General features: G+C 48.7%; 48 protein-coding genes, 2 tRNA genes and 5 rRNA genes (2 of these 55 running past the window's edge). 35 read left to right on the forward strand and 20 right to left on the reverse strand.

Going from position 1 to position 57,671, the window contains the following annotated elements; all coding sequences use genetic code 11:
• From D0B88_RS07375 to rimI, 10 genes are all read left to right on the forward strand, one after another.
• Positions 1–1,922, forward strand: a 23S ribosomal RNA gene (locus tag D0B88_RS07375) (it extends 966 nt beyond the left edge of the window).
• 188 nt (positions 1,923–2,110) lie between these two features.
• Positions 2,111–2,226, forward strand: a 5S ribosomal RNA gene (gene rrf, locus D0B88_RS07380).
• A 346-nt stretch (positions 2,227–2,572) separates the two neighbouring features.
• A 16S ribosomal RNA gene (locus tag D0B88_RS07385) occupies positions 2,573–4,106 on the forward strand.
• 162 nt (positions 4,107–4,268) lie between these two features.
• A tRNA-Ile gene (locus D0B88_RS07390) sits at positions 4,269–4,345 on the forward strand.
• A gap of 30 nt (positions 4,346–4,375) precedes the next feature.
• Positions 4,376–4,451 (forward strand) — tRNA-Ala (locus tag D0B88_RS07395).
• Positions 4,452–4,736: 285 nt separating this feature from the next.
• A 23S ribosomal RNA gene (locus tag D0B88_RS07400) occupies positions 4,737–7,624 on the forward strand.
• 188 nt (positions 7,625–7,812) lie between these two features.
• Positions 7,813–7,928, forward strand: a 5S ribosomal RNA gene (rrf, locus tag D0B88_RS07405).
• The 16S, 23S and 5S rRNA genes sit together here with 2 tRNA genes alongside, the layout of an rRNA operon.
• A gap of 163 nt (positions 7,929–8,091) precedes the next feature.
• Positions 8,092–9,642, forward strand: a complete 1,551-nt coding sequence (locus D0B88_RS07410; RefSeq protein ID WP_151056216.1) for a 2-isopropylmalate synthase — start codon at positions 8,092–8,094, stop codon at positions 9,640–9,642.
• Between the two features lie 5 nt (positions 9,643–9,647).
• A complete protein-coding gene (locus D0B88_RS07415) occupies positions 9,648–10,433 on the forward strand; it encodes a hypothetical protein (RefSeq protein WP_151056218.1) in 786 nt (261 codons plus the stop codon).
• Positions 10,434–10,442: 9 nt separating this feature from the next.
• On the forward strand, positions 10,443–10,919 hold the full coding sequence (rimI, locus tag D0B88_RS07420; protein ID WP_007646276.1) for a ribosomal protein S18-alanine N-acetyltransferase: 477 nt from the start codon (positions 10,443–10,445) through the stop codon (positions 10,917–10,919).
• Here the strand turns inward: rimI and D0B88_RS07425 are convergent.
• Both D0B88_RS07425 and D0B88_RS07430 read right to left on the reverse strand, forming a co-directional pair.
• A complete protein-coding gene (locus tag D0B88_RS07425; RefSeq protein WP_007646278.1) occupies positions 10,916–11,449 on the reverse strand; it encodes a response regulator transcription factor in 534 nt (177 codons plus the stop codon). The genes rimI and D0B88_RS07425 overlap by 4 nt on opposite strands.
• Complete coding sequence (locus tag D0B88_RS07430; RefSeq protein WP_151056220.1) at positions 11,442–12,764, reverse strand: ATP-binding protein; 1,323 nt, start codon at positions 12,762–12,764, stop codon at positions 11,442–11,444. Before D0B88_RS07430 ends, D0B88_RS07425 begins: the two co-directional genes overlap by 8 nt.
• A 182-nt stretch (positions 12,765–12,946) precedes the next feature.
• On the opposite strand from D0B88_RS07430, the gene D0B88_RS07435 reads away from it, so the two are divergent.
• The 4 genes from D0B88_RS07435 to D0B88_RS07450 all read left to right on the forward strand — a co-directional run bounded on the left by D0B88_RS07435 (position 12,947) and on the right by D0B88_RS07450 (position 16,926).
• A complete protein-coding gene (locus D0B88_RS07435; protein WP_151056222.1) occupies positions 12,947–14,305 on the forward strand; it encodes an MATE family efflux transporter in 1,359 nt (452 codons plus the stop codon).
• A gap of 70 nt (positions 14,306–14,375) precedes the next feature.
• Positions 14,376–15,953 carry a peptide chain release factor 3 gene (locus D0B88_RS07440; RefSeq protein WP_007646283.1) on the forward strand — a complete coding sequence of 526 codons (1,578 nt, stop codon included), beginning with the start codon at positions 14,376–14,378 and terminating at the stop codon, positions 15,951–15,953.
• 5 nt (positions 15,954–15,958) lie between these two features.
• Positions 15,959–16,297: a hypothetical protein gene (locus D0B88_RS07445; protein ID WP_007646285.1), complete on the forward strand. Its 339-nt coding sequence runs from the start codon at positions 15,959–15,961 to the stop codon at positions 16,295–16,297.
• A 68-nt stretch (positions 16,298–16,365) separates the two neighbouring features.
• The gene (locus tag D0B88_RS07450) at positions 16,366–16,926 is read left to right on the forward strand and encodes a hypothetical protein (RefSeq protein ID WP_007646287.1); all 561 of its coding nucleotides are present in this window, start codon (positions 16,366–16,368) and stop codon (positions 16,924–16,926) included.
• Between the two features lie 92 nt (positions 16,927–17,018).
• Here D0B88_RS07450 and D0B88_RS07455 read toward each other — a convergent pair whose 3' ends face one another.
• The gene (locus tag D0B88_RS07455; RefSeq protein WP_191966544.1) at positions 17,019–18,098 is read right to left on the reverse strand and encodes a TonB family protein; all 1,080 of its coding nucleotides are present in this window, start codon (positions 18,096–18,098) and stop codon (positions 17,019–17,021) included.
• Between the two features lie 323 nt (positions 18,099–18,421).
• Between D0B88_RS07455 and D0B88_RS07460 the strand changes: the two genes are divergently transcribed.
• Positions 18,422–19,096 (forward strand): cyclic nucleotide-binding domain-containing protein, encoded by a 675-nt coding sequence (locus tag D0B88_RS07460; RefSeq protein WP_007646291.1) that lies wholly within the window; start codon positions 18,422–18,424, stop codon positions 19,094–19,096.
• 97 nt (positions 19,097–19,193) lie between these two features.
• Positions 19,194–19,868, forward strand: a complete 675-nt coding sequence (locus D0B88_RS07465) for a flagellar brake protein (protein ID WP_151056226.1) — start codon at positions 19,194–19,196, stop codon at positions 19,866–19,868.
• Between the two features lie 80 nt (positions 19,869–19,948).
• On the opposite strand, the gene D0B88_RS07470 is transcribed toward D0B88_RS07465, so the two are convergent.
• A complete protein-coding gene (locus tag D0B88_RS07470; RefSeq protein ID WP_151056228.1) occupies positions 19,949–20,791 on the reverse strand; it encodes a hypothetical protein in 843 nt (280 codons plus the stop codon).
• Positions 20,792–22,099: 1,308 nt separating this feature from the next.
• Between D0B88_RS07470 and D0B88_RS07475 the strand changes: the two genes are divergently transcribed.
• On the forward strand, positions 22,100–22,522 hold the full coding sequence (locus D0B88_RS07475) for a biopolymer transporter ExbD (RefSeq protein WP_007646299.1): 423 nt from the start codon (positions 22,100–22,102) through the stop codon (positions 22,520–22,522).
• 104 nt (positions 22,523–22,626) lie between these two features.
• On the opposite strand, the gene D0B88_RS07480 is transcribed toward D0B88_RS07475, so the two are convergent.
• From D0B88_RS07480 to D0B88_RS07515, 8 genes are all read right to left on the reverse strand, one after another.
• A complete protein-coding gene (locus D0B88_RS07480; protein ID WP_151056230.1) occupies positions 22,627–23,151 on the reverse strand; it encodes an aminoacyl-tRNA deacylase in 525 nt (174 codons plus the stop codon).
• Between the two features lie 307 nt (positions 23,152–23,458).
• Positions 23,459–24,742, reverse strand: coding sequence for an aminotransferase class I/II-fold pyridoxal phosphate-dependent enzyme (locus tag D0B88_RS07485; RefSeq protein ID WP_151056232.1), 1,284 nt, complete (start codon positions 24,740–24,742; stop codon positions 23,459–23,461).
• Positions 24,743–24,866: 124 nt separating this feature from the next.
• Positions 24,867–26,879, reverse strand: coding sequence for a M48 family metallopeptidase (locus tag D0B88_RS07490; RefSeq protein ID WP_151056234.1), 2,013 nt, complete (start codon positions 26,877–26,879; stop codon positions 24,867–24,869).
• Between the two features lie 32 nt (positions 26,880–26,911).
• Positions 26,912–27,502 carry a LemA family protein gene (locus D0B88_RS07495; protein ID WP_151059320.1) on the reverse strand — a complete coding sequence of 197 codons (591 nt, stop codon included), beginning with the start codon at positions 27,500–27,502 and terminating at the stop codon, positions 26,912–26,914.
• Between the two features lie 160 nt (positions 27,503–27,662).
• Positions 27,663–28,256, reverse strand: coding sequence for a BON domain-containing protein (locus D0B88_RS07500; RefSeq protein WP_151056236.1), 594 nt, complete (start codon positions 28,254–28,256; stop codon positions 27,663–27,665).
• A complete protein-coding gene (locus D0B88_RS07505; RefSeq protein WP_151056238.1) occupies positions 28,256–28,840 on the reverse strand; it encodes an SIS domain-containing protein in 585 nt (194 codons plus the stop codon). The genes D0B88_RS07500 and D0B88_RS07505 overlap by 1 nt, the downstream gene beginning before the upstream one ends.
• Positions 28,841–28,905: 65 nt before the next feature.
• Complete coding sequence (locus tag D0B88_RS07510) at positions 28,906–29,340, reverse strand: YraN family protein (RefSeq protein WP_151056240.1); 435 nt, start codon at positions 29,338–29,340, stop codon at positions 28,906–28,908.
• A gap of 38 nt (positions 29,341–29,378) precedes the next feature.
• On the reverse strand, positions 29,379–31,274 hold the full coding sequence (locus D0B88_RS07515; RefSeq protein WP_225318580.1) for a penicillin-binding protein activator: 1,896 nt from the start codon (positions 31,272–31,274) through the stop codon (positions 29,379–29,381).
• Between the two features lie 109 nt (positions 31,275–31,383).
• On the opposite strand from D0B88_RS07515, the gene rsmI reads away from it, so the two are divergent.
• The 16 genes from rsmI to D0B88_RS07595 all read left to right on the forward strand — a co-directional run bounded on the left by rsmI (position 31,384) and on the right by D0B88_RS07595 (position 42,220).
• Positions 31,384–32,238, forward strand: coding sequence for a 16S rRNA (cytidine(1402)-2'-O)-methyltransferase (gene rsmI / locus D0B88_RS07520; protein ID WP_151056242.1), 855 nt, complete (start codon positions 31,384–31,386; stop codon positions 32,236–32,238).
• Positions 32,239–32,591: 353 nt separating this feature from the next.
• Positions 32,592–33,014 (forward strand): hypothetical protein, encoded by a 423-nt coding sequence (locus tag D0B88_RS07525; protein WP_151056244.1) that lies wholly within the window; start codon positions 32,592–32,594, stop codon positions 33,012–33,014.
• A gap of 184 nt (positions 33,015–33,198) precedes the next feature.
• Complete coding sequence (locus D0B88_RS07530; RefSeq protein WP_151056246.1) at positions 33,199–33,561, forward strand: hypothetical protein; 363 nt, start codon at positions 33,199–33,201, stop codon at positions 33,559–33,561.
• Between the two features lie 45 nt (positions 33,562–33,606).
• Positions 33,607–34,017 carry a hypothetical protein gene (locus D0B88_RS07535; protein ID WP_151056251.1) on the forward strand — a complete coding sequence of 137 codons (411 nt, stop codon included), beginning with the start codon at positions 33,607–33,609 and terminating at the stop codon, positions 34,015–34,017.
• A 145-nt stretch (positions 34,018–34,162) separates the two neighbouring features.
• Entirely contained in the window at positions 34,163–34,864 is a 702-nt protein-coding gene (locus D0B88_RS07540) for a hypothetical protein (protein WP_151056253.1), read from the forward strand.
• Positions 34,865–34,986: 122 nt separating this feature from the next.
• Complete coding sequence (locus D0B88_RS07545; RefSeq protein ID WP_151056255.1) at positions 34,987–35,352, forward strand: hypothetical protein; 366 nt, start codon at positions 34,987–34,989, stop codon at positions 35,350–35,352.
• A 152-nt stretch (positions 35,353–35,504) separates the two neighbouring features.
• Entirely contained in the window at positions 35,505–35,867 is a 363-nt protein-coding gene (locus D0B88_RS07550) for a hypothetical protein (protein ID WP_151056257.1), read from the forward strand.
• Positions 35,868–35,998: 131 nt separating this feature from the next.
• The gene (locus tag D0B88_RS07555) at positions 35,999–36,367 is read left to right on the forward strand and encodes a VOC family protein (protein ID WP_151056259.1); all 369 of its coding nucleotides are present in this window, start codon (positions 35,999–36,001) and stop codon (positions 36,365–36,367) included.
• A gap of 239 nt (positions 36,368–36,606) precedes the next feature.
• Positions 36,607–37,056: a DUF2214 family protein gene (locus D0B88_RS07560; RefSeq protein WP_151056261.1), complete on the forward strand. Its 450-nt coding sequence runs from the start codon at positions 36,607–36,609 to the stop codon at positions 37,054–37,056.
• A gap of 140 nt (positions 37,057–37,196) precedes the next feature.
• Positions 37,197–37,601 carry a hypothetical protein gene (locus tag D0B88_RS07565; RefSeq protein WP_151056263.1) on the forward strand — a complete coding sequence of 135 codons (405 nt, stop codon included), beginning with the start codon at positions 37,197–37,199 and terminating at the stop codon, positions 37,599–37,601.
• A gap of 24 nt (positions 37,602–37,625) precedes the next feature.
• On the forward strand, positions 37,626–38,075 hold the full coding sequence (locus D0B88_RS07570) for a hypothetical protein (protein WP_151056265.1): 450 nt from the start codon (positions 37,626–37,628) through the stop codon (positions 38,073–38,075).
• Between the two features lie 406 nt (positions 38,076–38,481).
• Positions 38,482–38,871, forward strand: a complete 390-nt coding sequence (locus D0B88_RS07575; RefSeq protein ID WP_151056267.1) for a hypothetical protein — start codon at positions 38,482–38,484, stop codon at positions 38,869–38,871.
• 36 nt (positions 38,872–38,907) lie between these two features.
• Positions 38,908–39,438 carry a nucleotidyltransferase family protein gene (locus tag D0B88_RS07580; RefSeq protein WP_225318581.1) on the forward strand — a complete coding sequence of 177 codons (531 nt, stop codon included), beginning with the start codon at positions 38,908–38,910 and terminating at the stop codon, positions 39,436–39,438.
• 43 nt (positions 39,439–39,481) lie between these two features.
• Positions 39,482–40,165 (forward strand): response regulator transcription factor, encoded by a 684-nt coding sequence (locus tag D0B88_RS07585; protein WP_151056269.1) that lies wholly within the window; start codon positions 39,482–39,484, stop codon positions 40,163–40,165.
• On the forward strand, positions 40,155–41,405 hold the full coding sequence (locus tag D0B88_RS07590; protein WP_151056271.1) for a HAMP domain-containing sensor histidine kinase: 1,251 nt from the start codon (positions 40,155–40,157) through the stop codon (positions 41,403–41,405). The genes D0B88_RS07585 and D0B88_RS07590 overlap by 11 nt, the downstream gene beginning before the upstream one ends.
• 86 nt (positions 41,406–41,491) lie before the next feature.
• The gene (locus D0B88_RS07595; protein WP_151056273.1) at positions 41,492–42,220 is read left to right on the forward strand and encodes a carbonic anhydrase; all 729 of its coding nucleotides are present in this window, start codon (positions 41,492–41,494) and stop codon (positions 42,218–42,220) included.
• A 64-nt stretch (positions 42,221–42,284) separates the two neighbouring features.
• Here D0B88_RS07595 and D0B88_RS07600 read toward each other — a convergent pair whose 3' ends face one another.
• From D0B88_RS07600 to D0B88_RS07610, 3 genes are all read right to left on the reverse strand, one after another.
• On the reverse strand, positions 42,285–43,391 hold the full coding sequence (locus D0B88_RS07600) for an outer membrane beta-barrel protein (RefSeq protein WP_151056275.1): 1,107 nt from the start codon (positions 43,389–43,391) through the stop codon (positions 42,285–42,287).
• 76 nt (positions 43,392–43,467) lie between these two features.
• Positions 43,468–45,759 (reverse strand): Ig-like domain-containing protein, encoded by a 2,292-nt coding sequence (locus tag D0B88_RS07605; RefSeq protein ID WP_225318582.1) that lies wholly within the window; start codon positions 45,757–45,759, stop codon positions 43,468–43,470.
• A gap of 315 nt (positions 45,760–46,074) precedes the next feature.
• Complete coding sequence (locus tag D0B88_RS07610; protein ID WP_151059328.1) at positions 46,075–46,554, reverse strand: heme-degrading domain-containing protein; 480 nt, start codon at positions 46,552–46,554, stop codon at positions 46,075–46,077.
• A 217-nt stretch (positions 46,555–46,771) separates the two neighbouring features.
• Here D0B88_RS07610 and D0B88_RS07615 point away from each other — a divergent pair, with 217 nt between their 5' ends.
• Complete coding sequence (locus D0B88_RS07615) at positions 46,772–47,923, forward strand: AraC family transcriptional regulator (protein WP_151056277.1); 1,152 nt, start codon at positions 46,772–46,774, stop codon at positions 47,921–47,923.
• A gap of 631 nt (positions 47,924–48,554) precedes the next feature.
• Entirely contained in the window at positions 48,555–50,537 is a 1,983-nt protein-coding gene (locus D0B88_RS07620) for an LTA synthase family protein (RefSeq protein ID WP_151056279.1), read from the forward strand.
• Here D0B88_RS07620 and D0B88_RS07625 read toward each other — a convergent pair whose 3' ends face one another.
• The 5 genes from D0B88_RS07625 to D0B88_RS07645 form a co-directional block, all read right to left on the reverse strand.
• A complete protein-coding gene (locus tag D0B88_RS07625) occupies positions 50,538–51,728 on the reverse strand; it encodes an efflux RND transporter periplasmic adaptor subunit (protein WP_151056281.1) in 1,191 nt (396 codons plus the stop codon). It abuts the gene before it with no gap.
• Positions 51,721–54,939 carry an efflux RND transporter permease subunit gene (locus D0B88_RS07630; RefSeq protein ID WP_151056283.1) on the reverse strand — a complete coding sequence of 1,073 codons (3,219 nt, stop codon included), beginning with the start codon at positions 54,937–54,939 and terminating at the stop codon, positions 51,721–51,723. Before D0B88_RS07630 ends, D0B88_RS07625 begins: the two co-directional genes overlap by 8 nt.
• 205 nt (positions 54,940–55,144) lie before the next feature.
• Positions 55,145–56,521, reverse strand: a complete 1,377-nt coding sequence (locus D0B88_RS07635) for a heavy metal sensor histidine kinase (protein ID WP_151056285.1) — start codon at positions 56,519–56,521, stop codon at positions 55,145–55,147.
• Entirely contained in the window at positions 56,514–57,218 is a 705-nt protein-coding gene (locus D0B88_RS07640) for a heavy metal response regulator transcription factor (RefSeq protein ID WP_151056287.1), read from the reverse strand. The genes D0B88_RS07635 and D0B88_RS07640 overlap by 8 nt, the downstream gene beginning before the upstream one ends.
• A 120-nt stretch (positions 57,219–57,338) precedes the next feature.
• On the reverse strand, positions 57,339–57,671 hold the 3' end of the coding sequence (locus tag D0B88_RS07645) for a DMT family transporter (protein ID WP_225318583.1). Its footprint extends 654 nt past the window's final position; only the last 333 of its 987 coding nucleotides appear in the window; the start codon falls outside the window, past its right edge — the gene reads right to left on this strand; the stop codon is at positions 57,339–57,341.

The raw sequence follows: 57,671 nt of genomic DNA on the forward strand, positions 1-57,671 counted from the left end.
CAACAACCCAGACCGCCAGCTAAGGTCCCCAATGTTAGTTAAGTGGGAAACGATGTGGGAAGGCTTAGACAGCTAGGAGGTTGGCTTAGAAGCAGCCACCCTTTAAAGAAAGCGTAATAGCTCACTAGTCGAGTCGGCCTGCGCGGAAGATGTAACGGGGCTAAAACTAGCAACCGAAGCTGCGGCTGCATACTTTGTATGTGGGGTAGGGGAGCGTTCTGTAAGCCGTCGAAGGTGTGTTGAGAAGCATGCTGGAGGTATCAGAAGTGCGAATGCTGACATGAGTAACGATAAGGGGAGTGAAAAACTCCCCCGCCGGAAGATCAAGGGTTCCTGTCCAACGCTAATCGGGACAGGGTTAGTCGGCCCCTAAGGCGAGGCGGAAACGCGTAGTCGATGGGAAACAGGTTAATATTCCTGTACCTCTTTTTACTGCGATGGGGGGACGGAGAAGGCTAGAGCAGCACGGCGTTGGTTGTCCGTGTTTAAGGTCGTAGGCTGGTGTCTTAGGTAAATCCGGGATGCTAAGGCTGAGAACTGATGACGAGTGTTCCTCGGAACATGAAGTGCTTGATGCCATGCTTCCAAGAAAAGCCTCTAAGCTTCAGGTAAAAAGAGACCGTACTCCAAACCGACACAGGTGATCAGGTAGAGAATACCAAGGCGCTTGAGAGAACTCGGGTGAAGGAACTAGGCAAAATGGCACCGTAACTTCGGGAGAAGGTGCACTGCTGATGGTGAAGGGCTTGCCCCGTAAGCTATTGGCAGTCGAAGATACCAGGCCCCTGCAACTGTTTATTAAAAACACAGCACTCTGCAAACACGTAAGTGGACGTATAGGGTGTGACGCCTGCCCGGTGCCGGAAGGTTAATTGATGGGGTTAGCGCAAGCGAAGCTCTTGATCGAAGCCCCGGTAAACGGCGGCCGTAACTATAACGGTCCTAAGGTAGCGAAATTCCTTGTCGGGTAAGTTCCGACCTGCACGAATGGCGTAATGATGGGGGCGCTGTCTCCACCCGAGACTCAGTGAAATTGAAATCGCGGTTAAGATGCCGTGTTCCCGCGGCTAGACGGAAAGACCCCGTGAACCTTTACTATAGCTTTGCACTGAACTTTGAACCTATCTGTGTAGGATAGGTGGGAGGCTTTGAAGTCGAGACGCTAGTTTCGATGGAGCCGTCCTTGAAATACCACCCTGGTATGTTTGAGGTTCTAACGTCGGCCCCTTATCGGGGTTACGGACAGTGTATGGTGGGTAGTTTGACTGGGGCGGTCTCCTCCCAAAGAGTAACGGAGGAGCACGAAGGTGTGCTAATCATGGTCGGAAATCATGAGGTTAGTGTAAAGGCAAAAGCACGCTTGACTGCGAGACAGACATGTCGAGCAGGTACGAAAGTAGGTCTTAGTGATCCGGTGGTTCTGTATGGAAGGGCCATCGCTCAACGGATAAAAGGTACTCCGGGGATAACAGGCTGATACCGCCCAAGAGTTCACATCGACGGCGGTGTTTGGCACCTCGATGTCGGCTCATCACATCCTGGGGCTGAAGCCGGTCCCAAGGGTATGGCTGTTCGCCATTTAAAGTGGTACGCGAGCTGGGTTTAGAACGTCGTGAGACAGTTCGGTCCCTATCTGCCGTGGGCGTTGGAGATTTGAGAAGAGTTGTTCCTAGTACGAGAGGACCGGAATGAACGAACCTCTGGTGTTCGGGTTGTCATGCCAATGGCACTGCCCGGTAGCTATGTTCGGACGGGATAACCGCTGAAAGCATCTAAGCGGGAAGCCTCCTTCAAGACTAGATCTCCCTGGGGCTTTAAGCCCCCTAAAGAGCCGTTGAAGACTACGACGTTGATAGGTCAGGTGTGGAAGCGCTGCGAAGCGTTGAGCTAACTGATACTAATTGCTCGTGCGGCTTGACCATATAACAGAATCGACTGTTAGACGGTTTACGATTCAGGCAGAAAGTAAAACTTATCTGCAACCGGACTTGTACGATACGCAAGCATCCAAAGAATATGTACAGCAAAACTTTGCATTCCACCGCCCTATTTGAGTCAATCGAGGCTGATGTACTACACATCCTAAGACCTCCGAACTCATACCGAATTGCTTGACGACCATAGCAAGTTGGAACCACCTGATCCCATTCCGAACTCAGAAGTGAAACGACTTAGCGCCGATGGTAGTGTGGGGTCTCCCCATGTGAGAGTAGGTCATCGTCAAGCTCTTAAGTCCAAAGCCCCGTCAGCATTGCTGGCGGGGCTTTTCTATTAGTACAAGCCCTTGATTTTAAAAGGGTCAGCAAAGCGAATTTGAGTAAGCAATGAAAGAAAACGCTTGCAGTAGGATAGAAGGTGCGTATAATGCGCCTCCCACGGTTGAGCCGAAGCGCTAACCGGTTTTTTAACAAGACAGATCAAGCAATGCGTGTGGGCACTTGCGGATGGTGATTGGCAACAAGCAAATTATCAGATGAAGTGAACACACAAACAGTAATGTATTTGTGTTTAATAATTCTGAGCACGTTTTAGTTGTTCTATTCGGTTTGCCGACTAGACGACACCTGATTTTAAACTGAAGAGTTTGATCATGGCTCAGATTGAACGCTGGCGGCAGGCCTAACACATGCAAGTCGAGCGCGAAAGTTCTTCGGAATGAGTAAAGCGGCGGACGGGTGAGTAATACATGGGAATCTGCCTGGTAGTGGGGGACAACGTTTCGAAAGGAACGCTAATACCGCATACGCCCTACGGGGGAAAGGGGGGGATCTTCGGACCTCTCGCTATCAGATGAGCCCATGTCGGATTAGCTAGTTGGTGGGGTAAAGGCTCACCAAGGCGACGATCCGTAACTGGTCTGAGAGGATGATCAGTCACACTGGAACTGAGACACGGTCCAGACTCCTACGGGAGGCAGCAGTGGGGAATATTGGACAATGGGCGCAAGCCTGATCCAGCCATGCCGCGTGTGTGAAGAAGGCCTTAGGGTTGTAAAGCACTTTCAGTGGGGAGAAAGGTCATTCACCTAATACGTGAGTGAATTGATGTTACCCACAGAAGAAGCACCGGCTAACTCCGTGCCAGCAGCCGCGGTAATACGGAGGGTGCAAGCGTTAATCGGAATTACTGGGCGTAAAGCGCACGTAGGTGGTTTGTTAAGCTAGCTGTGAAATCCCCGGGCTCAACCTGGGCACTGCAGTTAGAACTGGCAAGCTAGAGTAGGGTAGAGGGGTGTGGAATTCCAGGTGTAGCGGTGAAATGCGTAGATATCTGGAGGAACATCAGTGGCGAAGGCGACACCCTGGACTCATACTGACACTGAGGTGCGAAAGCGTGGGGAGCAAACAGGATTAGATACCCTGGTAGTCCACGCCGTAAACGATGTCTACTAGCCGTTGGGAGCCTTGAGCTCTTAGTGGCGCAGCTAACGCACTAAGTAGACCGCCTGGGGAGTACGGTCGCAAGATTAAAACTCAAATGAATTGACGGGGGCCCGCACAAGCGGTGGAGCATGTGGTTTAATTCGACGCAACGCGAAGAACCTTACCAGGTCTTGACATCCAGAGAACTTTCCAGAGATGGATTGGTGCCTTCGGGAGCTCTGAGACAGGTGCTGCATGGCTGTCGTCAGCTCGTGTCGTGAGATGTTGGGTTAAGTCCCGTAACGAGCGCAACCCTTGTCCTTAGTTGCCAGCGCGTAATGGCGGGAACTCTAAGGAGACTGCCGGTGACAAACCGGAGGAAGGTGGGGATGACGTCAAGTCATCATGGCCCTTACGACCTGGGCTACACACGTGCTACAATGGGCGGTACAAAGGGTTGCCAAACCGCGAGGTGGAGCTAATCCCGTAAAACCGTTCGTAGTCCGGATTGGAGTCTGCAACTCGACTCCATGAAGTCGGAATCGCTAGTAATCGTAAATCAGAACGTTACGGTGAATACGTTCCCGGGCCTTGTACACACCGCCCGTCACACCATGGGAGTGGGTTGCAAAAGAAGTAGCTAGTCTAACCGCAAGGGGGACGGTTACCACTTTGTGATTCATGACTGGGGTGAAGTCGTAACAAGGTAGCCCTAGGGGAACCTGGGGCTGGATCACCTCCTTAAACGATATGCCAACCCGTCTGTAAGTGCTCACACGCATTGCTTGATCGACTGGAATCAATAAAAGATTTGTTAGTCGCTAGTCCCCTAGTGCTTGTCGCTAGACGCCGCGAGTTACTTTGAAAGGTAAGCGGCCGACAACTAGTGTCTACAGACCAGGATATAGGCCTGTAGCTCAGCTGGTTAGAGCGCACCCCTGATAAGGGTGAGGTCGGCAGTTCGAGTCTGCCCAGGCCTACCAACTTCTGTGTTTTGAAGTTCCCTCGAAAAAGGGGCTATAGCTCAGCTGGGAGAGCGCCTGCCTTGCACGCAGGAGGTCAACGGTTCGATCCCGTTTAGCTCCACCACTCTTTTATTGATTAAAGAAGAAGTCAGTCAATTAATGTCTGCTCTTTAAATACTTTGCATTCCGGCTTAAGGAATTGAAAAGTGTCTAAAAGAAAAGAAGTTAATTGACTGGTTTTTACGCCAGATGCTCTTTAACAAGGTGGAATGTAAAGTAATAAATTGCTGATTTATGGATGTCTTGTGTATCTCTACACAAAAGTCCGGCGAATCATACTCATGCGATGCGCTTATTATCGTGAGCGTATCAATGTTGTAAATCGTTAAAGCAGTCGCTTGTGTTATATGGTCAAGCGACTAAGCGCACACGGTGGATGCCTAGGCAGTTGGAGGCGATGAAAGACGTAGGAGCCTGCGATAAGCTCAGGGGAGCTGGCAAACAAGCTGTGATCCTGAGATCTCTGAATGGGGGAACCCACTTACTTTTAGTAAGTATCCTGCAGTGAATACATAGCTGCTGGAAGCGAACCCGGGGAACTGAAACATCTAAGTACCCGGAGGAAAAGAAATCAACCGAGATTCCCTTAGTAGCGGCGAGCGAAAGGGGACCAGCCCTTAAGTGGCTTTGGTGTTAGTGGAACGCTCTGGAAAGTGCGGCGATACAGGGTGATAGCCCCGTACACGAAAATGCCTTAGTCATGAAAACGAGTAGGACGGGACACGTGATATCCTGTTTGAATATGGGGGGACCATCCTCCAAGGCTAAATACTCCCAACTGACCGATAGTGAACCAGTACCGTGAGGGAAAGGCGAAAAGAACCCCTGTGAGGGGAGTGAAATAGATCCTGAAACCGTGTGCGTACAAGCAGTAGGAGCACCTTCGTGGTGTGACTGCGTACCTTTTGTATAATGGGTCAGCGACTTATTGTCAGTGGCAAGGTTAACCGTATAGGGGAGCCGTAGCGAAAGCGAGTCTTAATAGGGCGTCTAGTCGCTGGCAATAGACCCGAAACCCGGCGATCTATCCATGTGCAGGTTGAAGGTTGGGTAACACTAACTGGAGGACCGAACCCACAAATGTTGAAAAATTTGGGGATGACGTGTGGATAGGGGTGAAAGGCTAATCAAGCCGGGAGATATCTGGTTCTCCCCGAAAGCTATTTAGGTAGCGCGTCATGTCTCACCCAGGGGGGTAGAGCACTGTTTGGGCTAGGGGGTCATCCCGACTTACCAAACCCATGCAAACTACGAATACCCTGGAGTGCAATCATGGCAGACAGACAGCGGGTGCTAACGTCCGTTGTCAAGAGGGCAACAACCCAGACCGCCAGCTAAGGTCCCCAATGTTAGTTAAGTGGGAAACGATGTGGGAAGGCTTAGACAGCTAGGAGGTTGGCTTAGAAGCAGCCACCCTTTAAAGAAAGCGTAATAGCTCACTAGTCGAGTCGGCCTGCGCGGAAGATGTAACGGGGCTAAAACTAGCAACCGAAGCTGCGGCTGCATACTTTGTATGTGGGGTAGGGGAGCGTTCTGTAAGCCGTCGAAGGTGTGTTGAGAAGCATGCTGGAGGTATCAGAAGTGCGAATGCTGACATGAGTAACGATAAGGGGAGTGAAAAACTCCCCCGCCGGAAGATCAAGGGTTCCTGTCCAACGCTAATCGGGACAGGGTTAGTCGGCCCCTAAGGCGAGGCGGAAACGCGTAGTCGATGGGAAACAGGTTAATATTCCTGTACCTCTTTTTACTGCGATGGGGGGACGGAGAAGGCTAGAGCAGCACGGCGTTGGTTGTCCGTGTTTAAGGTCGTAGGCTGGTGTCTTAGGTAAATCCGGGATGCTAAGGCTGAGAACTGATGACGAGTGTTCCTCGGAACATGAAGTGCTTGATGCCATGCTTCCAAGAAAAGCCTCTAAGCTTCAGGTAAAAAGAGACCGTACTCCAAACCGACACAGGTGATCAGGTAGAGAATACCAAGGCGCTTGAGAGAACTCGGGTGAAGGAACTAGGCAAAATGGCACCGTAACTTCGGGAGAAGGTGCACTGCTGATGGTGAAGGGCTTGCCCCGTAAGCTATTGGCAGTCGAAGATACCAGGCCCCTGCAACTGTTTATTAAAAACACAGCACTCTGCAAACACGTAAGTGGACGTATAGGGTGTGACGCCTGCCCGGTGCCGGAAGGTTAATTGATGGGGTTAGCGCAAGCGAAGCTCTTGATCGAAGCCCCGGTAAACGGCGGCCGTAACTATAACGGTCCTAAGGTAGCGAAATTCCTTGTCGGGTAAGTTCCGACCTGCACGAATGGCGTAATGATGGGGGCGCTGTCTCCACCCGAGACTCAGTGAAATTGAAATCGCGGTTAAGATGCCGTGTTCCCGCGGCTAGACGGAAAGACCCCGTGAACCTTTACTATAGCTTTGCACTGAACTTTGAACCTATCTGTGTAGGATAGGTGGGAGGCTTTGAAGTCGAGACGCTAGTTTCGATGGAGCCGTCCTTGAAATACCACCCTGGTATGTTTGAGGTTCTAACGTCGGCCCCTTATCGGGGTTACGGACAGTGTATGGTGGGTAGTTTGACTGGGGCGGTCTCCTCCCAAAGAGTAACGGAGGAGCACGAAGGTGTGCTAATCATGGTCGGAAATCATGAGGTTAGTGTAAAGGCAAAAGCACGCTTGACTGCGAGACAGACATGTCGAGCAGGTACGAAAGTAGGTCTTAGTGATCCGGTGGTTCTGTATGGAAGGGCCATCGCTCAACGGATAAAAGGTACTCCGGGGATAACAGGCTGATACCGCCCAAGAGTTCACATCGACGGCGGTGTTTGGCACCTCGATGTCGGCTCATCACATCCTGGGGCTGAAGCCGGTCCCAAGGGTATGGCTGTTCGCCATTTAAAGTGGTACGCGAGCTGGGTTTAGAACGTCGTGAGACAGTTCGGTCCCTATCTGCCGTGGGCGTTGGAGATTTGAGAAGAGTTGTTCCTAGTACGAGAGGACCGGAATGAACGAACCTCTGGTGTTCGGGTTGTCATGCCAATGGCACTGCCCGGTAGCTATGTTCGGACGGGATAACCGCTGAAAGCATCTAAGCGGGAAGCCTCCTTCAAGACTAGATCTCCCTGGGGCTTTAAGCCCCCTAAAGAGCCGTTGAAGACTACGACGTTGATAGGTCAGGTGTGGAAGCGCTGCGAAGCGTTGAGCTAACTGATACTAATTGCTCGTGCGGCTTGACCATATAACAGAATCGACTGTTAGACGGTTTACGATTCAGGCAGAAAGTAAAACTTATCTGCAACCGGACTTGTACGATACGCAAGCATCCAAAGAATATGTACAGCAAAACTTTGCATTCCACCGCCCTATTTGAGTCAATCGAGGCTGATGTACTACACATCCTAAGACCTCCGAACTCATACCGAATTGCTTGACGACCATAGCAAGTTGGAACCACCTGATCCCATTCCGAACTCAGAAGTGAAACGACTTAGCGCCGATGGTAGTGTGGGGTCTCCCCATGTGAGAGTAGGTCATCGTCAAGCTCTTAAATACAGAACGCCCTGCAGATATCTGCAGGGCGTTTTTTTTGCTGATTTTTTCATAGTCTTTTTTCATTTTATTATCTAAAAATTCGATCCGAGGTTCGCACACTAATTTTCCGATGGCTGACGTATAATTAGCCAATAAATTTCATGGGATTTTTTTATGAGCAGCAAAGACAAACTGGTGATTTTTGATACTACTTTGCGCGATGGAGAGCAAAGTCCCGGTGCTTCTATGACCCGAGATGAAAAAGTTCGCATTGCAAAAATGCTTGAAAAAATGCGTGTTGATGTCATTGAGGCTGGTTTTGCGATTGCCAGCCCTGGTGATTTTGAGTCGGTACGTGCGGTTGCCGAAGTAATAAAAGATTCAACTGTATGTAGTTTGGCGCGTGCGGTGCAGGGAGATATTGAGCGTGCAGCGGAAGCTATCAAACCGGCCAATTCAGGGCGTATACATACCTTTATTGCCACATCTCCCATTCATATGAAATACAAGCTGCAAATGGAGCCGCCCAAAGTATTAGAGCAGGCTGTTGCAGCGATTAAACTAGCGCGTCAGTTTACCGATGATGTTGAGTTTTCACTTGAAGATGCCAGCCGTTCAGAATTCGAATTCATGTGCCGCATTATTGAGTCAGTGATTAATGCGGGGGCGCGAACGATTAATTTACCCGATACCGTTGGTTATGGTGAGCCTGGAGAATATGGCTTACTGTTTCGCCGCTTGATAGAAGCAGTTCCTAATTCTGATAAAGCGATTTTCTCTACCCACTGTCACAACGATTTGGGCCTTGCCGTTGCCAATTCACTCTCTGCAGTTATGTATGGTGCACGGCAAGTCGAGTGTACAATCAATGGCTTGGGAGAAAGAGCGGGTAATGCTGCACTTGAAGAAATTGTAATGGCAGTGAAAACGCGCAAAGATTTAATGCCCGTTGAAACAAGTATTGATATAAGCCACATAGTGCCAACCTCGCGTCTGGTTTCAACGATCACCGGTTTTCCGGTGCAGCCTAACAAGGCAATAGTGGGTGCAAATGCTTTTGCACATGAGTCGGGAATTCATCAGGATGGTATTTTAAAGCATCGCGAAACCTACGAAATTATGCGCGCGGAAGATGTAGGTTGGAATACCAATAAATTGGTTTTGGGCAAACACTCAGGGCGCGCTGCGGTGAAAGCTCGATTTGAAGCCTTGGGTATAAGTTTTGCGGATAGCGATGCGCTCAATAATGCGTTTGCCAAGTTCAAAGAGTTGGCTGATAAGAAACATGAAATTTTTGATGAAGATTTACAGGCATTGGTTAGCGCTTCGCAAACTCACGAACTTGTTGATGTTTATGAATTTCAGGCTCTAGAGATTCACTGCAAAACGGGGCAGAACCCTAAAGCATCGTTGCAATTAAAGGTAAGTGGAGAAAGCCTATCAGTAGCGTCTACTGGTTCAGGCCCTGTTGATGCTGCATTTAAAGCGATTGAGACTTTGGCGAATAGCGGTGCCGTATTGCAGCTCTACTCTGTCAATGCGATTACCCAGGGTACGGATTCCCAAGGTGAAGTCACGGTTAGGCTTGAACATCGAGGCCAGATTGTTAACGGTGTGGGAGCGGATACCGATATAGTTGCTGCTTCGGTTAAGGCTTATGTGCATGCATTGAACTTGCTCGTATCGCGCGGTGCAAAAGCGCACCCACAGCATGGTGGAATTTAAAGACAATGGCGAATGAGCTGCAACGGCAAGCTTATCTTTCTGCGCTAGGCATAGAAAATTACATGCCGCGCATGATATTACCTTTTGCTCCGCCATCGGTTGTTTGTGAACTGCCTATTTCGGCAGAGGCGCAAGTGCCTTCGTTATTGCAAGATAAGTTCGCGCCAACTTCTTTGTCCTCCATAACATTAACGCCGTTAGCCGCGCCCGTCGGCAATAGTCTCGCATCTGAAATTCTTGCCGATGTGGCACCCGTTAAAAAATTAACTGTACCTATTAATGCAGCTAGCATTCTTGATCAGTTTGAAACCAAAAAAGCACCTGTTATTGAGCCATTTGCATTGAGCTTATGGCGCCCTGCACCCGGTTTTTTGATTGTCGATTCGCGCAATTCCAGTTTGGCTCTACCAACAGAATTATTGTTGAATAATTTGTTGCGCACATTTTTACCAACGATAAAACCTGATTTGCGCGAAGAGGTCATGCGTTGGCCGATGATTGAAAACCGATTTGTTTCGCGCACAGCCGATGACGCGCGCAATGAATTGCAAACCTGGCTCGCCGTAGAGAACGAGTTGCGCCCAATTAACAGATTGTGGTTGATGGGGGACAACGCCGCTCGTTATTTGTTGGATGCCGAAATAAAACCTGCAGATGTCTATTGGCAGGAACATGTGTTGAACTCTACGGGAACTGGTGTGAATTCGCTGCGCGCCATTATTTTGCCGAGCTTGGTGGAATTGTTGCAGCAGCCCCGTCTTAAGGCTCATTTTTGGGCGAGCGTTAAATAGATTTATTTCATGAATGATATTCCACATTTTGTTACTTACACTGGTCTCGAACTTTGTTTGCGTGAAATTACTGCGGCGGATATTCCTGCCGTTATGCAGTTGGAGCGCAGTGCGCATTCACATCCCTGGCGGCAATCCAGCTTTGAGGACTGCTTGAAAGGGCGGCAAAAATGTTGGCTGGCAGAGACCAAAAACACCCTGGTAGGTTATGTTGTTGTCACTCATGGTGGCGGTGATGCAGAGCTATTGAATTTGGCTGTTTCGCCCGCGTTTCAACGCAAAGGTATCGGCCAGTCTTTGCTGGAATACGCCACGCAATGTGTGGCAGGCAAGGCAGATATGCTTTTTCTTGAGGTGAGGGTGTCCAATCAAAAAGCGATTGAACTCTATTCCAAAGCAGGTTTTTTTGAACTGGGTAATCGCAAAAATTATTATCCCACCGCCAATGGACATGAAGATGCTTTGCTTATGGCGCGCCAGCTTTAGTGTTTTACCGGGCGCTTCTGCAATTTGCGTTGTAAGGTTCGACGATGCATTCCCAATGCCCGTGCCGTAGCGGAAATATTCCCCGCATTTTCTTGTAGCACACGTTGTATATGTTCCCATTCCAGTCGATCAACTGAAATTGGTGAGTAATCTATATCTACCGTAAACGATGACTCTTCAGTATCAAATGCTGCCAGTATTTCATTTGCATCGGCGGGCTTGCACAGATAATTAGTTGCACCGAGTTTGACTGCCTCTACTGCAGTAGAAATACTTGAATATCCTGTGAGCATTACAATTACCACATCCGGTTGGCGCAATTTGAGTTCGCGAATAAATTGCAAACCAGAATCCGCTCCTAATTTCAAATCGACAATCGCGCGCTTGAAATGGAACTTTTCTAATAACTGTAATGCATCGCTAGGGCTATTCGCCGCTTCGCACAATAGGTTACGGCGCTCCAAGGCCCGTGTTAATAGGCTGGCGAAGGTGATGTCGTCATCCAGAATGAGAAAGTCCCGGTTATTCATCGTGGTTGCTCGCAACGGATGGCGGTTTAAGCGGAAGTACCAGTTCGGTAATTGCGCCGCGTACAGCTCGATTGTACAAACGTACTTCACCACCGTAACGATTAATAGTGGTTTGTGTCAGCAGCAAACCAATGCCCATCCCTTTATTTTTTGTCGATACCACACTTTTCCCAAGGTGCGCTTGTACCTCCTTATTAATGCCCGGTCCTTCATCGGTTATCGTCCAATAAAGTTGTTGTTTATCCCAGTGAATATCAATCTGAATATTTGTCGGGCTTGCATCGGCGGCATTATTCAACAGATTTAAAATTGCTTGTGCAATGGTCGGGTGAAATTGGCATTCTACAGATACTTGGTTATTGGCCAGATGAATTTGTGCGATGACATCGGGGCGCATCAGTTGCCAGTTTTCCAATAGGTTTTTACAGTAGTTATCGACGGGTTCTTTGGCGACTTGGCCATCTTTGGTTTGTTCGGCAGTGGCGATTAAATTACGCAAAATTGTTGAGCAGTGAGCCACTTGGTCTTGTAGTAGCACTAAGTCTTCTTGTAGATGTGTATTGCTTTGGTATTCATCGCGTAGCTCATTAAGCAGTAATTTCATGCTGGATAATGGTGTTCCCAGTTCATGCGCCGTTCCGGCCGCAAGGGTTGCGACAGCCATAACCTGTTCGTCGCGCAGTTGGTCTTCACGCCAGCGATTTAATTGTGCTTCTTGCAGACGTAAATCACGCGCCATTTTCACGACGAAATAAGTAATGAGTCCGGCACTGATAAAAAAATTCAGCCACATTCCCAACGCATGTAAGTTCAAAGAATCTCCACCATGATGCTGGTGTGGCGCAAGTGCGGGTAGAGGAATATTAAAAAATAACAAGATGGAATAACTGATAATACTGATTGTGGTAATACTCAATGTGTAGCGATTGTTTAACGTGGCAGCGGAGATGCAAATGGGTACTAAAAAATAAGAAACAAAGGGGTTATTGGCACCGCCGCTAAAATAAAAAACGGCACTTAAGCAGGCGAGGTCAATCAATAGCTGGATAAAAAACTCAATATCAGTAACCGGTAGCTTTTGTCGCAAGCGCGAAAAAGTTAACAAATTCACACTGGTTAATATTACCAGCGCAATAAGTATTTCTGTAAAAGGTAGATTGATTGAATCTCGCCAAAGACAAAACAGGGCGGCAATACCTAAACAAATTAAAACGAGCGTACGGATAATTACCCAGTAGCCAAGATGTTGGCCGTGGTCAGCGAGGGTAAATGGTGCCCGGTTGGTGGTAGCCGATTTAGGATTGTTGGAATTCATTGCTCGATCGCTGGCTGTTGCCACAATGTGTTTGGCGATTATAGCGCTAAGGGGCGCAATAACCGATTATCCCTTGCCGCGTGCGACACTTTGTCGCAGCTTTAACAACCGCAAGCGCGGGGCAGCAAGGGGACTGGTGTATACTGCACGCCCATTTTTGTTCCGCGCATTTGGCAGTTTTTATGGCGACACCCCTACAGGCAACCCTTACCGAAGGGCGCGTTCCCGAACAATTAAAAAGTTTGGCGTTGCCCTTGGTTTGGGGGCTGATGGCAACTATGTCGCTCAATGCTATAGAGACTTTTTTTATTGCCCAATTAGGGCGCGAGCCCCTTGCGGCACTCAGTTTTACTTTTCCGGTCATTATGGTGCTCACCAGTCTCGGCATTGGTCTTGGTGCGGGTACTTCCTCCGCGGTAGCACGTGCGATTGGCGAGGGTGATCCACACAAAGCCAAGCGCCTGGCAACCGATGCCATGAGTCTCACCTTTATTATCTCCGCCAGTGTGTGTTTACTCGGCTGGGTTACGCTGGAACCGCTGTTTCTCGCCTTGGGCGCTACGCCCGATTTAATCCCGCTCATCCGCTCTTACATGTCGATCTGGTATTTCAGTGCCCCTTGTTTAATGGTGCCGATGGTGTGTTTGTCCGCCTTGCGGGCGATGGGTATGAGTCAGGTGCAGGGCTATTTGATGGGGGGCGCAGCGCTATTGAATGTACTGCTCGACCCGCTGTTGATCTTTGGTTTACTTGGGTTTCCAGCGCTGGGATTACAGGGCGCAGCATTGGCGACATTAATTACCCGCGCGCTGATGTTGGTGGTGGCGCTCTATATATTGCACGCGCGCGTACATATGCTGGTGACCCCATTCTTGCCTTGGCAGAAATTAAAATCGTCGTGGATGGCCATTATTGAGGTGGGTGTGCCAGCGATGTTTGCCAATGTCATCATTCCGTTTGCCAGTGCAATAGTGGTTGCGATGGTAGCTGCGTACGGCACCGATGCGGTTGCCGCACTGGGCATTGCGATGCGCATAGAACCTTTGGCATTGATAGTGTTTTATGCCCTTTCGGGAGTAGTTGGGCCATTTTTTGGGCAGAATTACGGTGCAGGTCGCGTAGAGCGATTACAGGAAGCCTTGCGGGTACTGACGGTTTTCTGCCTCGCATTTGGTTTGGGGTTGGCATTATTGCTGGGTATTTTGGGGGCGGAGATTGCCCGCCTATTTGGCGATCACCCCGAAGTTGTCAGCATCACTGCCGCTTATTTTATGATTGTGCCTATCAGTTATGGCGCCTATGGGTTGGTGATGTCGGTCAATGCGGCCTTTAATGGTTTGGGGCGCCCCTGGCCGACAATGATTATTTCCTCGGGACGCGTCTTTTATATTTATTTGCCACTTGCCTGGTTGGGGCAGCATTGGTGGGGCATGATTGGTATCTTTATTGCCACTGCATTTGCCAATCTCGGCCTCGGTATTTGGGCTTGGTGCTGGCTCAAAACACATATCCAACAGCAGACCCTGCTCGCTGAGGCCTAACGCGCGCAAGCTTGCGTAACAGGTTATAATTTCCTCATCTTTTTCTTCATTTTTAACACGCGATATTTCTATGATTAATTTAACTGCTGAACTGGCAAAGCGCCGTACCTTTGCCATTATTTCTCACCCCGACGCCGGTAAAACTACTGTCACCGAAAAATTATTGCTCTGGGGTAACGCCATTCAGTTAGCCGGTTCGGTTAAAGGTAAGCGCGGCCCGCACGCCAAATCTGACTGGATGACTATGGAGCAGGAGCGCGGAATTTCCGTAACCTCATCGGTAATGCAATTTCCCTATAAAGATCGCATAGTCAACCTGCTTGATACTCCCGGCCACGAAGACTTCTCGGAAGATACTTATCGCACACTCACTGCGGTGGACTCGGTGCTGATGATGATCGATGGCGCAAAAGGTGTAGAAGATCGCACTATTAAATTGATGGAAGTCTGCCGCCTGCGTGACACACCCATTCTCACTTTTATCAACAAAATGGATCGTGAAAGTCGCGATGCGGTTGAGCTGCTGGATGAAATTGAAAACGTACTAAAAATTACTGCTGCGCCCATCAATTGGCCTTTGGGGAGCGGCAAGGAATTTGTCGGCGTCTATAATTTTTATACTGATGTGATTCACGTTTATCAGCAGGGCATGGGGCACACAATTCCCGATGATATTCAAATCAACGGGTTGGATAGCGACGAGGCTACCAAACTGCTGGGCAGTTACGCGCAGGATATTCGCGATCAAATTGAATTTGTGCGCGGTGCAACCCATCAGTTTGATTTGGATGAATATTTGGCGGGGCGTATGACGCCGGTATTTTTTGGTACCGCACTGGGTAATTTTGGTGTGCGTGAAATGCTGGATGGCTTTGTCGAGTGGGCACCAACCCCGCGTGCGCGTGCAACCCATGAGCGTTTGGTTGAGCCGGCGGAAGAAAAGTTCAGCGGTTTTATTTTTAAAATTCAGGCGAATATGGATCCAAAACATCGCGACCGCATCGCCTTTATGCGCATCTGTTCCGGCACTTATTCGCAGGGCATGAAAATGAAACATGTGCGTTTAGGGAAGGATGTAAAAATTGCCGATGCAGTAACCTTTATGGCGGGCGACCGCAGTGCAGTGGAAGAGGCAATTGCTGGCGATATTATCGGTTTGCACAACCACGGCACTATCCAAATTGGCGATACCTTTACCGAAGGGGAGAGCCTCAAGTTCACCGGTATCCCTCACTTTGCGCCTGAATTGTTTCGTCGCATTCGCTTGAAAGATCCGCTGAAAATGAAACAGCTGCAAAAAGGCCTGCAGCAATTATCGGAAGAGGGTTCGACCCAGGTATTTTTCCCGGTTAACAATAACGATATTGTGGTTGGCGCTGTGGGTGTACTGCAATTTGAAGTGGTGGCCTATCGTTTGAAGGATGAATACAAAGTGGAAGCTATGTATGAGCCAGTGAATGTGACCACCGCGCGCTGGTGTGACTGCGATGACACCAAAAAGCTGGAAGAATTTAAACGTAAATGCGCCGAGAATCTCGCGTTGGATGGCGGCGGTCACCTGACCTATCTCGCACCGTCGCGGGTAAATCTATCCTTAACCCAGGAGCGTCACCCCGAGGTAGTGTTCCGCGCAACCCGTGAGCACTAATTAGTATGCTGGCGTTTGTCATTACTCTTGCTGTGTTTTTAATGGTAATGGCGGTTTTGCTCTGGGTAAAAACGCCACATTATTTAATGACAAAGGCCGATGTAATTGCCCTGTTACAAAAGGTATTGGTTGGTCAGGCGAGTGAAAATGAATGGGCGATTTTTTTATCCAGCTCGTTTCGCCACTGTCCTCCTCTTGAAACTATTCGCACGGCCTGCGCGGCTATTGATGAAACGGAATATCTCGGTCATACCCGGGCCGGATTTTTATTCAGTGAACCCGGCTTGGCGCAGCTGCGTGCTATTCTTCAACAGGTTGAAGCATTAGATATTGATGTCAGGTAGCATGGGCGCTTGCTCGCCCATACTGCGCTAAATTGTGCGACTATTTTTAACCAACTGCAGGTTCTACTGTGACAATAGCCTCTGACAACAAGGACCTTATCTGGGATCTCGATGCTTTTAACCAGCGGCAACGCGCGGTTGATTTCGTTATGGGGTTCGAAAACAGACTGTGTGTTTACTCAAGCTCCGTAGAGCAACTCTATACCAACTACAATATTTTCTTCCCAAAGGAAGAGGAGCGTAAGTTGGTGATTTTGCCCAACCCTTACGCACCGCACGACACGTTTAATGGCATCCCTGAATCGGCAGTGACACCAACGGGTATGGAGATTATTCCCGGCATTTATCAATCCCGCCCGTGTTTGTTTTTACGTATTCCATTTCGCAGCGGTACTGTTAAATATCGAGCAGTACCCTTACAAATGGGGTTGAATATTGTTCGTCAGAAGTTACCTCCTAATAAGCCCTTATTGCCGGTATTAATGAAGGGAGACCTGCGCGAGTTGGACGCATCAACCCCTTGTTTGCATTTGCACGCGATTCATTTGGATCGTTTAACAGAGCATTCCGGGTTGGAACGATCGGGAATTCATAAGGTGATTGAGCAGCGTTTGCGTCAGTTGAGCTAATTATTTTCAGCCTGAGATATAACTAAAAAAGCCACCTTGAGGTGGCTTTTTGTTGTGTGCTTATGGCGATTTTATCGCGCTACACTCCTGAATCAGGGGAGGGCCCAGCGCATGGGGACGCTGAATTCAAAACGAGTCCCTGAGATGGCTTCTGGCAATGCAGGAAAGGGCGCTGAACGTTTGATTGCTTCCAGTGCTTCTCTATTTAACAAGTCGTATTGGCTGCTCTCAATAATACTACTGCTAATCAAGTTTCCATCGCGATCAACCACAACAGCCACCCGCACGTTACCCGCTTGATTGCGATCTAATGCACGTTGAGGATATTTGGTTTTGGTGCGGATTTTCTTAATTGAATCCGATACGTAGAACTGGCGTGCCAAGAGTGTTTGTGCGGTGAGTGCAGGGCCTTCATCCTCTTCCTCTTCGGCAACAGGTGTTGAAACCGGTGCAGCAGCTGCAGGTGCACTTGATGCCGCTTGCGCAATTACCGGGGCTGCTGATGATTTGCTTACGCTACTCTTTTGTGCAACTGGCAAAGGTATATCCAGTTTAGGTTTATCGATAGCAGGTGCATCCAGCTTGGGTACTTCTGCTGGTGCTTGCGCTGCAGCAATCGGCTCCACGGCGGGGAGTTTATTATTCCAGGCATTAATTTCTGCTGCGCGATTTGCTGCAGGTGCAATAGCGGCAAATCGGCCACGTAAGCCAGCGTCGACATCACCAACTTTTAACAGGCTATCGCGATAATCAGATGACAGCGGTACGTTGCCAATCCAGGTGGCCAGTAACATATAAAAGAAGGACTCATCTTCGATCTTGCCCAGTTCAATATTATTCAGGTTGACCGATATTCCAGCGCCGGGTGCACTTGCGATTACAACGTGATCGTCTTTTTGTAAGCGTCCCTTGAACATATTGTCAAAAAGTACAGTATTGTCTGCCTGCGCCATTAATTCATCGGCTTTACTGTTCACGGCAAGCCCTTCAATCCACAAGCGGCTGAACCGACGTGCAGTGATGCCTTCAGGGGTAACTATTTTTAATTCCATGCGCATGGGCTGCGAGTTTCTCAACAGGGTGCCTGCATCATTGCTCAGCGACTCCGAAAAGAGCGCGCCAATAAAAACTTCACGGCCAAGTTCCTGGTGAACCCCCACACCATTTAACATTGGCTCTGCATGTAGAAATTGACTCAGGGTTGCCAGAAGGAGGCCGGGCAATACGCGTAAAAGGTGGCTCAATCGCATAGTGGTACAACTCTCTATTAATGAGACTTTATTGTCTGTGGTTAATTTATTCTTTAGTAGCTGTTGCTGCCGTTATTATAAGTACGTTTGTATGATATAGAAAAATGAACAAGGAGCGAACTGTGTAAATGAGATGTCTACCGTTGTTCTGCCTCTTTTCAGTAGTATGATGCCCTTTCTATAAAGGTGATATAAGCTGGTAGCCCTATCGGCAAGTAAAGACAAATACACAGTGACACGGGTCAATGATGGAAACGAAGCCTATACATAAATATCCTAAAGCTACCCTGGAGCATTTACTCTCAGGAATCTCATTTTTCAAAGCCGTTCGTCAGCAAGACCCTAAGCAATTTGATTTGCTAGTTCAAGCATCCCGCATCGTTTCTTACCTGCCCGGTGAAATAGTGGTGCAAAAAGGTGAACAAAGTAATTGGTTGTATTTTTTGTTAAAGGGCAAGTTGGCTGTTTACGTCGATCAGCCTCTGCAAAGTGATCTGGTGAATTATGTAACACCGGGTGAAGTATTTGGTGATCTGGCGCAGTTAGTTGGCCAACCACGCACCGCTACTATTATTGCAGATCAAAGCGCAAAAGAATCTACCGTGCTCGCATTGGACATTAATGTGTTTGGCCCCCTCAATGCAACCAGTCCCATTTCACGTGCAACTAAATTAGTCTATTACCGTAATATGGCGCACAATCTGCGGTGGAAATTGGAAGTCTACCGCTCGCAGCATTTGCAGCATGTGCTAGCCAACAGGCATCGCCAGATAAAACTTTATCACGGCCCTAAAGATACATACGAAGAGCTATTGTCTCTCTTTGAACAATCGAAAGCCTTGGCAATACTGCTCATTGAGTGGAATAAAGAGTTCGGTGTGCTCTCTGCCGAGGCGCTGCAACAACCGGGGCCGGTGTAAACGAGATACTGCTCATCCCGTTACCAAAGCCCTCGGGCAAAGCTTTTGTACACTGCTACACTAAAAAAATAACAACTTACAATTAGTGACTGCTGCAATGAAATTCGAAGATCTAAAATTGGCTTACGGCTATCCGTTGCAATTGCAAACCTCTTCTCTTTCCGGGCAGCCGGAGCGTTTTTCATGTCGACTAATCGGCTGTTTACCTGGGCGTGCGTTGCTGCTGTCCGTTCCAAAGCTATCCGGTAAATTGGTGCGATTCAGGGCGGGTCAGAAAATCGTTGTACGGTTAATGATTGATAATGGTATCGGTGTTTTTGCAGGAATGGTGGAGGCACAAACCACAGAACCTTATCCAATTTTGCATCTGAGCTTTCCGGAGTCTGTCACCTTTAAGGGAATTCGTAGTGCGACTCGTGTAACGGTGCATGAGAAAATCGAAATTACCTCTGTTAGTGACCTTACTGCTTCACCGGTGACAGGTTTTATCGCCGATATTAGTGTCAATGGTTGCAGAATAGAATTGTTTTCAGATGTTGCTGAACTGGGGGATATACTTGAGCTGCAAGCAGTTGTTGATATTCTCGGGTTAAAGCACTCGTTAGTACTTAAGGGAGTTGTTCGATCTCGAGTGGATCCTACTGACAATATTGAAGAGGGCGCGTTAGTGAGTTACGGAATTGAGTTTTCTGATCTCAGTGATGACGAGCGGCTAATAATGTATGCCTATGTTTTTAGTCATATGGCACACCAAGATCAGATAGCTGGCTAAGAGTAGCTTTCGTTTAATAGATAAAGTTCCACCAATAAAAAAGGCACCTTTCGGTGCCTTTTTTATTGGTGCTTCACAAATTAAGCAGCAGGTACAGCTGCTTTTGGCTTGCGGCCACGTTTTGCAGGCGCTGCACCAGCTGGTTTTTTAGCGGCGGGCGCTTTTTTAACAGCAGGAGCTTTTTTCACTGCTGGCTTTTTAGCGGCAGCAGCTTTTGGTGCGGCAGGCTTTTTGGCAGCAGCTGGTTTGGCAACGGCAGCTTTCTTAGCAGCTGGTTTTTTTGCTGCAACTTTAGCTTTAGCGGCAGCTTTCTTAGCGGCTAATTTAGCTTTAATTGCCGCTTTTCTATCAGCCGCTTTTTTCTTCAACGCAGCCTTTTTAGCGGCAGCTTTAGCTTTAGCAGCTTGTTTTTTTGCTGCCAGTTTTGCTTTGGCGGCGGCTTTCTTAGCAGCTAATTTAGCTTTAGCAGCAGCTTTCTTCTCAGCAACTTTGCTTTTAGCTGCAGACTTCTTGGCAGCAGCTTTCAAGCGCTTGGCAACAGCAGCTTCTGCTTTTGCAACTGCTTTGTCGTGAGCAGCGGCAAGTTTAGCAGCAGCTTTAGCAGCAGCAGCTTCTTTCTTGGCGCTAACAACAGCAGCTTTAGCGGCAGCAGCATCTTTCTTCGCGGCAGCAACAGCAGCTTTAGCGGCAGCAACTTGTTTTGCTGAACCTGGAGTTTTCTTTTTAGCAGCAGCAGTCAACTTGGTTTGAGCAGCTTTCAATGCAGCAGTCGCTTTAGCGGCATCTTTAGCTAAACCAGCAACAGCTTTAACAGCATCTGCTGCTTGTGCAGCGCGAGCTTTAGAGAGTTGGGTTTTCAGTTGAGCTAATTGCTGTTCCAAACTTGCAACAGTATTAACAGCGGTTTGTTTACGTGCAGCCATGGTGTGCTTCCTTTATGGTTTTCGAAAGGTCGATAAATGGATTAAAAAGTCCAACATGTATAAGTTAAAACTTTATGAAAAAAATTCAAGTTTTTTGCGTTAAATAGTCAATAAAAACGCATTTTTTTGATGATTTTTAGTAAAAAAATGTCTTTTTCGGAATATTTTCGAAAGTTTTTTAGTTGTATGACTTTGCGTCATCAAGAAATAGAAACTGGTTATCTTTGTTGCCGGGAAAGGTTTATGGCGGATAATTTCAAAATTAGTTTTTTAGTTGCAGCGTTGCAGTCGTTTTTTTATTGCTGGTGGAGGGCTGCTGGCGTTTAAGTGTTAGCAGCTCAATGCAGTTTTTTGTGCTTCCGCTGATCCAAAAAAACACCCGCTTGATGCTCAATTTGGTCGTTGAATATGTTTCTGGCATGAAGTCATCTACCCGAATTCAGGAATTATTCTGTGACTGATGGCGGTGCTCCTATCCGGCTGGCTGATTAGACGCTACTTTCTGCTGAACAAACTATAAAACGGCTGCTAGTTCTTCATTGCAAGGTTGGCGCTTTTGGAAAATCATTTCATTGTAGCCACGCCGTGGTTGTAGCATTGGGGTGAGCGCGAGGTTTTAAACTGGTTGTTAATTTTTTCACTATGCCCCAAGTGCTGTTGACCTAAAAACTCACATTGATCGAGTGTTCGATTTCCCTAAAGCGAGAAGATTAAGTTGATAGGGGCTGCAACAATGGCGGAAGTAATATTTGAAGAGATGGGTTTTGGAAAAATGATTAAGCCTAACGCTGGATGTTTCCCTGACTAACTCTTCGCACACTAAAGCAAAGTACTTTTTGGGATGGTTTTTTTAACGTGAATGCCGGCGATGTTGATGCATGTGTTACACGTCACATCGGTCCATCTTTTGGTTTCGAAAAAAGGGATAGTTTTGCAAAAAATCTTGTCTAGTTTATGGCTGGAGATTTTCAGGCCTGGCTGATTATTTTTAAGCGGTCATTCTGTTGAGTAGCGCTTGTTGAAGCGTAGCAGCAGTGATTTTTCATCCAGGTGAGAGACTTTTGGTCGCTTGGGTGGGATCTGCCTTATGTGCCTGTTTATTGACACTTCACAGTGGATATCAGCGGGAAAACAGCGTTGGCCAAAAAATGAGCTTCCAATGAAGGCTATAGCCCGAATATTTGGCGTAAATTCCTGGTTTCGGGCAGCACAAAGGGTTGGTTTTTGCGACGGCAAAACTGCTAGAATTAGCCTTTTACTCTATACCTAAATATAACGTTCCAAATAACACCACGAGGAGTACCCACAGTGAGCCGCAGAAAGAAAGGCCGTGCCGGCGATGATACTAACGAGATTGACCTGACGCCAATGCTCGACGTAGTGTTCATTATGTTGATTTTCTTCATTGTTACCGCCTCCTTTGTGAAGGAAATCGGTATCAATCCTAACGTTCCAGAGCCAAACAATAATCCACCGCCGGATGATGCTGAGCCGAATATCCTGGTGCGCATTTCTGCTGACAACCAAATCTGGTTGATGGAGAAGGAAGGTGAGCGTCGTGTGGATACCCGTGCTGTTCGCTCTAACATCGAGCGTTTGCGTGCTGAGTTACCCAAGGCGTCAGTAATTATTATGGCTGATGTAGCCGCACACACTGGTACTTATGTTGCGGTCGCTGATGCGGCACGCGAAGCTAAGGCGCCCAATGTAGTGTTGGTTCCCTCCAAGTAGTAAGCGACCTTCTGTATAAAAAAACCGCCTTGGTAACAAGGCGGTTTTTTTTATGTCTAGAGTTTGTTCTTTCGGTGTAATTGACTAATTAAGATTCCGGAGGTTTAAAGCTCATACTCCTGACGGATATATTTCTTGGGTAGTTTGCTGTGATGGCTTCGTTCCGCGCTGAAATGATCGTGCAGTTTGTTTTCCATAAGTTGTACAAAGTCGGGCTGTTTCAGGCGGATTAAATGGCGATGATCGCCAGCTTCTATGTAAACTTCTTCCACACCCATCAATTCTTCATCCCAGATAACATCCAGCCCATAAGCTTCACCCAGTGCGGGAATAGCGCCTTCTGCGCAGTCGCGGAATATTTCGTTGAGTTCTTCCTCTTCCACCAGCTCCATATGGCGATCAAAAATTTGATTCAAGGTATGGCGCAAAATTTTATTGCGGGTTGGCAGCACACAAAGTGTGTAATGAAAGTCTTCGTCGCGCAGTAAAACACCTTTGGCCAGGCAGTGATCATCAATCTTTGCTACGCGCGCAGTGTTATAGGAACCCTCACAGTACTCATGTTCAAGCAACGTAAATTCGATTTGTTTTGTTTTTAAGTAGTTTTCAACGGTAGCGGCAACACCCATAAAAAATCTCCTGAAACGACACTCATAGAGAAGGGATTAAGTAGTGTTTTGTTGTAAGTTTAGAATGCAAATTAGTTGATAAGTAGAAATTGATACTTCACCAAATCAGTGATGGATCAGTTCCGGTTAGCTTCAGTATAGGAAGCTTTTTGAATAATGCGCCAAGTCTTTTGGAATTAAGCGGTGGTTGTTAGATCAGTCAGTTTTTAATCCTCTGGGAGTATTTGCGTTATCACGTTGTATTACGCAATAAAAAAGCCGCTCAGTGAGCGGCTTTTTTTAGGGGGCTTGCAATCGTAATCAGGCGTTAACCAAGGTTTGCTAATTGTTGTTTAACGGAGGCCAGTTTCACGCAGGTCACAAATACCTCCATCGCGCCAACCACTTCCGGTACGGTGGGAACGGAAGGAGCGATACGAATATTGCGATCTTCCGGATCTTTACCGTAGGGGTAGGTTGCGCCCGCGGGTGTTAACTTCACACCGGCTTCAGCGGCCAGACGCACGGTTTCTTTCGCGCAGCCTTTGCGTGTATCAAAGGATACAAAGTAGCCGCCGACGGGTTTTTCCCACGCACCTAAATCTGTACCGTCAAACGCTTTGCCCAATGCAGTCAATACCGCGTCAAAACGAGGGTTGAGCAGTTCAGCGTGTTTGCCCATATGGGCCATCAGCGCGTCTTTAGTGGGCAGGAAGCGGGTGTGGCGGATTTGGTTTACTTTATCCGGGCCGATAGTGCAGCTGTTCAGGAACTTCTTGAAACCTGCAAGGTTGGCAGCGCTGGCAGCGACAAAAGCAACACCTGAACCAGCATGGGTAATTTTTGAGGTTGAAGCGAATTGCACCACGGAGTCTTCTGTGCCATTGCGACGAGTTGCTTCCAGGATGCTAGCCAGTTTGGGCGCATTGGGCGTCAGGTCGTGAACTGAATAGGCGTTATCCCAGAATACACGGAAGTTTGCGCTGGCGATTTGGCCAAGTTTGGCGATGCGCTCAACGGTTTCATCGCTATACACCACGCCGGTAGGGTTGGAGTACTTGGGTACACACCACATACCTTTGATGGATTTATCGGCTTTGATTAATGACTCAACCACGTCCATGTCGGGGCCGGTGGAAGTCATGGGAACGTTGATCATTTTGATGCCGAGTTGGTCGCATACAGTGTAGTGGCGGTCATAACCGGGAACCGGGCACAGGAACTTCACTTCACCTTCGTTTTTCCAAGCGCTGGCGGCATCCTTCAAGCCAAATTGATAAGCCGTGAGCATCACCTGAAACATCAGGGTCAGGCTGGAATTGCCACCGACCAGTACGTTGGCGGCGTCTACATCCATAATATGTGCGCCCAGTTGTTTGGCTTCGGGCAAACCGTCGAGGCCGCCATAGTTGCGCGTGTCTGTGCCATCGGCGGCAATGTAGTTACCGTTTAACAAACCATCCATTGCATCAGACAGATTTAATTGTTCGGCAGAAGGCTTGCCGCGGGTTAAATCCAGATTCAGTTTTTTAGCGAGAATAGCCTGATATTGTTCGGTCAGTTGGCTTTCCCATTCGCGCAATTGCGCGACAGATGCGTTGTCCAGTTGCAAGGTGAGTACCTCTTTGGTTGGCGGGATAAAGTGCGCGGCATTATAACCGTTCAGGCCGTAAATGTTGTAGCGCGATTATGTAACTCGCCGCGCTTTTAATCGCCTTTTGATTCGCATCAGTATGTTAGCGAGTAGTAATGGGCAGGGCTTGTAGTTGGGGAGGAATCGGGCAGTCCAGTCCATCCGCCAGCGCGCGAAATAATTCGGCTTCAGCGGTGTGTAATTTACCGTCATGCATTACACAGAGGCTCATGGCTTTAAGCAGTTGTGGCTTTTGTAGTGGTTTTAGTTGATTCAATCGTTCCAGTGCCGCATCCATTACATCAAGTTTTATACTGGTGCGGGCCAACAAGGTGAATTGTTTAAACGGCAATGCGCTGCTGGCTTGGGCAAACGCATTTTCTGCTTCCGTCTGATGACGTGCACCGGTATAGGCAAGTAGCGACATTAACAGTTGGCAGTCTTCATGCATTTCTAGCAGTGAACGTGTACGCAAGGGCTGTTGTTCGCGACGAATGTTGTGCAGCACTATGCGATACATCGCCCATTCCATCAGGCTCACTTTTTGGTCGGCTTGAATTAACACATTCAAACAGCTCAGGAAGTCTTGTTGCTGTGCTTCCGACAATTGTTTCAGTGCCGTTATGCTCAGTTCGATAAGCGGTAAACGCAAGTGTATTGCAGCCTGGGCGCTGGCATGAATAATTGGATTGATGGTTTGCAACTCGCTGGTGGTGAGATGTTCGCTCAGCAATGCCAATTGGCGATTACGCTGTTCGGCGTGAGCATCAAGTAGTAAACCAAATATTATTCCGCGTGCACTAAATGCATCCTGGCTCGCCGTTTTTAATTCCGGGGCGATTTGATTCAAACAGGTTTGTGCATAACTTAATTGCGCGGTGGTCGGCTGGGCGATTTGTTGCAGGGTAGTATTAATGTCAATACCGCCTGTTATATCAACAACATCGACAAGAGTGGAGGACGCGCCACTATTAATAGTCATTGATGCGGTGTTGGGTGAGGCTACTTGGGCAAAACCGGCGGTCTCATCACCAAAAGTCTTGCTTCCTTTATTAGTGTTCGTATTTGCGCCGTGAAGCGCGGTTTTGAGTTGTCCATTCCAGCGCGGTTGAATGCGTTTGATGCGTTCATCCAGTGGTGGATGTGTCGCCATCATATTAAAAAAAAGTCGCACACCTTGGCTGAAATACATGTGGCTAAATTCAGCGGCATGCTCATTGTGCAGGGTGGAGCCCTCGCTACTGGCCCCAATTTTTTTCAACGCACCGGCAATGCCATCGGGGTTGCGAGTAAATTGTACGGCGGAAGCATCGGCTAAAAATTCACGCTGACGGCTGACGGCGGCTTTGATCAGGTTGCCAAAAAAAGTGCCGGTATAACCGATAATTAATAAGCCGAGCCCAATCAGCATTATGCCGCCCGGAGATTTGTCGCGACTTGAGCGAACCAGGCTGGAGGCGCGACTGCTGCGCAGCAAAAATTCACCGATTAAACCAATCACCAGAATACCGTAGAGCAATGCAACCAAACGCATATTCAAACGCATATCACCGTGAAAAATATGGCTGAATTCGTGGGCGATTACACCTTGTAGTTCATCGCGTGACAGTTGATGAATGCAGCCGCGGGTAATGCCAATCACTGCGTCTTGCGGGCGATAACCCGCGGCAAATGCGTTAATCGCATCATCTTCCATTAAATAGACCGGCGGTACCGGAGTGCCGGAGGCGATGGCCATTTCTTCCACCACATTCAGGATTTTGCGCTCATCCGGATCAGTGGTTTGGCCGAGCAATAAGCGCCCGCCCATGGCTTCGGCAATAGCTCTGCCGCCAGAACCCAGCTGCATAAAGCGAAATAGGCTACCGAGAAACACAACGCTGGTTACTGCAAGGGCGATCCATAAAAATGATTGCACACTCAATGCATGGAGTGTACCGCTCCAAAAAGTGTGTGTGTGCTCATAGGCTTGAGGTTCAGCATTGCCCGAGAGATAAACCAGCGCGGCCGCGGCGAAAGTAGTAATAGCAATGAGTGCAACAACTGCCAGTCCCAGCAATAGCACTAGCTGTTTGGTTTTGCGCCGCGCGCGATCCTGATGTTCAAAAAAATTCATCGATGCACACCCGTGTGCTTATAGAGGTCTGCTTAGAATTGCACCTTGGGAGCCGCTTGAATTTCAGCGTGGTCTTCAAACTCGAGCAGCGTCGCGTTTTCACTGTGGCCAAAACTCTTGGCAAAAATAACGGGAGGGAAGGTTTGTTTGTAGGTGTTGTATTCGGTAACGGCATCATTAAATGCCTGACGCGCAAAGGCGATTTTATTTTCGGTGCTGGTGAGTTCCTCGGAAACTTGCAGCATATTTTGTGAGGCTTTTAAATCCGGGTAAGCTTCCATCACGACATTCAAGCGCGACATTGCTGCACCGAGCATACCTTCGGCACTTGCCAATTCAGCAATTGCAGTGTGGCTGCCGGGGTTTGCACTCGCGGCTTGTAAACCTTGCATGGCCTGATTGCGCGCTTTCACTACAGCTTCCAGCGTTTCGCGCTCATGGGTGATGTAGGCTTTGGCGGTTTCTACCAAATTGGGAATCAGGTCGTAGCGACGTTTCAGTTGCACGGCAATTTGTGAAAAGCCATTTTCAAAGCGGTTTTTCAGCGTCACCAGTTTGTTGTAAATACCAATCGTGTAGAACACCAACACGGCGATCACAACAAGAATAATTACGGTGGTCATCATAATGAGGTTCCTTTGCCTGAAAATATTATTGTCTGAAGGCGACAGCAATGTCGCGCCCATATGCACTGCCCAGATACTAGCAGGATGGTTGCAGAATACCAGTGGTTAGGCGATGAGCTGTTGGGGCTGGGGGAAACGTCAAAGGGTGGAGCGAGGGTTAATCGATATATTCAAATACTTTCACAACTTGTTTAACACCGTTGGTGGTGCGCGCCATTTCGGTAACACGATCTGCTTCGTGGCGCGATACCAACCCCATTAAATACACGCTTTGGGATTCAGTAATAATCCGAATGCGATTGCTTTGAATATTACTGGCAATGAGTTTGGTTTTTAATTTAGTGGTAATCCAGGCATCTTTTGTGTGTGCGGGCAATCGGGTGCGTTCGCTTACCATCAGTTCGTTATGCAACTGGCGCACGGTATTAATTTGGCCAACAGTGGCGCCTGCCAATTGTCGCAGCGTTTCGTTGGGTACTTGTCCGGTAAGCAGAATGACACCGTTGAAACTATCGATATGAATACGTGAATCTTCCAGCTCTTTGCTGGCTTTGTTGAGGTTGACGCGCGCAAAGGTTTCCAATTGGCTATCATTAATACGTGTACCGAGTGTGCGTTTATTGGTACTGATTTGAATGGGTTCACTGGTGGTGACCTGAATAATCTTGGCGCAACCACTGAGGCAAAACAGTGTGATCAACACCAGCAGCAGCGATAAAAAACCGGAGCGGGTTGCGCGATTAAATAACATTAGAATCCTCCAAACAATTGTTGGTCAATCAGGTCACACAAGCAGAATAAACTGAGCAGGTGCACCTCGTGAATACGGGGTTTGGCCACAGACGGCACGCGAAGTTCAATATCATGCTGATCCAATAACGCCGCCACATCCCCGCCATCGCCTGCGGTGAGCGCAATCACTTGCATCTCTTTATCGTGCGCGGCGCTGATGGCTTGCAATAAATTGCTGGCTTTGCCGGTGCTGGTGAGCAGCACCAGCACATCGCCGGGGTGGCCGAGAGCGCGAATTTGTTTGGCATAGATGTCATTGAAGTTACTGTCGCTGCCAATCGCAGTTTGGGTGGTGAAATCTGCCCCGATATTAAATGCTGGCAAACTTGGCCGCTCTTGTTCAAAGCGATTAATCAGGCAGGAGGTAAAGATTTGCGCTTGCGCCGCGGAAATACCATTGCCGCAGGTTAGTACTTTTTTCTCATTGAGCAAGGCGTGCACTATCACTTGGCTGGCATGGGCAATTAGTGGGGCGAGTTGTTCACCCGCATGCATTTTGGCTTCGATACTTTCGTGAAACAGGGTGATGACACGTTGATCCATAGGTTTCAGCTGCTGTGTTCGTAGATAAAAATTGTTTGGCGGCTGCAAACTCCACGCGCATTTGATCAGGTGCCAAACGCGTTTTGAATCCATTGAATGGGTGGTGCAGTGCCGGTTTGGTCTAATGCTATCACATCAAAACGACAGCGAACTTTATCGTAGAGTTTTTGCTCCTGCAGAAAACGCATGGCAGTTTTGATGATTTTTTGCTGTTTGCGATAATCAACCGTCTCCAGTGCCGGGGCAAAACGTTTGTTTGTCCGCAGGCGCACTTCCACAAATACCAGCGTGGCATCCGCTGCGCTGTCGCCCGCTTTTTTATGCAGCATAATTAAATCGATTTCACCCAGCTTGCAGCGGTAATTGCGCGTGCGCGTCACCAGTCCTTGTTGAATTAAAAACGCCTCTGCTTGTGCTTCAGCGGCCGCGCCTATGGCAATAGTGTTTGTTGGCGGTGTTGTATTCTGATTTGGGGGTGCCGCGTCCTTGTTGCCGTGCATATCCTTATTGCTCCTGTTATTAAGAAAAGTATCGCCTATTAATATTGCAGCTCGTTTTGGTTAATCACCATCGGTAGCGGTTGCGCTTCGCCATTGCGGAATCTCACCCAGATTTGCTCGCGTTCGATGCGACCATCTTCCAACATATGCAACGCGCCGGTCGCGCCAAAAATACGCATGTCCGGAACTTGTTCCAGTTGCGGCAGGCGTGCGTACAAACGGAAGGCGTCTGCTCCCAATGCATGCAAGCGGCCATAGACTGCAGCGGATTTAGTGTGTTGGGCAACGGATTGTTTTTCCGGGCTGCTGGTATCAAATAGCCAGGGCATGGTGTTAAAGCGCACGCCGTTTAAATCGCGGTCGGCTCTGGGGTTTGGTTGACCGGAATAAATTTGGCTGGTGGCATAGACCGGAATATTGCCTGCGTAGTGAAATGCAAATGTCGGTTTGATCTGGCGACCTTGCGCCGGGTCGGCAATCAAAAAAATCATATCCACATCGCTGCGGCTGCGCGGTGAGGTTTGCAGCGGTATACCGAGCAATTCCTGCATTTCGCGATTGCGCACCAAACTGCTTTCAATTTGCATCGCATCTTTCACCAACTTGGAATAGTTGGCGCCGCTTTGGAATTGGCTGCGATTCACCACTACACCGCCGAGTTTTTCCCACTCATTGGCAAAAGCGCGCGCGCTGCGTTCGCTCCATTCTTGTGAGGGAATAATTACCATCGCCTGGCGATGCCCTTCCAAAAATGCCTGACGGGCGACTTGACGCGCTTCATCCTCTACGGCCAAACCAAATTGGTAAAAACCCTTTAGCGGTTGTGCGGGCGGCGTGTCCGGGTAGTTGAGCGAGAGCACCGGCACGTCCAGCGAGGGCATCAAACTCAGTTCGGTTACTTTTTCTTTGTCGATGGGGCCAATTACCAAATCCGCGCCCTCGGCAATGGCTTGTTGATAAGCCGCGATGACATCGCCACTGCTGTCATATTGGCGCACTTCCGGTGTGTGGCGACGATTGCTTACCGCTTGGAAGTAGGCGGCAAAAAAACCATCGCGCACTGCTTCGCCTGCCTCGGCTAGTTTGCCTTGCATTGGTAATAGCAATGCAATTTGTTTGGGTTGCTGTTCAATTAAACTTTGCAGCAATTTTAAATCGCTAGGCAAATTGTTATGGGCGGGATGTTGACGCCAATCGCGCAGCCACACTTGTAATTGCTCACGTTGCTGTTCGAGATCGATTTGGTTATTTTTGTTGATTGCCGCCAAGCTGTACCAGCCGCGTGCGGTATCGCTCATGCCACTCAACGACAATTGCTGCAGCTCGGTAAATGGAATGCTCATCAAGCTCTGCCAGAGAGCATCCTGATTTGCCTGCAATAATTTTTTATCGCTGCTCAATGCCGCAATTTGAATGCGTTCACTCACGCTATTTTGTGGCTCACCCAACAGCGCAAACACTTGCGCACGCTTATCGCGCAGGGATATTTCCATGGCAGGCTCCATGGCTTGCCATTGTTGTTCCAAGCGCGGCTTGGTTAGAATGCCGTGCGCCAGAAAATTCGAGCCTTCCTGCAAGGCTACGGCGCTGAGCAAATCCGTATGTTTGATATAGGCTTGGTCGGGCAAATTGTCCGTGTTCATATCGACTAACAAATTGCGTGCACGATTGTATTTGCCGCTCGCGATATACACTTGCGCTGCCTGCAGCACCAAACTTTCACGCTCGGGCGACTGCGCCTGATTGGCCATTTGCAACAACTTGCTTGCGCTGAGTTGTGCCGGTTGTGTTTGGGTGGTGGGCTTGCTCGTGGTTTGCGTGGGGGTGCTGCTACAACCGCTCAATCCCAGCAGCGCGGCAGTTAATACGGGCACCAGCAGTTTGGAAATGGCAACCTGATGGGAAAAACTGCGCACAAATAGCCGTTTCGGCATGCCTATTAACCTCAGTGAAAAAATGCGGTGAAAAACCTGCAGTGAATATTCAGCATCACAGAGCCGGCGAAATATCCGGCTTGGATCTCAACTTTTTTCGGAATTCGCTATGACAACTCCCGCTCCCAACCCAGGCACCCTTTATGTTGTGGCGACCCCGATTGGCAATTTGGGCGATATGGTACCGCGAGCGGTGGAAACACTACAAACAGTAGCGTTGATTGCCGCCGAGGATACGCGCCACAGTTCACGTTTACTGTCCCGTTTCGACATTAAAACCCCCTGCGTCGCCTACCACGATCACAGCGATGAACAGCGCACCGAACAACTCATCGCCCGCATGCACGCCGGTGATTCCATCGCACTCATTTCCGACGCGGGCACCCCATTGGTTTCAGACCCCGGCTACCGTTTGGTGCGCAGCGCCCGCCAAGCTGGAATTCAGGTGGTACCCATCCCCGGCGCCTGCGCCATGATCGCCGCCCTCAGCGCCGCCGGTTTACCCTCGGATCGCTTCGCCTTTGAAGGTTTCCTGCCCGCCAAACAAGTCGCCCGCTGCACCCAACTACAAAACCTGGCCACCGACCCGCGCACCCTTATTTTCTACGAAGCCCCGCATCGCATTCTGGAAACCCTGCAAGACATGGCACAAGTCTTCGGCCCAGAACGCGAAGTGGTGATGGCCCGCGAACTCACCAAAACCTTTGAAACCATCAAAGGCGATAAGGTCGCCGACCTCGCCGCCTGGGTAGCAGCAGACTCCAACCAACAACGCGGCGAAATCGTCCTCCTAGTCCACGGCGCCCCCAAACCCGAAAACGAAGCCATGACCCCCGCCCAAATGCACACCATGAAAGTGCTTCTAGAAGAACTCCCCGTAAAACAAGCCGCCAGCATCGGCGCAAAACTCACTGGGCTGAAAAAGAATTTTTTATACGACTGGGCGTTGCAGCAGGGGGAATAACTGAAGTGGTGAAATAGAGCGTAATTCACCTGCAGTTGTAAATTACTTATGCTGCCAGTTTATACAGTGTATTTTTGAGGCTTGGATAAACATGCGCATTTACAGCCGTGCAAATGCGCAATATCAGCTCTCTGCAATTAAAAATGCATTTGCTGTCAGTAAGTTGCAGTAACTGCGGGAATGATAACGCGCAAGCTACCGTGAGATAACGCGCATGCGCGTTTTGGTAGAAAGATGCAAAAGGAAACCAAACAAAAAAGCTAGTGAATTCAATTGCTTTGGTGGATTTTGTGGAATTTTAATCAAGAATGATATCGCGCATGCGCGATATACAAATGTTAGGCTAAAAAATTATGAGCAACAACCAAAACAGTGACACGAATTCACTTCCTAGATGGGTAGCAATACCTATCGGGTTATTGTTACTGCCATTTACATTGGCCTGCTGTATTGGCTCAGCTGCTCTTTTATTTGCACCTAATATTCCTCCTACATTTCTAACTATAGCTCTAAGTAGCATATTTTTAGCAGGCAGTATTTGGGCATTTTACTTATCACTTCGTTTAGTCTTTATTAATCCAAATGGCAATAAAAAATTAATTTCTCCTCTGGGTCTAAGAGTAATTTCTTTGATTTTTTTAGCCATACCAATTATTTCACTACTACTTGGTACATTCTGGGAGAAACCAATTCTGTACAGCTTTTTAACTGTTGCTTATATTAGTTTCTTTTTACAACTTATTTACCTAGCAAAACAGAGAAAGCGCAAAGCCTAACAAGGCGTTCCAGCACGCAAGCTGCGCTTGCTGGACAGTTTGTAAGTCGCAGTTTTGTGGTTTTGCTGCGCAAAAGTATTCCACAAAACCACAACTTACAAACTGCCGCTGAACTTGGCGTTATGAGTAAAAAGGAGTAGTCATCTTCGTTGAGGTAATCTTAGATGCAGTCATAGCTTTAGTTATGATCATCGTTGAAATTCTATCAGCTTTGTTTGCTCCAGCTTTAGAAGTTGCCGCACCTCTATTTGTGCTAGCAGCCGAAGCTACATTTTGGCTGATTCTATTAATTGTCGAATTAATTATTGCATTGGTGTTATGGAGAAAGCCCCGAATACCGGGCAAACCACGGTTTTATGGTGTGCGCGAAAAAATAGGTTCTTTTGCGGTCAAATGGCGCGAAAAGCGAAAAGCGAAAAGCCAGAAGCGACAAGCAGAAAAACTCATAACAAAGTGTTCCAACACCGTTCCAGCGCTTCGCGCTTCCACTCGACAGTTTGTAAGTAGCGCATTTGGCGAATCGCTACGCGAAGTTTTTCGCAACTGAGCTACTTACAAACTGCGGTTGAACACAACGTTAGAGAGGCGAGGAATGAATCCGGACTTAGAAATAGTGGAGTGTCCTAAGTGTCATCTAAAAATATCTAAGCGGAGATTAAGAAGGCATTTAAAAAGAGACCATAATCCTGAAGTCGAACTGGCGAGAAAACAGGCAGCCCTAGCTGAAAGTAGAAAGAAAATAGAAGGTGAAAAAATTGTAAAATGCCCAATATGCAGCTGCCTCATAAAGAGTAAAAATTTAGTTAGGCACGGAAAGCTTAAGCATAAATTGTTTCCATCTCAAATTTCCGGCGTCAACAAGTTCAAAAGCAATAGAGAAAAAGAGTCTTTCTGGAAAAGTAAGTTGGGTCCGGACATCGAAGATGAAAGCAATGATGTATTTTCTAAAGGTGTTGTTATAAGTGGCGGTGCATATGGGCTTGGCAAGAATCGAAAAAATTAAATCTCTAACAAATCGCGCCAGGCTCGCACACTTCGTGTGCTGGATGCATTGTAAGTCGCGCATTTAGCGAATCGCTGCGCGAAGTTTATCGCACATGCGCAACTTACAACGCGCCCCTGCGCTCAACGTTATAGGGAATCACAGAATGAAATATTTAGCAGGCTTGACCATTCTATTTTTTATTTCAAATGGAATCCTCGCCGACGAAAAAACAAATTTAATTGATTATGGATTTCAAGGAACAATTACTTTGCCAAGTCAAAAATTATTGACTATCAGTGGCAATATATCCTGTGGAAATGATCTTAAAATATCTGGAAGCTATAAATACGAAAATATCGGGAAAAACATAGAATTATCAGGAATAGCTCTAGATTCTATGTTTTATGTGTTAAATGAAAGCCCAAAAAGCAAGCCCACAGGCCAACTTATCTACTCAATTAGTAATGACTCAATTAATGGGAAATGGACTGATTTTAATAATTATTACGAACTTTCTTTAACTGCAATAGAAACTAATTTTTTTAGTGGCGAAGTAGAAAGCTCTGAAAATGAAAAATTTTTAGTAACACGTAAATTACAATCATCCAAGCTAGAAACCTACACTGCAATCATAAACAACGGAATTAGAGTGCCTATAACAGCCGGAAATAGGTGTGCCAATGAAAGCTTTCAAAATGATCAAATAGACTATTTTTGGGTAAAAAAAGCAGATTCACAGTACGAAATAAGCTGGCGAATATCGGCACCGTTTAGTCCAGAAAAGGAATATCATTGCAGTTTAATTGTGGATCATAAGGGAGCCACAATTGTAGGTGTGGAAAGTGAAATTTGTAGAGAATTTTAAGAGCCTATAACAAGGCATTGCACCTGACGCATTGTAAGTAGCGCTTTTGCAATATCGCTGCGCGAAGTTTATCGCAACGCGCTACTTACAATCCGCAGGTGAACGCAACGTTAGGCTTTCAGATGCTCCCATATATTTTAGTTCAAATTTTAATTGGTATATTAGTCACAAGTGTAGCGGTACAACTTAACAAAAAGCGTAATGCCTATGTTTTTTATGTATTCCTTGTTGTTGGTTGGTTACTAGGTTCAATCCTGCTTTCTTGTTTTGGGCCTGGTGAGTTAACCCTGCGAAGCTCGCTCGCAACTTCGCTTTGGTGCCTCACTATTGCGGCAATTTATGCAATGGTATTTGGCAGGTTAATTGTTTCTGGATGTCCTGGTATTACAATATGGGGCGTTTCATTTGTAACACTTATTGTTCAAATACCACTTTCATTTATTTCTGCTCTATATATCGGCTGCTATATCGGTCATAGTTGCCCATAAGAAATAGCCTAACAAAGCGGTCAAACATCGTTCCGCTTCGCTCCACTGGACAGAATTTAAGTCGCGGCTTTGTGGTTTTGCTGCGCAAAAGTATTCCACAAAACCGCAACTTAAATTCTGCCGTTTATTGCGGCGTTAGCAGCTAATCACCTATGAATATCGAAATCGAAAATTATTGGGAACTGTTGGCTTTGCACAAATCATTAATGGCTGTGAAATTTGATAAAAATTCATGCCTACGTGAGGCACAAGGTTCACCGCATACTGGAAGCTTAGCTTTCAAAGTGTTTAATCAGCTTGTATCTGCCAGCAAAGAGAAACAAGCAGAAGAATGGTTGATTTGGCAGGTCGCTGATGAATCACGAATAGAAACTCAACTTTTACTTGCACACATAAAGGAATCTGAGTGGTGGAGTGAGTCTGATATTAGTCAAAAAGAAAAATATGTTCGTGATTTTATGGCTCCGCTTATTCTTACTGAGAAAGCATTCAGTGCCATCACCAAAAACTGCTAACAAAGCCATTAATCGGACAGATTTTCTGTCGCTGTTTTTGCGGCTTAACGCTAAGCTACCACAAAAACATCAGCTCCGGAGCTGCCGTTTATGGCAGCGTTATGAAAGTCGTTCAACACGGAGAATACTTCATGTTCAAAGTAAATAAAACCCAACATGTTTTAGCTGTGAATGATCTTGATTCAGCTGAAAATTATTTTATGGAAAAGTTAGGTTTTACACTTGAAACTCGGATCGGTGGCTGGTCATTTTTATACTTGGATAGCTTCTATCTTATGGTAGGTGATTGCAAAGGTGAAAAAACTGCAAGAGAAACAAACAATCATTCTTATTTTGCATACGTAAATTGTGAGGGTATTGACGAACTATATGAGCAATATCTAAAACGCGGAGTGAAATTTAACCAGCACATATCAAACAAGCCTTGGGGTTTAAGAGAGTTCGGGGTTGAAACTCCCGAAGGGCACAGAATAATGTTTGGAGAAAAAATTAAGGAATGAAATTCATAACAAGCGGCTGAGGTAAAAAAAACCAATACTGAACTGTCACTGAGCTACGCACGTTGGGTGCTTCTGGTTGTGTAGTAATCGGGCTCCGTTTCCTACCAAGAATCCTTTGCAACACAGTGCTAGCAAGCAATCAAACGGATGGTTTTTAAGTGGCATTTTTGCTATTCCCTTTGTTCCATTTGTAGGTAAAACCAGCGGTATCAGATCGCAACAAGAAAGGAGAATTTACTGTGATAAATGCGTTAGTGGCATATGTTCATTTTTTGGCTGCCTTTACCTTGGTCTTTTCGATTATTTTTGAGTGGTTCACCTATAGTAGACACCTCACTTTAATAGAGGCAAAAAGGCTGCAAACCATAGATATTGTTTATGGCGTGTCTGCTGCTGTCGTTTTAGTGTTTGGTTTTCTTCGTATACAGTATTTTGAAAAAGGCAGCGAATTCTATTTTCAGAATCCATTCTACAAAATTAAATTATATACTTTTCTCGTGGTCGGTATTTTATCAATTTACCCAACTGTTAAATTTTTCAAGTGGGGAAAAGTAACCAAATTAGGAGTGGCGCCAACATTCAAGGAAGAGGAATTTAAAATAATAAAATGGATCTTAAGAGCGGAGGTTGCAGGGTTGCTAATCATAATTTTATCTGCTTCCTTTATGGCTAAAGGTATCGGTTATTGACGTTACATAAAATGTGTTGCACCCGGTAGGCTATAAGTAGCGCTTATTTAATATCGCTGCGCAAAGGTGCCCCGCAAAACCACGAGTTAAATTCTGCCGGTTATTACGGTATTACAAAGTATCAACACAAGGAGAAATTTATGGAAGAAGTTGGAATAGTTCGAATTTACCTATTAAGAGGCATGTATTTTCTTATCGCTTTGGGGCTTGGTCTCTCGGTTATTCCTTATGTTGTCACTGCATCCGGGAACCCTGTCGATCCTCACACGGTAATCAATTCAATACTCATAGGCTTTTTCATCATGGCGCTATTGGGTATTCGATATCCACTCAAAATGTTGCCAATTCTTTTTCTGGAGTTAATCTGGAAATTATTTTGGCTACTGGTATTTGCGCTGCCGATGTATTTAAACCATGAACTCGATCAATACGCCCGTGATGTGGCGTTTGCATGTGTTATGGGCGTTGTTCTTACACCATTAGTCATACCTTGGCGCTATGTTATAAAACATTATTTTGTGGCAAAGGGTAGTGCGTGGCGATAATTTTCAGGTCATTAAGGAGGATGTATGTACAAAGCCAACAATAAATTTCTAATCGCGGCAGCAATTTTCACTGCCTTGGCTGCACTGGCTCATATCGGCTGCATTATTTTCGGTGCGGATTGGTATCGGTTTTTTGGGGCCGGTGAACAAATGGCGCAGATGGCAGAGGCTGGGGATTGGTATCCGGCGGTGGTGACTTCGGTGATCGTAATTTTTTTAGCAATCTGGTCTCTTTACGCACTGTCCGCTGCGGGTGTTATTCGGCGTTTGCCCTTGTTGCGTTTGGCTTTGTGCCTTATCGCCAGTCTCTTTTTAATTCGTGGTATTTCTTTCGTGATGTTGATGCCCATGTTTCCCGAAAATAGCCTGACATTTTGGCTGGTGAGTTCAGGGATTTGTTTAATGATCGGTATTTTATATGCGGTAGGAACCTATCAGCAGTGGGCAGAGTTGGGTGGTAAACACGCTCATTAATGACCAACATTGGTTGGTGTGTAACTTTTTCGTTGTGTGTAAGTTGCTAATGATTCGCTTATTTTCCGCACCAGGCTGTTGTTTTGTAATGCATAGAGCATTTCTTGCCATCTTTTCTAATCAAATGAGCAAGGCAATAGTTGTTTATTTGAAAATTATTTCAAATAAACGTGCGAGTCTGCTGGGCGATGAGGTTGTGGGTTTATAGGTGGCGTGAAAACCTTAGAGCGAGATTCGGTAATGAAACTTTACGGATATAGAAGTGATGATCTTGGCGTTGACGGGGTCGAACCAAATGAGCTGTCTGAGATGACACTCGTTGCTACTGCAGCTGAACTGCGGCTTATTGCAAAATTTCTTGCGTCGACTGCAGAGCTCATGGAGCAAACGTGCGTCCTGTTTGAGCATGAGCACCTTTCTGACACGCTATCTGAGTTTGAAAGTTCCCCTCAGTTTGTTGTTGCTAATGCACAACACTACTCTTGTTGAAGGAAAAAAAATGTTGCTATATTTTGTAATCCTTTCTGAAGTTGTTTCAATTTTTCTTATTTTCCGTATATGGAAATCTAGGGACTACATGATTTTGAAAGTACTTCTTTTTGTTGTGGTTCTGATTCCATTTGTCGGTCCGATTTTTTACTTTATCGGTTCCGATGGGACGCCGAGGCTACGTGATAATTTAAATGCAAGTAGTCGCTTGTTTGGGCGTGGTAGGTATACCGAATGGTGGGATGAAGAAAAAAATCACATGCATAAGAAGATTAAAGAACTAAAGGAAAAGGATGATGACCAATAATAGCTATAGAGAAGTCCGTGAAGAGGTTTATTTATTGTGGCTACCATTACTGAATTGATAAAAGCAGATGCTATGCGAATGGAAATTCTTAATGTGGTGGAATCCTTAAAATTACCAGACTGTTTTGTTGCGGCGGGTTTTGTGAGAAACCTTGTATGGGATTATCTGCATGGAGTAGAAAACTCTTCGTTGAATGATGTCGATGTAATTTTTTTTGATCGGAATGAACGCATCTGCGAGGCTTCGATAGAGCAAACATTGGTTTCATTGTTGCCAAATGTTAATTGGCAGGTGAAAAATCAAGCCGTTATGCATTTGCGTAATGGGGACATGCCTTATTCAAATAGCACTGATGCAATGGCTTACTGGCCAGAAAAAGAAACTGCTGTTGGTATAAGAATTGGTGATGATGGTGAGCTGGAAACATCGGCGCCTTTTGGTGAGGAAAACCTGTTTCTGGGGGCTATTACACACAACCCCAAGCGGGAAAAGTCTGTGTTTTTAAATAGAATTGAATCTAAAGGCTGGTTGAAAACATGGCCTCAACTCAAGGTTGTTACCTGCTGATATTTATTTGGAAATATGCAGTAGGTGAATTTACGGGAAACTTATGCACATACTGATCATTGAGGACAACCCGGATATCATCGCGAACCTGTATGGGTATTTAGAACCGCTTGGCTATACGCTCGATGTCGCTCGCAATGGTATTGCCGGTGTCTCCTGTGCGACAGGTGCATTTCATGATGCGATCGTTTTGGATCTGTCATTGCCGGGCATGGATGGGGTGGAGGTATGCCGGACGCTGCGGCAAGAATATCGCTTGGCGACACCGATCCTGATGTTGACGGCGCGTGACACGGTGCATGACAAAGTCACAGGGTTTGAAGTTGGCGCTGATGATTATCTTGTCAAACCTTATTCCCTTCCCGAACTGGATGCGCGCCTGAAGGCATTGATTCGCCGCGCGCGCAACGAGCAAGTTCAGTCAGTGTTGACCTTCGGCGACCTGCGTCTGGATGCAAGTACCGGCCAGGCAACACGCGCCGGGCAACCACTCGATCTCACTCCCACCGGTTACAAAATACTTGTCGCGCTGCTGCGTGTTGCGCCGGGCTTAATAACGCGGCAAACGCTTGAACGTGAGGTGTGGGGTGATAGCCCACCGGATAGCGATGCCTTACGCACCCATATCCATACATTACGTCAGGTACTCGATAAACCCTTTCCCCAGCCTATGTTGCGAACGCTGCCGGGTACGGGTTACCGGCTGGTGATGCCCGATGAAGCCTAGACTTTCGCTCAAACAAAGCATTTCACTTACCTATATCCTGTTGGCGATCATAGTGGCTGGTGCCTTCAGTTTGGTTTCTTATATTTCGGTGGAGATTATTGAAGAGAAGGTAATCGATGCACGATTGGCAATGATGGCGGATAGATTGATTGACTTCCCGCCGGGGGAGCGCATGCCTGACGCGCCGCCGGACATACAATTCCTGATCGACGACGCTATACCCATGGAGCTGCAGCAATTACCGGTGGGTGTCCATGAGCTAATGCTCGGCAGCCGGCAGGTTCGTCTGTTATTGCGTGACCATGACACCCACCGCTATGCCGTGGTGCAGGAGGTTGATGAGCTTGAACATACGGAACGGGTAATCCGCCTCTCTTTGGCGGTTGGTTTTGTATTCAGCATTTTGCTCGCCGCAGTGCTTGGCGTATTGTGCGCACGGAGGATGATTGCACCGGTCGCGGCGCTTGCCGATGCGGTCGGTCGCAATGCGGGGCCTACTGAACTGCCTTCCCTGTCTGCGCAAGATGAAATTGGCGTATTGTCGCGCGCTTTTGCCAAGCGTACTTATGAGCTTCAGCAGTTCCTGCAGCGCGAGCAACTGTTCACCGGTGACGTCAGCCATGAGTTACGCACACCTTTAACGATTATGCTGGGCGCCGCGGAAGTATTAGCTGCGCAATTGTCGGATCACCCGGCGCAACTGGCTACGGCGGAGCGCATTCGCCGCGTGGCGGCAGAAACGGCACAGCGGGTTAGCGCACTGCTTCTGCTGGCGCGCGCCCCGGAATTGCAGGGCGCACCGTACACCATTCTCAACACTATCGTAGAGTCAGAAATGGAGCGCTGCCAACCCCTGTTGTACGGCAAACCGGTTGAATTCACCCTGGATTTACGCGCGTCGGTTTCTGCCAATGTGTATCCCGAATTGGCTGGCATAGTGATTGGTAATTTACTGCGTAACGCCTGTCAGCATACCGAGCAGGGGCATATTTCGGTTCAGCTGGTCGCTGGCCAGCTAGTGGTCGAAGATACCGGTACCGGTCTTCCCCAAAAGGTGCGCGAGCGATTGTTTGAGCGTTTTATCCATGGTGACGACCGACCGGCACACGAGGGGGCAGGGTTGGGGCTGTCAATTGTCAAACGCGTGGTCGACTATTGCGGTTGGAGCCTGCAGCTGGAAACTCCAGAAGCCGGGGGGACGCGCTTCGTGTTGTCCTTTCCGCCCGCGTCTCACTCTTAATCTCTACTAAATGGGTCTTAACGGGTTCTTAACGCGCTGCTGTCTATCTTGCCAACTCCATTGATAAGACATTCACGGGTTGATCCATGAAAAGAGCATTAATTGCAGTTGGTCTGTTATCGTTTTCAAGTTTTGCATTTTCCAATGACGGCCCCGCTTGGGACTACACCGGAGCTACAGGGCCTGACAATTGGGCAACGCTAAGCCCGGAATATGGTGCGTGTGCGGGGAGTAATCAATCGCCAATAAACCTGACCGGTTTTATTGATGCCGAACTGCCCCCGATTGCATTTCACTATGAGGCCGGCAGTTCGGAAATTGTTAATAACGGTCACACCATTCAGATAAATACCCTTCCGGGCAGCACAATTACTGTGGATGGGATTGAGTTCGAGCTGAAGCAATTTCATTTTCATGTGCCGAGCGAAAACCAGATACACGGTAAGTCGTATCCAATGGAAGCGCATCTTGTCCATGCGGATAAAAATGGCAATCTCGCCGTAGTAGCGGTGATGGTTACTGAGGGAAAAGAAAGCAAGGTGCTTGCAAAAGCCTGGGCAGAAATGCCGAAAGTGGGTGAAAAAATAGCCCTGTCGTCGGACATCTTGCCACTGGAAATTTTGCCCTCAACACGGGATTACTATCGGTTCAATGGTTCATTGACGACACCACCATGCTCAGAAGGTGTGCGTTGGCTAGTTATGAAACATCCGGTTTCTGCCTCCAAAGCACAAATAGGGCAGTTTTTGCAGGTAATCCATCATCACAACAATCGTCCCGTGCAACCTGTAAACGCGCGGCCGGTGTTGGAGTAGTCGTTCCCTAGTACAGTAATCCACGTTGCTTGTTAACAAGCAACGCGGTTACGGAGTGGCGCGGTTACTGATTTACTTCGCGCACAATTGTCATTTTTTCAATTTCTACGCGACGGTTGGGGCTTAAGCAGCGAATTAAATCTGCTTTGCCTTGATCGTCACACATCACCACCGGATCTGCTTCACCGCGGCCTTCTGCGCGCAGGCGGCTTGATTCTATGCCTTTGCTCATCAGGTAATTTTTTACGGCGATGGCGCGGCGTTCGGATAATTTCTGGTTGTAATCATCGGAGCCCAAACGGTCGGTGTAGCCGACGATAACAATTTCATCGGGCGAGCCATCACCTTTTAATGCGCTGGCGATTTCATCGAGTTTGGTTTGCGGTTGACGTACGGCAGAGCTGTCGAAGGTAAATAATTCGTTGGCCGACAAGGTGTATTTTTCGGTACGCGGTGGAGGCGGCGGTGGTGCAACCGGTGCGGGCGCAGGTTGTGGTGGTTGTACCACGGCGACCGGCGCTGATGTTGCGCCGAAGCGATACAGCAATCCAACCGATACCATATCAATATCGCCTTTGTTGCCGACGGCGTCGTTAATACGATAGCGTTCAGTTTCTACGCGCATCGCCAGTGCATCGGTAAAGGCGTATTGCACACCGGCACCGAGTTTTAAATTGGTATCGCGTTCTTCCGCGCGTGGGCTGAGCACATTGACTGCGCCTGTTCCACTAAAGCGATCTTTGGCTTCGGCGTAGTTAACACCGACGCGACCAAAGGCTGAAAACTTTTCACTGAAGGGAATAAAACCCAACAGATCCAGATTAAAACCTCGGAGTTTCATCTCGCCGTCCAGGGTGCCCGCAGGCATGGTGGTGGCGCGATAACTGAATTCACCCAAGTCGAAATAACCGGCTTCCAACGCGAAGTTCCGATTGAATTGATAACCACTAAACAGCTTGTAGCCGGTATCGCGGTCGTCGCTATCAATCATGATTTCGGAGAAGCCGCCGTCTAACAAATTTTCGGTGATGCGATCATTGTCGATGTCAGCGTTGGACTGGCCGATATTGCCGCCCAAGTACCAACCCGCATCGTCTGCATTAACAACAGAGCTGGTGGCAGCTGCAAGTGCCATCAGACCAAACATCCCTGACGCTTTAATAAATTTCATAGGTTATTCCTCAGCAATTTTATGACTCCAGTCGCGTCGGCAGTGCAGGGCACGGGCCGACGTCGATGACTGGTGATTATGGGGTGGGTACGTTAATGACGGTGTTAACCATGGTCACGGCGGCGTTGAGGGAAATTACCCGGCCGTTGATGGTGACTACCGCCACATTGCCGTCGGTAGAAATCTCCGCACCAGCCTGTGAAATAACGGTACCTACCATGGTTCCACCGCCTGCGGCGTTAATGGTCGCTGCGGTGCCCACTTGCCAGAACACGTTCTTCGCTTGCGCGCCGTTAACCAGCAGGATGCTCTGCGGTGCGGCGGCGCCAGGGCCACCGACTCTGAGGGTGCTTGCCATCTGGAATACCCAGGTCGCGTTGGTATCACCTTGGGCGTCGAGCGTTAAGTCACCGCCTTCCACCATAAATGAACCCGCAGCAGCGGTATAAACACCTGGCACTAACACGAGGTTGGCGAGGTTACCCGCACCTTGGTCCGGGCCACCCGGTTGGGCAACAAGGGCGTTATAGGCGATGAGTGCATCGGCGCGCGCTTCGGCGGCGATTGCTGCGGTGTCGGCAGTGCCTTCCGTTGGGCAGGCAACTGTAGGTGATGGTGGTGAGGTGTAGATTTTGCCGTTAACCGTACCGACGTTCAGCGGTGTTTCGGTGTAGATACAACCCACGCCGTTATCGTGAAAACCGGTTACGGCAGTGGACACGGCAGTGGTGCCGATATCGCCATTAATGATGGTCAGAATGCCCTGATTGGTCGTACCCGCTGAGCCGCCGAAAGTACCAAAGGTGGCTACTGAGCCGAGCGGGATCAATACCGGTGGCGTGGTGGAGCAATCCATCGCGGTGAAGTCCCAGCTGTAGTCGGTCGTCATGGCATTGGCGGGAATGGCTGAATCCTTCACGCCGTTTGCACCACCTTTCAGTGTGGCGGTGTAAGTAACACCGGGGACAAGGTCATTGAGTGGATCAAAACTGGCAATGCGACCGGTTGCCGCATCAAGCACTACGGCAGCGGCTATTACTGGTGTCGCGGCAGTCGTTGCTTCAACAATAGTAAAGGTCGATGAGTTAACGCTAATGGGGTTCATACGCACGCCGGATGGCACCATAAAGGTGGCATTAATTGATGCGTCCGGGCAGACATTCCCTGCATTATCGGCAGGAATAGTCGTGGTGACGGAGATATTGCCACCGGCAGTTGCCTCGGCTCTGGTGGTGAACATCCACACATAATCGCTCGCGGCCGGTAAGGCGGCTTGATTGCCTGCCAGCGCATTTTCGGCGATGTCAGTTGCCGCGCTGGTGATTCGCGCGGTGTAAGTGGTGTCTGCCATGAGTGCGGCGGTTGGCGTAAACAACAGGGTTTGGGTGCCCACCGCGTAACTCACATTGCCCGCAGGGTTCACACACGGTGCTGCACAGGTAAGGCTAAAGCTGGTGGCCGAAAGGCTAGCGGGCGCCATGTTTTCGGAGAACACCGCACTCACCGCCATATTGGTCGGCACACCGGTGGTTGGGCCCGGTGAGGTAGTGGCTGGCACAGTAAAGGTTACACGCGGACGGGTCGTGTCAGCCGTGTTGCCGGTAGTAAAGGTCCATACAAACGGGGCGACCAAGGCCGCACCGGTCACCAAGCTGCGAACATCGCTCACGGTGGCGGTATAGGCCGTCATCGGCTCAAGCTGGGTTCCCGGGGTAAGCGTAAAGGTTGCAACGCGATTGGTTGGATCGCGGGTCACCGAACCGGTTGGGCTGGTGCAAGGCGCGGCGCAGGTGAGGGTAAAACTCGCCGGGTCCGTGATAGGTGCGATTGTTTCGTTAAAGTCGGCACTGACAATAGTGTTGTTAAGCGATACCCCTGTGCTGTTCACACCGGGTGCCACCGCCGTAACGGTAACGGCAGTCGACGCCGCACCAGTGGTGAAATTCCAGGTGTAAGGGCTGGGCAGTGTAAGACCTGTCGCCAGGCTTTTAGCGCCGGTGATGGTCACAGTGTATTGGGTCATGGCCATTAAATCGCTGGCGGGCGTGAAGGTGGCGATACGGTTAGTGCTATCCACACTCACTGTGCCTTCCGGATTGGTACAGGGCGACAGACAAGTCACCGCGACACTCGCGCCATTGCCGACAACCGTTACCGCTTCGTTAAACGTAGCGCTAATCATCGGGTCGTAAACGAGTACGTTGCTGGCATCTCTGGCGGGCGTTATGTTGGTGACCGAGGGAGCCAGTGCCGCATCGGCGCTGGAGCCCAGTACGTCATCTTTACCGCCGCAAGCGGTCATCAGGGTAATAGCGCATACCGGGATGATCCATTTAAGTCGCGAAGAGTAGTTGTGTAATTTATTCATGGTTGGCCGTCCTGGTTATGATTTTGATGCTGAACCGAATCGCGCGCGCTTATACAAAACACTCGCGCAGAAATTGTTGGTGGATCAATGGCGCGTAAGAAAACAAAAAGCCTGCGGGCTAAAAAATTAGCCGCGCAGCAATTGAAGGGAATGCTACAGAAGGAGGGGGTTTATCTCTGTTCGCCTGCGCACTTAGCGTGGGACTGGCGTTGGATAGTTTATTGGCAGGCTTATCGGCACTTTTGCCTTGTGTGTGCTTGGGGCAAATGCCTTGTTGTGCGCTGGGGGCAAACGCCCGGGTAAATAATCACTGGTTTATTTTTCTTGCGCCTGCACCGCGATAATTTTGCGCAGGGCATCGATTACCATTTGATGATCCACTTCTTGCGCCAAGCCCGACACAGTGACTGCGCCAATCAAGCCGCTATTTTTAATGCGCAGTGGAAAAGAACCACCGTGTGCGCAATATTGTTTTGGGTCCAAATGGGGGATGGTTTCAAAGTCGCGATTTTTGGCGGCATTGTATTGGCCGGTGTAATAAGAGCTGTGACTAAAACGCATCACCGATTGGCGTTTGCGGTTGATCCAGTCTTGATTATCTTTATTGGTGCCGGGCATGAAATAGCTAAATAACACCTGCTCAAAGGCATAAATTTCTATCGCGATGGGCGCGGCATGTTGGTCGGCAGCACTTTTAATTAAAGTGCCCAATTCCCACGCCGTTTGGTTATTGAAATAACGCAGTTGCAGTTCGTCTTCCTGGGCTAATAATGTTTTTAAAATGTCGTTGTTCATTGTCAATGCTTCGTTGGCTGTTGGGTGCCCGGTATTTTGGCGGGGCAGGGCCGGGCTTTCAAGCGGCGATTGCTTGACTGCTATGTGCGCCTTAATTTCACTGGTGCTATTGTGCGCCGCGCAGTACTCTTGAGTGTGCGTGGTGTTAGACGCCTTGCGCTGGGTGTTTTTGAATAATAAATTGTCGCCCCTTTGACTAGCCAATGATCCCCCTACCATGCTGGAATTTTATAAAAAAGCGCTGTTGGGTTTAGCCTGTTTGCTGGTACTCAGCGTGCTTGTTGGATACCTGTGTGTGCAGCGCACGTTTTTGCATCTGTCACTTTTGCCTGCACAGCAGAGTGAGTTGCCCTGGGCGACTGAAACCGGAGGCGACGCTTATTGGGGCGGGCTTTCATCGGTAAAGATTAACGATGCCAACTACAGCCTCGATGTGGATATGAAAGTGTCCAACAAGGTTGACCACCCCTTTGCGTCGGTATCACTGCGCTTTAGCGATGCGCAGGGCAAGCCGCGGTTAGTTGATTTATCCTCGTTTCAAACCATTTCCTTTAGTGCCAAATGCGCACCGGCCAATGTCTTGTCCTTTAGTTTGAGTGCGGTGGATGAAAAGGTAACCGATCCAAACGACCCGCTAAGTTATCGCTCGCCCTCGGCGTTTTTTTCCTGCGATGAAAATTGGAGTCAGGTCGAGCTGGATTTGACCCGGCTGGAAACGGCGCAGTGGTGGCTGGAGCGGTTTCATCTCAAATTGTCGATGAAGGAGTACCAGCTCAATCAGGTGGCCCGCTTGATATTTGGTAGCAGCCCGCAAAGCCCGGCAGAGGTGAATGCGCGCATCCAACTGAATGAAATCAGTTTGCATGGTCGCGATTGGTATTATCTGTACCTGTTCGGGGTGTTTATGCTGTTGGCCTGGGGTGGCTGTGGCGCGTGGTTTTTTCGCCAGCACACCCGTGCCCTGATTGCCGAGTTGCGCCATCGCCAGCAAAAAGACCGGCCTCTGGTGGCCTACCAACAGCTTTCAGTAGAGCCGCAGCGCGATAAGGATACCGATGCAATTTTGCGTTTTCTGGCAACCGAATACGCCAATGCCGAGTTGAGCCTGGATGTGATGGTGAACCGCATTGGGGTGAGCCGCACCAAAATTAACGACATCCTCAAGGCGGAGTTGGGTTATACCTTTACCGGTTATTTAAACAAATTGCGCCTCACCGAAGCGGCGCGTCTGCTCGCGGAGAAAGAGGAGGTGAATATCGCCGAGATTGCTTATCTGGTGGGTTATAACAACGTATCCTATTTCAATAAGTTGTTTAAAGAAGAATACGGTTGCACACCCAAGACCTTCAAGAGTCTGTGCAATAAGTAATCATTTCTGTCTGTCCGCTAGCTAATTTGTCAGCTAAAACTTCAATAAAAACGAAAAAAACTTCAACTTTTGACAATTTGAAGGCTTTTTCGGAAAAGCGTTACTGATATCTCCTTGTTTTTAATAGGCTTGTTTACACGCGCAGACACCTTGGTCGGCAGTGACCATCGGCTGTGAACCCCCTACTAAAAATAAGCATCGAGATATAGGTCATGAGAGTAATAAACGTGTTCGCCATGTTGGCAAGGATGTCACCGTCGTCTGCCTGTGGCAGCGGCTCATCCTCAGCGCCCCCAACCTCCAGTATCAATACCCTTGCCTTCTCAGTCGCCTTGTCTTTTGCCCAACCCAGATCGGTTGCGCTGAGTTCCAGCCTTGCCTGTTCATTAGTGGTTGCGCAGTAGCCACCACCGGCGCTCATACCGCGTAAGTGCGGTAACTTTTTAGCCCTCTTTGCCAGTGTCCATTTCGTGCGTGGACACTGGCTTTTTTATTTATCTCCCCTCCGTTTTGTTCTCCCTAGTCTTCGCGCCCTGTTCAGGGGGCAATTTTAAGTTTGTCTTAAGTTTACTTGGCTAAATTCGCTCGGATCAGTTGTGTCAAAACGAGTTTGCATAAGTAGATGAATAAGATGAATAAAAAGCATTGGCTGTCGTTTGGGGGTGTTACTGGCCCCTATGTGTATCTGTTCCGTATGGCTTTCCTTGGATTGGTTCTGCTCAGCGTGAGCCGCATGCTGTTAGCCTTGTGGCAAAGCGAGCGGGTAATGGCGACTGGCCTGCTAGCTGACATTCTGCTTCAAGGTATACGTGCCGATATTATTTTGCTTTCCCTCTGGTGTGTTCCCGCCGTGCTGTTGCTGCCGTTCTTATCCTATTGGCGCCGGCTGTGGTTTCCGTTCACTTTTTATTGGGCCTGGCTCGGGCTGGCGCTGATAGTGTTTATCGAGTTGGCCACACCGGCGTTTTTATTGCAGTTTGATGCGCGCCCCAATCGTTTATTTATTGAATATCTCCGCTACCCCAAAGAAGTTTTTTTAACCTTATTATTTGGTTTTACTACGGCATTTATTGCGGGCACCTCGCTAACGGTTTTGCTCGGTGCGCTGCTGTATAAAGTATTGCGTGTGCGTGAATCCCACGTAGCGCTTTGGTCGCTGCGTAAAAATATAGTTGTGTGGCCATTGGTGGTGCTGGCGTTATTGATGGGGGTGCGTTCCACCACCGATCATCGCCCGGCAAACCCGGCTTTTTTTGCGATTACGGGCGATGCCATGGTGAATTCGCTGGTGATTAATTCCGGCTATTCGGTGCTCTATGCCATTTACAATATGAAGCACGAAGCGCGCTCCAGTGAAATGTATGGCAAGTTATCAACTGCCGACATGTTGTCGCGCAGTTTGGATTGGCCCTGGTTAAAAAATTATGAATTTACCGACAAACAATATCCGACCTTTCATTACCAGCGCGCGTTAAATTCACCTGCCAAATCACTCAATGTGGTCATTGTGTTGCAGGAGAGCATGGGCGCAACCTTTGTGGGGGCGCTCGGCGGTGTGGGGGTGACTCCCGAGTTGGATAAATTGGCCGATGAAGGTATTTGGTTTGAGCGGCTTTATGCCACCGGCACCCGTTCGGTGCGCGGCATAGAAGCAGTAGTGGCAGGTTATCCGCCCACACCCGCGCAGAGTGTGGTGAAACTTTCCAAAAGCCAGCGCAATTTCACCACGCTTGCATCGGTGCTGAAAGCCGCCGGTTATACCACGCAATTCATTTATGGCGGTGAAGCGCACTTCGATAATATGCGCAGCTTTTTTACTGGCAATGGTTTTAGTCAGATTGTGGATCTACACCAAATTAATGATCCGGTGTTTGTGGGTAGCTGGGGTGCCAGCGATGAAGATTTATTCACTACCGCCCATCAACAATTAACCCGTCTACATCAAGCCGGGCAACCATTTTTCTCGCTGATTTTTACCTCCAGCAATCACGAACCGTTTGAATTTCCCGACGGTCGAATCGCCTTGCACGAAGAGCCCAAGGCTGTGGTGAATAATGCGGTGAAGTATGCCGACTGGGCCATGGGGCAATTTTTTTCCAAGGCCAAACAAAGTGAATACTGGCAAGACACAGTATTCCTTATTGTTGCGGATCACGATAACCGGGTGTACGGCAATAATTTAATTCCGGTGGAAAAATTTCATATTCCCGGATTAATTTTGGGGGGCAGTGTTAAGCCAAAACGTATTAGCGAACTGGCGAGTCAAATCGATTTGGCGCCCACGCTGTTATCGCTTATGGGCGTATCCAGTTGTCACACCATGACGGGGCGGGATTTTATTGCCGACCCCAACAGCCCCGGTCGCGCACTCCTGCAGTTTGACGATTATTTTGCGTTAATGGAGCCAGAAAAAATCACCTTGTTAAAACCGGATTCCAGTGCCGTCATCGCCCAGTACAACGAAACAAACGAGACACTAACGCTGCTGCGCCCCGCGCAAGTGGAAGAACAATGCAAAGCGCTGGCGCAGGTGCAATTGCCTTCCTATTTATACCGCGAACAAAAATATGGACAGGGTCAGCGCTGTGCCCCCATGGCGGCTAAGGCGGATTAATTATTTCACATTGACTACGCGCACCTCATCGCCACTGCGAATGGCATCTGGCGGTGTAGTAATAATACGATCTGTTGCGCTAATGCCCGCCAGTATTTCAACAACAGTGCCTTCATCGCGGCCAATTTTTATCGGCTTGAGGCTCACTCTATTGTTATCGTCGATAGTGGCAACAGAGGGTTGTTGGTCGCGATATAAAATGGCACTGCCGGGTACACGAATTTGTTGTTTGTTAGCGGCGAGCTTGAAGCTGACTTGAGTGTAGGCACCGGGCATTAATTCGCCCCGGTCATTGTTCGCTTGCAGTTCGACGAGTACGGAACCAGAGGTAATATCCACCGCGCGAGCGCTGCGGGTGACCGCGGCGGAGAAAGTTTTGTCGCTGTGTTCAGGCAGTGATAATTCTGCGCCTTGACCGGCTTGCATTTGGGTGGCGTAGCTTTGTGGTACTCGCACAAAAATGCGCATGACGCTGGTATCGGAAATGGTAAATAGCGGTTGTGCATTTGAATTTCCAGCCACCACCAACTCGCCGATTTGTGCAGAGCGGCTGGTGACTTGTCCATCAAATGGCGCGGTGAGTTTGGTGAAGGCTTGTAACGATTCCAAACGATCTACATTGGCGCGCGCAGCTGCTGTCGCGGCTTTTTTTGCTTCTGCATCGCGTACGCGTTGCTCTAACATTTCACGCGAAATTGCTCCGCTATCAAGTTTCATTAATTGATTGGCGCGATCTGCCATGCTCTGTGCGTTGTTTTGTTCGGCAATTGCTGTGGAGTAATTAGCTTTGGCCTGCGCTAATTGATGTAACAATTCCGGTGCGTCCAATATCGCAAGCACTTGCCCCTTTTTTACCGCATCACCAATATCCACTAACCATTCTTTGATGTAGCCATTGGTTTGCGCATAAATGGATGCGCTATTGAGAGGCTCCACATTGCCGGGCAGTACCAGGCTGGTAGTTTCATTACTGGTTGCGGCCGCAATTACCGATACACTCGGCACTGCCGACTGCGCAGCCACTTGCGAAAGTTCTACCGTGGCATTGCTGCGCTGCCAAATCCCCAGGCTTGCCAGCACAATCGCAACGGCACCAATAACTATGCTGAGCTTAATGAGTTTGCGGCGAAATTCAGTCGGATTCACCGGCGGGATTTGAGGGTGATGTTGTTGGGATGAATGGTTAGACATTGTTTGGCATTAGCTCCGAATGAGTTGCGATGTTTTTAGCGTGATGGCGATGCGCCCAACTAAATAGTGCAGGAACAAAAAATAATGTAGCGATAGTGGCGGTAATTAAACCGCCGATAACAGCGCGACCCAGCGGTGCATTTTGTTCCGCGCCTTCACCTATACCCAGTGCCATAGGAATCATGCCAATAATCATTGCCAGCGCGGTCATAACCACCGGGCGTAAGCGCACGTAACCTGCTTCCAGTGCCGCCTGTAAAGCATCGCCGGTTTCAGCGAGCCGTTCGCGGGCAAAGCTCACTAATAAAATCGAATTGGCGGTGGCCACACCCATACACATAATTGCGCCGGTTAATGCGGGTACCGAGAGTGGCGTGAAAGATATAAATAACATCCACACAATACCGGCGAGTGCGGCAGGCAATGCGGAAATAATAATGAACGGATCTTTCCAGCTTTGAAAATTCACCACGATTAAAAAATAAATCAATGCAATAGCGCCGAGCAAACCATAACCCAAACCGCTAAACGCAACATTCATGGTTTGGTATTGCCCGCGCAGTGTTACCTGCGTGCCTGCTGGGCGCTCTTTATCCAATTCGGCGATAACCGCATTGATGTCGTCGGCAACGGAGCCTAAATCGCGCCCTTGTGTGGTGGCAAAAATATTAATCATTGATTGCATGTTGTATTGCGATACCACGGGCAAGGTGGTCGAGCGGGTAATGCGTGCGAGGCCACCCAGACTTTGTGAGCTGCTATCGCTGTTGGTGGTACTGGAAATTGGCACGTTTTCCAAATCGCTCATGTCGGCCATTAAATATTCTGGCACCTGCGCAACTACCGGGTAAGAAACACCGTTCGCTGGATTGATATAAAACACCGGCGCGGTTTGTTGGGTGCCTGCCAGTGATGCACCAAGGCTGTTGGTGACATCGCGCGCGGTAATGCCGTATTGACCGATGCGCGAGCGGTCGATATCGATATTTAATTGCGGCGTGCTTTCCGGCTGTTGGATGCGCGCATCGGCAATGCCGGGAATCCGGTTGATGCGGCGCAATAACCTCTCGGCAAATTCGCGATTAGCCGCCGCATTGCGCCCGTTGATTTGTATATCCAATGGCGATGGTGAACCAAAATTTAAAATCTGGCTGGTGATGTCGGCGGGTAAAAATGAAAAAGTGGTTGCCGGGAAGCGCGCGGGTAGCTCCTGGCGTAGCCGTTCTATATGTTTAGCGGCGCGGAATCCGGGTTTAAGGCTGATCATGATGTCGCCATCTTGAGCGCTGATAGTACCGGAGGTGTTGTAAATCATATTCAGCATACTCACCGGCATGCCAATGTTGTTGATAATGGAATCCAATTCGTTGGCCGGAATTAATTCGCGCAGTGCGCGGCCAATAAGCTCAAAACGCGCAGCACTTTCCTCTACTTTAATACCGGCGGGCAGGCGGACATGCAGCAACATACTGCTGGAGTCTACTGCCGGGAAAAAATTGCGGCCTAAAAATGGCACCAATACAAAAGAGATAAGTACCAGCCCCATAAAACCGGCAACAAAAAGTTTGCGCGTGGCGAGTACACCGGCGAGGGCGCGAGTGTAGCTGGTGCGCATTTTTTCAAAGCCCTGCTCAAATTTTTTCTGGAAGCGAATAAACGGTGCGAAGAATTGTTGGCTAAAACTCGCCTGGTTTTTGCGAATGGGTGTTTCATCCGGTGTTGCAACCGAATGTGGTTTTAATAAATACATCGCCATAGTGAGTACGACGGTGCGCGATAACAGGAAGGACGCCACCATCGCAAACACCACCGACAGCGCCATAGGCACAAACAGGTAACCGGAAATTCCGGGCAGGAAAAACATCGGCACAAATGCAATACAAATACACAGCAGTGCCACAAATACCGGAATTAAAATTTCAGCAGCGCCATCCATAATCGCTTGGGTAACGCTTTTGCCTTCACCCAAATGCCGCTCGATATTTTCAATGGTGACTGTGGCTTCATCCACCAAAATACCAATTGCAATGGCGAGGCCGCCAAGGGTCATGGCATTCAGGGTTTGCCCAAATGCATTGAGTACCGCGATCGCGGCAAGAATAGAAAGTGGAATAGAAGCTGCCACAATTAGGGTCGCGCGCCAGGAGCCAAGGAACAATAAAATCAACAGCGAAATCAAGGCGGCAACCAGTAGCGCTTCATGTACCACGGTCATCATGGCTGCACGCACAAAAATAGATTGGTCGGCAATGGGAATTGCTTTGAGCGAGTTAGCGAGGCCGTCGGTAATGCGCGGTAAAGCTTCTTTCACGCTCTCGACTACCGAGAGCGTGGAGACGGTACCATTTTTTAAAATGGTTAATAACACTGAGCGAGTGCCATCCACATGCACAATATTTTGTTGCGGGCTGCTGCCGTCGCGCACAGTGGCAAGGTCGCGTAGATAAATTGTCGCGCCATTGACAACTTTTACCGGGATATCACTTAACGCCTGAATGGAATCCGGCGCGTTATTGAGTTTGACGTTGTATTGTTGACTGCCCATTTTGATAAAACCAGCGGGGCTGATTTGGTTTTGTGCAGCAATGGCGGCGCTCACATCGGCGGCGGATAAACCAAAAGATTGTAGCGCAATCGGGTTGATATCAATCTGGATTTGCCGCTGTTTTCCGCCTGAGGGCAAGGGCATGGCCACACCGGGCAGGGTGAGTAATTGCGGGCGAATTTGCGTCATACCCAAATCATTTAATTGTTGCTCGGTGAGCCCTTCGCCCGAGAGTGCAACTTGCAGCACCGGCACGGTGGACGCATCGTAATTCACGATAAACGGTGGCGTAATACCCGGCGGCATAGTGCGCAACATGGTTTGCGATACCGCCGTGACTTGCGCGGTGGCAGTGCGAATATCCACATTGGGATGAAAGAAAATACGCACGATTCCCATGCCAGTCATCGATTGGCTTTCGATATGTTCAATATCGGCAACCGTGGTATTTAGCGCACGTTGATAGGGGGAAATTATGCGGTTGGAAATATCCTCGGGTGCCAACCCGTTATAAGTCCAGGCAACCGCAATCACCGGAATGCGGATCGCAGGAAAAATATCCACCGGCATACGCAGCGCGGCGAGAGTGCCGAAACCTGCAATCAATATCGCCAGCACAATAAACGTCAGTGGCTTTTGCAAGGTGATACGAATCAGGCTTTTCAATGATGCCTCCCCGGTTGGTAGAGTGAGTTCAATAATGAGTTGCGTGTATGAAGGATGTGCATATATCGCGTCGTGATACGCAAAAAAGTGCCGCACTGTGCATCACATAATCGTGATACATAGTAGGTAGGGGAGTGGGTCGATAGGCTGACGTTTTGCTGACAGGTTTGTCAGAATCTTGCGGAGGGAGGATGATTTACATTTTTTAATAAAGTGCCATCGAAAATCCAAAACAATTAATACCATTATTGCTGCGGGCAAATACATCGCCGTGGTGCATGAGTGCCACTGCACGCACAATCGATAAACCCAGGCCATGGTGCATATCACTGCGCGCCCGCGAGGCATCTATACGATAGAAGCGTTCAAATAAACGGGTAAGGTGTTGCGCTGCAATGGGTTCACCTTTATTGGCAACACTGATTAGTGCAAAACCATTTTCTTCTTGCAAACTGACGGTGACACTAGTGTTATCTTCGGCGTGGCGCGCGCTGTTGCTGAGCAGGTTTGCCAGCGCACGATGAAATAACCGGCGATCAACTCGCGCTTGCACATCGCCTTCGATGACCAGATGCAGGGATTTTTCCAGGAAGGATGGCTCCAGATACTCCGCTGTTTTTAGCGCTTCCTCCCGCAGCGATACCTCGCTTAATTGAGTAGCCTGTTCACCGGCTTGGGCGTGGGATAAAAACAACATGTCATTAACAATAGAGGTCATGCGCTCCAATTCTTCCAGATTGGATTGCAACAAATCCTCCAGCTCGTGTTGCTCGCGCGGTCGCGATAAACCCAGCTGGGTCTGGCCGATTAAATTGGTGAGCGGTGTGCGCAATTCGTGGGCTACATCGGCATTAAAACTTTCCAATTGGTTCCAGCCAATTTCCTGTCGCTCCAGTACGCCGTTAAATGATTCAGCCAACACCTGCAACTCTACCGGCAGGGCTTTGGTATCGAGCCGTTGACCGCGATTACCAGGTGCGAGGTGATGCGCTTGTTGGCTGAGATGGTTGACCGGTAGCAAACCAATACGTGCCACAAAAAATCCTAGCAGTGCAACCAGCGCAATACCCACGACAGAAATTAAAATCATGGTGCGGGTGAATGCCTGCAGTGTTCCCATGTAAGGGGTGGAGTCGAGTGCGGCGACATAGCGCACGGCAGGTCGATCGCCCTTGGCGGGAATTTCAGTAATCAGTAAATAAAGCGAGCAGGGTTCTTTCGGTATGCGGGAAAATCCGCTGGGCTGTTTCGCCCAATCAACCCCCTCAAGTGGTTCGCCGCCCACACGATAGCGCGGGTCGTCGCTGAGCACCCAATAGTGGGTATGGCCACCTTCCACAGTAGTCCAGTTTGTCAGTTTGGTTTCTACCGTTGACCAGTCGGCAAGGGATTCGCGCGCCGTAATGTATGGCACCATCAAGCTATGGCGAAATTGTAATTCCTGATGCATTTGCTGGCGCAGGGAGTTGAGCAAGGATTGGTGCAACATGAGTGCCGAGACTGCAACAATCGCAACAGCCGTTAACGCGAACATCAGCGCCAGACGAACAGCGATAGACTGGGTGATAAAAATTTTATTCATAGTGACCTGGGCGCGAAAATTCTGACCGGGCTTCCAGTACGTAGCCCATGCCGCGCACTGTGTGAAGTAATTTGACGGGGTAGGGCGTGTCGATTTTGGCGCGTAGACGTTTGATCGCCACTTCCACAACGTTGGCATCGCTATCGAAGTTCATGTCCCATACCTGTTCCGCGATCATCATTTTGGAGAGGATTTCCCCCTGTCGCCGCGCGAGTAAGCTAAGCAGCGCAAATTCTTTGGCGGTCAGCTCCAGCCGTTGCCCAGCCCGGGTTACCCGGCGTGCCAGTAAGTCCAGATGCAGGTCGTCTATCTGCAATTGAGTGACATCGGCGCCATCGCTATGACGGCGACGCAATAGCGCCTGGATGCGCGCCACCAATTCAATCAGCGAAAAAGGCTTTGCCAAATAATCGTCCGCGCCGCTGCGCAGCCCCTTGACCCGTTCATCCACCGAGCCGCGCGCCGAGAGCATCAGCACCGGTGTCTGTTTAGTTGCACGCAACTTTTCGAGCACGGCATAGCCGTCTTTTCCGGGGAGCATCACATCCAGAATGATCGCGTCATAGTCGTGTTCTTGCGCCAGATACAGGCCATCGATGCCGTTATCGGCCACATCGACCCTAAAGCCCAGTTCGCTCATGGCACGGTTGATATAAGACGAGGTTTTTTCTTCATCCTCGACCAGAAGTAAGCGCATTCCGGAGCTCTCCGCTTTGTGTAGCCAGTAACGTCATGCCACAAGTGTAGCGCTGTGTATCCAACATGAAGCCAACAACTGGCTGACATTTTTGTCAGGAAGCGCCTGTATACAGAGGGGCTAGAGCTGATCAGATGCGGGTTTGGCGGGGGCGGCCTTGGTGAAGTGGGATTTAAACGCGATGATCAAACCGGAAATCGCCACTATGAACATACCGATCAGGCTGGTGCCGTCGGGAATGGTGCCGAAAATCAGCCAGCCCATTAGCCCTGCCCAGAGCAGCTGCAAATAGGTCATAGGTGCCAGCACCGAGGCGGGTGCATGGCGATAGGCGAGGGTGAAGAGATAGTGGCCCAAGCCGCCGGTTAGCCCCATGCTGAGCAAGAGAACCAGTTCCATAGTGCTGGGCGTTTTGTCCTCCCAGTACCAGGGCAGGGCGAGGCCGAAAATGAT

Source organism: Cellvibrio sp. KY-YJ-3, assembly GCF_008806955.1.
Taxonomy (GTDB): Bacteria; Pseudomonadota; Gammaproteobacteria; order Pseudomonadales; family Cellvibrionaceae; genus Cellvibrio.

Excerpts from the sequence above, each read along its gene's own strand:
- D0B88_RS07510 (WP_151056240.1), bottom strand. The coding sequence starts at position 29,340 with ATGCACGGCAACAAGGACGCGGCACCCCCAAATCAGAATACAACACCG.
- D0B88_RS07480 (WP_151056230.1), bottom strand. The coding sequence starts at position 23,151 with ATGGGTGTTGCCGCTACCGTTGAAAACTACTTAAAAACAAAACAAATC.
- D0B88_RS07635 (WP_151056285.1), bottom strand. The coding sequence starts at position 56,521 with ATGAATAAAATTTTTATCACCCAGTCTATCGCTGTTCGTCTGGCGCTG.
- D0B88_RS07440 (WP_007646283.1), top strand. The coding sequence starts at position 14,376 with ATGATTAATTTAACTGCTGAACTGGCAAAGCGCCGTACCTTTGCCATT.
- D0B88_RS07540 (WP_151056253.1), top strand. The coding sequence starts at position 34,163 with ATGAAATATTTAGCAGGCTTGACCATTCTATTTTTTATTTCAAATGGA.
- D0B88_RS07640 (WP_151056287.1), bottom strand. The coding sequence starts at position 57,218 with ATGCGCTTACTTCTGGTCGAGGATGAAGAAAAAACCTCGTCTTATATC.
- D0B88_RS07595 (WP_151056273.1), top strand. The coding sequence starts at position 41,492 with ATGAAAAGAGCATTAATTGCAGTTGGTCTGTTATCGTTTTCAAGTTTT.
- D0B88_RS07525 (WP_151056244.1), top strand. The coding sequence starts at position 32,592 with ATGAGCAACAACCAAAACAGTGACACGAATTCACTTCCTAGATGGGTA.
- D0B88_RS07505 (WP_151056238.1), bottom strand. The coding sequence starts at position 28,840 with ATGGATCAACGTGTCATCACCCTGTTTCACGAAAGTATCGAAGCCAAA.
- D0B88_RS07600 (WP_151056275.1), bottom strand. The coding sequence starts at position 43,391 with ATGAAATTTATTAAAGCGTCAGGGATGTTTGGTCTGATGGCACTTGCA.
- D0B88_RS07470 (WP_151056228.1), bottom strand. The coding sequence starts at position 20,791 with ATGGCTGCACGTAAACAAACCGCTGTTAATACTGTTGCAAGTTTGGAA.
- D0B88_RS07430 (WP_151056220.1), bottom strand. The coding sequence starts at position 12,764 with ATGAATTCCAACAATCCTAAATCGGCTACCACCAACCGGGCACCATTT.
- D0B88_RS07565 (WP_151056263.1), top strand. The coding sequence starts at position 37,197 with ATGGAAGAAGTTGGAATAGTTCGAATTTACCTATTAAGAGGCATGTAT.
- D0B88_RS07555 (WP_151056259.1), top strand. The coding sequence starts at position 35,999 with ATGTTCAAAGTAAATAAAACCCAACATGTTTTAGCTGTGAATGATCTT.
- rsmI (WP_151056242.1), top strand. The coding sequence starts at position 31,384 with ATGACAACTCCCGCTCCCAACCCAGGCACCCTTTATGTTGTGGCGACC.
- D0B88_RS07500 (WP_151056236.1), bottom strand. The coding sequence starts at position 28,256 with ATGTTATTTAATCGCGCAACCCGCTCCGGTTTTTTATCGCTGCTGCTG.
- D0B88_RS07465 (WP_151056226.1), top strand. The coding sequence starts at position 19,194 with ATGAAATTCGAAGATCTAAAATTGGCTTACGGCTATCCGTTGCAATTG.
- D0B88_RS07545 (WP_151056255.1), top strand. The coding sequence starts at position 34,987 with ATGCTCCCATATATTTTAGTTCAAATTTTAATTGGTATATTAGTCACA.
- D0B88_RS07435 (WP_151056222.1), top strand. The coding sequence starts at position 12,947 with ATGGCGACACCCCTACAGGCAACCCTTACCGAAGGGCGCGTTCCCGAA.
- D0B88_RS07455 (WP_191966544.1), bottom strand. The coding sequence starts at position 18,098 with ATGTTAAATGGTGTGGGGGTTCACCAGGAACTTGGCCGTGAAGTTTTT.
- D0B88_RS07495 (WP_151059320.1), bottom strand. The coding sequence starts at position 27,502 with ATGACCACCGTAATTATTCTTGTTGTGATCGCCGTGTTGGTGTTCTAC.
- D0B88_RS07605 (WP_225318582.1), bottom strand. The coding sequence starts at position 45,759 with ATGAATAAATTACACAACTACTCTTCGCGACTTAAATGGATCATCCCG.
- D0B88_RS07610 (WP_151059328.1), bottom strand. The coding sequence starts at position 46,554 with ATGAACAACGACATTTTAAAAACATTATTAGCCCAGGAAGACGAACTG.
- D0B88_RS07575 (WP_151056267.1), top strand. The coding sequence starts at position 38,482 with ATGAGCACCTTTCTGACACGCTATCTGAGTTTGAAAGTTCCCCTCAGT.
- D0B88_RS07570 (WP_151056265.1), top strand. The coding sequence starts at position 37,626 with ATGTACAAAGCCAACAATAAATTTCTAATCGCGGCAGCAATTTTCACT.
- D0B88_RS07490 (WP_151056234.1), bottom strand. The coding sequence starts at position 26,879 with ATGAATTTTTTTGAACATCAGGATCGCGCGCGGCGCAAAACCAAACAG.
- D0B88_RS07415 (WP_151056218.1), top strand. The coding sequence starts at position 9,648 with ATGGCGAATGAGCTGCAACGGCAAGCTTATCTTTCTGCGCTAGGCATA.
- D0B88_RS07460 (WP_007646291.1), top strand. The coding sequence starts at position 18,422 with ATGATGGAAACGAAGCCTATACATAAATATCCTAAAGCTACCCTGGAG.
- D0B88_RS07535 (WP_151056251.1), top strand. The coding sequence starts at position 33,607 with ATGAATCCGGACTTAGAAATAGTGGAGTGTCCTAAGTGTCATCTAAAA.
- D0B88_RS07530 (WP_151056246.1), top strand. The coding sequence starts at position 33,199 with ATGATCATCGTTGAAATTCTATCAGCTTTGTTTGCTCCAGCTTTAGAA.
- D0B88_RS07410 (WP_151056216.1), top strand. The coding sequence starts at position 8,092 with ATGAGCAGCAAAGACAAACTGGTGATTTTTGATACTACTTTGCGCGAT.
- D0B88_RS07425 (WP_007646278.1), bottom strand. The coding sequence starts at position 11,449 with ATGAATAACCGGGACTTTCTCATTCTGGATGACGACATCACCTTCGCC.
- D0B88_RS07590 (WP_151056271.1), top strand. The coding sequence starts at position 40,155 with ATGAAGCCTAGACTTTCGCTCAAACAAAGCATTTCACTTACCTATATC.
- D0B88_RS07615 (WP_151056277.1), top strand. The coding sequence starts at position 46,772 with ATGCTGGAATTTTATAAAAAAGCGCTGTTGGGTTTAGCCTGTTTGCTG.
- D0B88_RS07515 (WP_225318580.1), bottom strand. The coding sequence starts at position 31,274 with ATGCCGAAACGGCTATTTGTGCGCAGTTTTTCCCATCAGGTTGCCATT.
- D0B88_RS07620 (WP_151056279.1), top strand. The coding sequence starts at position 48,555 with ATGAATAAAAAGCATTGGCTGTCGTTTGGGGGTGTTACTGGCCCCTAT.
- D0B88_RS07625 (WP_151056281.1), bottom strand. The coding sequence starts at position 51,728 with ATGTCTAACCATTCATCCCAACAACATCACCCTCAAATCCCGCCGGTG.
- rimI (WP_007646276.1), top strand. The coding sequence starts at position 10,443 with ATGAATGATATTCCACATTTTGTTACTTACACTGGTCTCGAACTTTGT.
- D0B88_RS07585 (WP_151056269.1), top strand. The coding sequence starts at position 39,482 with ATGCACATACTGATCATTGAGGACAACCCGGATATCATCGCGAACCTG.
- D0B88_RS07550 (WP_151056257.1), top strand. The coding sequence starts at position 35,505 with ATGAATATCGAAATCGAAAATTATTGGGAACTGTTGGCTTTGCACAAA.
- D0B88_RS07445 (WP_007646285.1), top strand. The coding sequence starts at position 15,959 with ATGCTGGCGTTTGTCATTACTCTTGCTGTGTTTTTAATGGTAATGGCG.